Origin of the sequence: Smaragdicoccus niigatensis DSM 44881 = NBRC 103563 (assembly GCF_000380645.1) — a bacterium.
In the GTDB taxonomy this organism is placed as follows: domain Bacteria; phylum Actinomycetota; class Actinomycetes; order Mycobacteriales; family Mycobacteriaceae; genus Smaragdicoccus; species Smaragdicoccus niigatensis.
The window spans coordinates 169855-225394 of record NZ_AQXZ01000015.1; the positions used below are offsets into that span (position 1 = coordinate 169855).

61 protein-coding genes (2 of these 61 running past the window's edge) are annotated in these 55540 nt (G+C 65.1%); 23 read left to right on the forward strand and 38 right to left on the reverse strand.

Features of this window, described 5'->3' with window-relative positions:
- The 4 genes from F600_RS0109375 to phoU all read left to right on the forward strand — a co-directional run.
- A protein-coding gene (locus F600_RS0109375) for an acyl-ACP desaturase (RefSeq protein WP_018160350.1) crosses the window boundary here: on the forward strand, positions 1-380 show its 3' portion. The gene continues 589 nt to the left of window position 1, outside the view; only the last 380 of its 969 coding nucleotides appear in the window; its start codon lies beyond the left edge, outside the window; the stop codon is at positions 378-380.
- A gap of 198 nt (positions 381-578) precedes the next feature.
- The gene (gene dusB / locus F600_RS0109380; RefSeq protein WP_245541515.1) at positions 579-1649 is read left to right on the forward strand and encodes a tRNA dihydrouridine synthase DusB; all 1071 of its coding nucleotides are present in this window, start codon (positions 579-581) and stop codon (positions 1647-1649) included.
- The gene (locus F600_RS0109385; protein ID WP_018160352.1) at positions 1649-3214 is read left to right on the forward strand and encodes an LCP family protein; all 1566 of its coding nucleotides are present in this window, start codon (positions 1649-1651) and stop codon (positions 3212-3214) included. The genes dusB and F600_RS0109385 overlap by 1 nt, the downstream gene beginning before the upstream one ends.
- 82 nt (positions 3215-3296) lie before the next feature.
- The gene (gene phoU, locus F600_RS0109390) at positions 3297-3950 is read left to right on the forward strand and encodes a phosphate signaling complex protein PhoU (RefSeq protein ID WP_018160353.1); all 654 of its coding nucleotides are present in this window, start codon (positions 3297-3299) and stop codon (positions 3948-3950) included.
- 59 nt (positions 3951-4009) lie between these two features.
- On the opposite strand, the gene pstB is transcribed toward phoU, so the two are convergent.
- From pstB to F600_RS0109420, 6 genes are all read right to left on the reverse strand, one after another.
- Positions 4010-4786, reverse strand: coding sequence for a phosphate ABC transporter ATP-binding protein PstB (gene pstB, locus F600_RS0109395; protein WP_018160354.1), 777 nt, complete (start codon positions 4784-4786; stop codon positions 4010-4012).
- A gap of 23 nt (positions 4787-4809) precedes the next feature.
- Positions 4810-5727, reverse strand: coding sequence for a phosphate ABC transporter permease PstA (pstA, locus tag F600_RS0109400; RefSeq protein ID WP_018160355.1), 918 nt, complete (start codon positions 5725-5727; stop codon positions 4810-4812).
- Positions 5727-6698: a phosphate ABC transporter permease subunit PstC gene (gene pstC / locus F600_RS0109405; protein ID WP_018160356.1), complete on the reverse strand. Its 972-nt coding sequence runs from the start codon at positions 6696-6698 to the stop codon at positions 5727-5729. Before pstC ends, pstA begins: the two co-directional genes overlap by 1 nt.
- Before the next feature lie 124 nt (positions 6699-6822).
- Positions 6823-7914 (reverse strand): phosphate ABC transporter substrate-binding protein PstS, encoded by a 1092-nt coding sequence (gene pstS, locus F600_RS0109410; RefSeq protein WP_018160357.1) that lies wholly within the window; start codon positions 7912-7914, stop codon positions 6823-6825.
- A gap of 183 nt (positions 7915-8097) precedes the next feature.
- A complete protein-coding gene (gene mshD / locus F600_RS0109415) occupies positions 8098-8976 on the reverse strand; it encodes a mycothiol synthase (protein ID WP_018160358.1) in 879 nt (292 codons plus the stop codon).
- Position 8977: 1 nt separating this feature from the next.
- Positions 8978-9694, reverse strand: coding sequence for a winged helix-turn-helix transcriptional regulator (locus F600_RS0109420; protein ID WP_018160359.1), 717 nt, complete (start codon positions 9692-9694; stop codon positions 8978-8980).
- Positions 9695-9854: 160 nt separating this feature from the next.
- Between F600_RS0109420 and F600_RS0109425 the strand changes: the two genes are divergently transcribed.
- The 8 genes from F600_RS0109425 (at position 9855) to F600_RS31585 (ending at position 15178) form a co-directional block, all read left to right on the forward strand.
- A complete protein-coding gene (locus F600_RS0109425) occupies positions 9855-10625 on the forward strand; it encodes an LmeA family phospholipid-binding protein (RefSeq protein ID WP_026306344.1) in 771 nt (256 codons plus the stop codon).
- Between the two features lie 5 nt (positions 10626-10630).
- Positions 10631-11074, forward strand: a complete 444-nt coding sequence (locus F600_RS0109430; RefSeq protein ID WP_018160361.1) for a thioredoxin family protein — start codon at positions 10631-10633, stop codon at positions 11072-11074.
- A gap of 240 nt (positions 11075-11314) precedes the next feature.
- The gene (locus tag F600_RS0109435) at positions 11315-11815 is read left to right on the forward strand and encodes a DUF4395 domain-containing protein (RefSeq protein ID WP_018160362.1); all 501 of its coding nucleotides are present in this window, start codon (positions 11315-11317) and stop codon (positions 11813-11815) included.
- Positions 11816-11869: 54 nt separating this feature from the next.
- Complete coding sequence (locus F600_RS0109440; RefSeq protein ID WP_018160363.1) at positions 11870-12709, forward strand: sulfurtransferase; 840 nt, start codon at positions 11870-11872, stop codon at positions 12707-12709.
- 27 nt (positions 12710-12736) lie between these two features.
- Positions 12737-13039 carry a DUF1416 domain-containing protein gene (locus F600_RS0109445; protein ID WP_018160364.1) on the forward strand — a complete coding sequence of 101 codons (303 nt, stop codon included), beginning with the start codon at positions 12737-12739 and terminating at the stop codon, positions 13037-13039.
- Positions 13040-13389: 350 nt separating this feature from the next.
- Positions 13390-14058: a heme-binding beta-barrel domain-containing protein gene (locus tag F600_RS0109455; RefSeq protein WP_018160366.1), complete on the forward strand. Its 669-nt coding sequence runs from the start codon at positions 13390-13392 to the stop codon at positions 14056-14058.
- A gap of 40 nt (positions 14059-14098) precedes the next feature.
- On the forward strand, positions 14099-14905 hold the full coding sequence (locus tag F600_RS0109460) for an ATP-grasp fold amidoligase family protein (protein ID WP_018160367.1): 807 nt from the start codon (positions 14099-14101) through the stop codon (positions 14903-14905).
- A gap of 105 nt (positions 14906-15010) precedes the next feature.
- Positions 15011-15178, forward strand: a complete 168-nt coding sequence (locus F600_RS31585; protein WP_018160369.1) for a hypothetical protein — start codon at positions 15011-15013, stop codon at positions 15176-15178.
- 72 nt (positions 15179-15250) lie between these two features.
- Here the strand turns inward: F600_RS31585 and F600_RS0109470 are convergent, their stop codons facing one another.
- Complete coding sequence (locus F600_RS0109470; RefSeq protein WP_040631033.1) at positions 15251-16105, reverse strand: aminodeoxychorismate lyase; 855 nt, start codon at positions 16103-16105, stop codon at positions 15251-15253.
- Positions 16106-16165: 60 nt separating this feature from the next.
- Between F600_RS0109470 and F600_RS0109475 the strand changes: the two genes are divergently transcribed.
- From F600_RS0109475 to F600_RS0109490, 4 genes are all read left to right on the forward strand, one after another.
- Positions 16166-16762, forward strand: coding sequence for an LURP-one-related family protein (locus tag F600_RS0109475; protein ID WP_018160371.1), 597 nt, complete (start codon positions 16166-16168; stop codon positions 16760-16762).
- A 33-nt stretch (positions 16763-16795) separates the two neighbouring features.
- The gene (gene ygfZ / locus F600_RS0109480; RefSeq protein ID WP_018160372.1) at positions 16796-17872 is read left to right on the forward strand and encodes a CAF17-like 4Fe-4S cluster assembly/insertion protein YgfZ; all 1077 of its coding nucleotides are present in this window, start codon (positions 16796-16798) and stop codon (positions 17870-17872) included.
- On the forward strand, positions 17869-18501 hold the full coding sequence (locus tag F600_RS0109485; protein WP_018160373.1) for an MOSC domain-containing protein: 633 nt from the start codon (positions 17869-17871) through the stop codon (positions 18499-18501). The genes ygfZ and F600_RS0109485 overlap by 4 nt, the downstream gene beginning before the upstream one ends.
- Positions 18502-18659: 158 nt before the next feature.
- A complete protein-coding gene (locus F600_RS0109490) occupies positions 18660-18860 on the forward strand; it encodes a DUF3073 domain-containing protein (RefSeq protein ID WP_018160374.1) in 201 nt (66 codons plus the stop codon).
- Between the two features lie 71 nt (positions 18861-18931).
- Here F600_RS0109490 and purM read toward each other — a convergent pair whose 3' ends face one another.
- Complete coding sequence (purM, locus tag F600_RS0109495) at positions 18932-19996, reverse strand: phosphoribosylformylglycinamidine cyclo-ligase (RefSeq protein WP_018160375.1); 1065 nt, start codon at positions 19994-19996, stop codon at positions 18932-18934.
- A gap of 94 nt (positions 19997-20090) precedes the next feature.
- Entirely contained in the window at positions 20091-21620 is a 1530-nt protein-coding gene (purF, locus tag F600_RS0109500) for an amidophosphoribosyltransferase (protein WP_018160376.1), read from the reverse strand.
- Between the two features lie 144 nt (positions 21621-21764).
- Between purF and F600_RS27615 the strand changes: the two genes are divergently transcribed.
- Positions 21765-23120 (forward strand): YhgE/Pip domain-containing protein, encoded by a 1356-nt coding sequence (locus tag F600_RS27615; RefSeq protein WP_245541508.1) that lies wholly within the window; start codon positions 21765-21767, stop codon positions 23118-23120.
- A gap of 22 nt (positions 23121-23142) precedes the next feature.
- On the opposite strand, the gene F600_RS30275 is transcribed toward F600_RS27615, so the two are convergent.
- The 8 genes from F600_RS30275 to purS all read right to left on the reverse strand — a co-directional run bounded on the left by F600_RS30275 (position 23143) and on the right by purS (position 31366).
- Positions 23143-24567 (reverse strand): LLM class flavin-dependent oxidoreductase, encoded by a 1425-nt coding sequence (locus F600_RS30275; protein WP_018160378.1) that lies wholly within the window; start codon positions 24565-24567, stop codon positions 23143-23145.
- Positions 24568-24569: 2 nt separating this feature from the next.
- Positions 24570-25907, reverse strand: a complete 1338-nt coding sequence (locus F600_RS0109515; protein ID WP_018160379.1) for a DUF2252 domain-containing protein — start codon at positions 25905-25907, stop codon at positions 24570-24572.
- A gap of 16 nt (positions 25908-25923) precedes the next feature.
- A complete protein-coding gene (locus F600_RS0109520; protein ID WP_018160380.1) occupies positions 25924-26289 on the reverse strand; it encodes a sterol carrier family protein in 366 nt (121 codons plus the stop codon).
- Complete coding sequence (purL, locus tag F600_RS27625) at positions 26273-28561, reverse strand: phosphoribosylformylglycinamidine synthase subunit PurL (RefSeq protein ID WP_040630945.1); 2289 nt, start codon at positions 28559-28561, stop codon at positions 26273-26275. Before purL ends, F600_RS0109520 begins: the two co-directional genes overlap by 17 nt.
- A gap of 64 nt (positions 28562-28625) precedes the next feature.
- The gene (locus F600_RS0109530) at positions 28626-29186 is read right to left on the reverse strand and encodes a Uma2 family endonuclease (RefSeq protein WP_026306348.1); all 561 of its coding nucleotides are present in this window, start codon (positions 29184-29186) and stop codon (positions 28626-28628) included.
- Between the two features lie 50 nt (positions 29187-29236).
- Positions 29237-30454 (reverse strand): M18 family aminopeptidase, encoded by a 1218-nt coding sequence (locus F600_RS0109535; protein WP_018160383.1) that lies wholly within the window; start codon positions 30452-30454, stop codon positions 29237-29239.
- A 4-nt stretch (positions 30455-30458) separates the two neighbouring features.
- Complete coding sequence (gene purQ, locus F600_RS0109540) at positions 30459-31136, reverse strand: phosphoribosylformylglycinamidine synthase subunit PurQ (protein ID WP_018160384.1); 678 nt, start codon at positions 31134-31136, stop codon at positions 30459-30461.
- Entirely contained in the window at positions 31133-31366 is a 234-nt protein-coding gene (gene purS / locus F600_RS0109545; RefSeq protein WP_026306349.1) for a phosphoribosylformylglycinamidine synthase subunit PurS, read from the reverse strand. Before purS ends, purQ begins: the two co-directional genes overlap by 4 nt.
- A gap of 114 nt (positions 31367-31480) precedes the next feature.
- Between purS and F600_RS0109550 the strand changes: the two genes are divergently transcribed.
- Entirely contained in the window at positions 31481-32125 is a 645-nt protein-coding gene (locus F600_RS0109550; protein ID WP_018160386.1) for an MBL fold metallo-hydrolase, read from the forward strand.
- Positions 32126-32186: 61 nt separating this feature from the next.
- Complete coding sequence (locus tag F600_RS27630; RefSeq protein ID WP_081628786.1) at positions 32187-32801, forward strand: antibiotic biosynthesis monooxygenase; 615 nt, start codon at positions 32187-32189, stop codon at positions 32799-32801.
- Here the strand turns inward: F600_RS27630 and F600_RS0109560 are convergent.
- The 9 genes from F600_RS0109560 to F600_RS0109600 form a co-directional block, all read right to left on the reverse strand.
- Positions 32752-33684: a DUF2189 domain-containing protein gene (locus tag F600_RS0109560; protein ID WP_018160388.1), complete on the reverse strand. Its 933-nt coding sequence runs from the start codon at positions 33682-33684 to the stop codon at positions 32752-32754. The genes F600_RS27630 and F600_RS0109560 overlap by 50 nt on opposite strands.
- A 64-nt stretch (positions 33685-33748) precedes the next feature.
- Complete coding sequence (locus tag F600_RS0109565; RefSeq protein WP_018160389.1) at positions 33749-34450, reverse strand: DUF2334 domain-containing protein; 702 nt, start codon at positions 34448-34450, stop codon at positions 33749-33751.
- Between the two features lie 86 nt (positions 34451-34536).
- A complete protein-coding gene (locus F600_RS0109570) occupies positions 34537-36630 on the reverse strand; it encodes a S9 family peptidase (RefSeq protein ID WP_018160390.1) in 2094 nt (697 codons plus the stop codon).
- Complete coding sequence (locus F600_RS0109575; RefSeq protein ID WP_018160391.1) at positions 36630-37511, reverse strand: phosphoribosylaminoimidazolesuccinocarboxamide synthase; 882 nt, start codon at positions 37509-37511, stop codon at positions 36630-36632. The genes F600_RS0109570 and F600_RS0109575 overlap by 1 nt, the downstream gene beginning before the upstream one ends.
- A gap of 155 nt (positions 37512-37666) precedes the next feature.
- Positions 37667-38167, reverse strand: a complete 501-nt coding sequence (locus F600_RS0109580; protein WP_018160392.1) for a hypothetical protein — start codon at positions 38165-38167, stop codon at positions 37667-37669.
- 22 nt (positions 38168-38189) lie between these two features.
- A complete protein-coding gene (locus F600_RS0109585; RefSeq protein WP_018160393.1) occupies positions 38190-38621 on the reverse strand; it encodes an HIT family protein in 432 nt (143 codons plus the stop codon).
- Positions 38618-40036 (reverse strand): adenylosuccinate lyase, encoded by a 1419-nt coding sequence (gene purB / locus F600_RS0109590; protein WP_018160394.1) that lies wholly within the window; start codon positions 40034-40036, stop codon positions 38618-38620. The genes F600_RS0109585 and purB overlap by 4 nt, the downstream gene beginning before the upstream one ends.
- Positions 40037-40047: 11 nt before the next feature.
- Positions 40048-40647, reverse strand: coding sequence for a TetR/AcrR family transcriptional regulator (locus tag F600_RS0109595; protein ID WP_018160395.1), 600 nt, complete (start codon positions 40645-40647; stop codon positions 40048-40050).
- Between the two features lie 69 nt (positions 40648-40716).
- Positions 40717-41862 carry a pyridoxal phosphate-dependent aminotransferase gene (locus F600_RS0109600; protein WP_026306350.1) on the reverse strand — a complete coding sequence of 382 codons (1146 nt, stop codon included), beginning with the start codon at positions 41860-41862 and terminating at the stop codon, positions 40717-40719.
- Positions 41863-41960: 98 nt separating this feature from the next.
- Between F600_RS0109600 and F600_RS30280 the strand changes: the two genes are divergently transcribed.
- Positions 41961-42740, forward strand: coding sequence for a M23 family metallopeptidase (locus F600_RS30280; protein WP_018160397.1), 780 nt, complete (start codon positions 41961-41963; stop codon positions 42738-42740).
- Here the strand turns inward: F600_RS30280 and F600_RS27640 are convergent.
- The 8 genes from F600_RS27640 to F600_RS27650 all read right to left on the reverse strand — a co-directional run bounded on the left by F600_RS27640 (position 42737) and on the right by F600_RS27650 (position 49474).
- Entirely contained in the window at positions 42737-43648 is a 912-nt protein-coding gene (locus F600_RS27640) for an alpha/beta hydrolase (RefSeq protein WP_018160398.1), read from the reverse strand. The genes F600_RS30280 and F600_RS27640 overlap by 4 nt on opposite strands.
- Before the next feature lie 81 nt (positions 43649-43729).
- Positions 43730-44203: a hydrogenase maturation protease gene (locus F600_RS0109615; protein ID WP_245541509.1), complete on the reverse strand. Its 474-nt coding sequence runs from the start codon at positions 44201-44203 to the stop codon at positions 43730-43732.
- Complete coding sequence (locus F600_RS0109620) at positions 44200-45498, reverse strand: Ni/Fe hydrogenase subunit alpha (RefSeq protein ID WP_018160400.1); 1299 nt, start codon at positions 45496-45498, stop codon at positions 44200-44202. The genes F600_RS0109615 and F600_RS0109620 overlap by 4 nt, the downstream gene beginning before the upstream one ends.
- Entirely contained in the window at positions 45495-46256 is a 762-nt protein-coding gene (locus F600_RS0109625) for an NADH-quinone oxidoreductase subunit B family protein (RefSeq protein WP_018160401.1), read from the reverse strand. Before F600_RS0109625 ends, F600_RS0109620 begins: the two co-directional genes overlap by 4 nt.
- Entirely contained in the window at positions 46256-47071 is an 816-nt protein-coding gene (locus F600_RS0109630; protein WP_051090789.1) for an FAD/NAD(P)-binding protein, read from the reverse strand. The genes F600_RS0109625 and F600_RS0109630 overlap by 1 nt, the downstream gene beginning before the upstream one ends.
- A gap of 40 nt (positions 47072-47111) precedes the next feature.
- Positions 47112-47582, reverse strand: coding sequence for a Crp/Fnr family transcriptional regulator (locus F600_RS27645; RefSeq protein WP_018160403.1), 471 nt, complete (start codon positions 47580-47582; stop codon positions 47112-47114).
- Positions 47566-48702: a 4Fe-4S dicluster domain-containing protein gene (locus F600_RS0109640; RefSeq protein ID WP_018160404.1), complete on the reverse strand. Its 1137-nt coding sequence runs from the start codon at positions 48700-48702 to the stop codon at positions 47566-47568. Before F600_RS0109640 ends, F600_RS27645 begins: the two co-directional genes overlap by 17 nt.
- Before the next feature lie 109 nt (positions 48703-48811).
- A complete protein-coding gene (locus tag F600_RS27650) occupies positions 48812-49474 on the reverse strand; it encodes a hypothetical protein (RefSeq protein ID WP_018160405.1) in 663 nt (220 codons plus the stop codon).
- Positions 49475-49562: 88 nt separating this feature from the next.
- Between F600_RS27650 and F600_RS0109650 the strand changes: the two genes are divergently transcribed.
- Entirely contained in the window at positions 49563-50657 is a 1095-nt protein-coding gene (locus F600_RS0109650; RefSeq protein ID WP_018160406.1) for a hypothetical protein, read from the forward strand.
- A gap of 128 nt (positions 50658-50785) precedes the next feature.
- On the opposite strand, the gene purD is transcribed toward F600_RS0109650, so the two are convergent.
- Positions 50786-52042 carry a phosphoribosylamine--glycine ligase gene (purD, locus tag F600_RS0109655; protein WP_018160407.1) on the reverse strand — a complete coding sequence of 419 codons (1257 nt, stop codon included), beginning with the start codon at positions 52040-52042 and terminating at the stop codon, positions 50786-50788.
- Positions 52043-52106: 64 nt separating this feature from the next.
- Here purD and F600_RS0109660 point away from each other — a divergent pair, with 64 nt between their 5' ends.
- The gene (locus F600_RS0109660) at positions 52107-52487 is read left to right on the forward strand and encodes a nitroreductase family deazaflavin-dependent oxidoreductase (RefSeq protein WP_018160408.1); all 381 of its coding nucleotides are present in this window, start codon (positions 52107-52109) and stop codon (positions 52485-52487) included.
- On the opposite strand, the gene F600_RS0109665 is transcribed toward F600_RS0109660, so the two are convergent.
- Positions 52484-53611, reverse strand: coding sequence for an acyl-CoA dehydrogenase family protein (locus tag F600_RS0109665; protein WP_018160409.1), 1128 nt, complete (start codon positions 53609-53611; stop codon positions 52484-52486). The genes F600_RS0109660 and F600_RS0109665 overlap by 4 nt on opposite strands.
- A 94-nt stretch (positions 53612-53705) precedes the next feature.
- Here F600_RS0109665 and F600_RS0109670 point away from each other — a divergent pair, with 94 nt between their 5' ends.
- Complete coding sequence (locus F600_RS0109670) at positions 53706-54404, forward strand: winged helix-turn-helix transcriptional regulator (protein WP_018160410.1); 699 nt, start codon at positions 53706-53708, stop codon at positions 54402-54404.
- On the opposite strand, the gene F600_RS0109675 is transcribed toward F600_RS0109670, so the two are convergent.
- Positions 54401-55075, reverse strand: a complete 675-nt coding sequence (locus F600_RS0109675; RefSeq protein WP_018160411.1) for a hypothetical protein — start codon at positions 55073-55075, stop codon at positions 54401-54403. The two genes, F600_RS0109670 and F600_RS0109675, sit on opposite strands and share 4 nt — an antisense overlap.
- Positions 55076-55095: 20 nt before the next feature.
- Positions 55096-55540, reverse strand: partial view of a response regulator transcription factor gene (locus tag F600_RS0109680; RefSeq protein ID WP_018160412.1) — the 3' portion only. 236 nt of this gene lie beyond the right edge of the window; 445 of the gene's 681 nt are visible here — the last part of the coding sequence; its start codon lies beyond the right edge, outside the window; its stop codon occupies positions 55096-55098.

Here is a 55540-nt window from a genome sequence, read left to right on the forward strand (position 1 = left end):
ACCTGCACATGATCTTCTACCGGAACATGTGCGAAGCAGCCCTGGACATCGCACCGGACCAGACCCTCGAGGCGCTCGCGAACGTGGTCGAGAACTTCCGGATGCCCGGACAGGGAATGCCGAACTTCCGCCGAAACGGCGTGCTGATGGCCAAGGCCGGCATCTACGACCTGCGCCAGCACCTCGAAGAGGTGCTGTGGCCGAACCTGCGCAAGTGGCGCATCTTCGAACGCACCGACTTCACGGGCAAGGGTGAGCAGCGACGCGAACAGCTCGCCAACTACCTCGAGGTCCTCGAGAAGTCGGCGCTCAAGTTCGAGGAGCAGCGCGACCGCATGAGGGCGCGCGACGCTGCCCGGGCGGACGCCGCAGCAAGCTAGTTCTGCTCAAATCGGCACCGCACGCCGCCGCGAAGGCATAGTTTCCTTCGCGCTGGCGTGCGGTGCCGATTTGTGCGATCGATTTCGCATTCTCCCTGCGTAGACGCCACAATTGACCTTGTGCAGGTGAGTGCGGAATCGACGTCAGCGGTCCGGATTGGTCCATATCCGGTGGATCCGCCGGTCGTGCTCGCCCCCATGGCCGGCATCACCAACCTCGCATTCCGCAAGCTTTGTCGCGAATTCGGAAGTCGCACCGCCATTTACGTGTGCGAGATGATCACCGCGCGCGCGGTCGTGGAACGCAACGAGAAGACGTTGCACATGATGTCGTTCGACGCCGACGAGCACCCGCGATCGATGCAGTTGTACGGCGTCGACCCGAAGACGCTCAGCGAAGCCGTGCGAATCATCGTCGGCGAGGGCTGGGCCGACCACATCGACGTCAACCTCGGCTGCCCCGTTCCGAAGGTCACCCGCCTTGGCGGAGGCGCCGCCCTCCCCTATAAGCGCCGTCTCTTCGCGGAGATCGTCCGCGCGATGGTCGCGGTCGCCGAACCGGCGGGCGTCCCCGTGACATTCAAGTTCCGCATCGGCATCGATGACAACCACAAGACGTTCCTCAGCACCGGACTCATCGCCGAAGCGGAGGGCGCGGCAGCGGTCGCATTGCACGCTCGCACGGCCGCCCAGCGCTACTCCGGGACCGCCGACTGGTCGGCGATCACCGCACTCAAGGAAGCCGTCACCACCATTCCGGTCCTCGGCAACGGCGACATCTTCTCCGCGGCGGACGCGGTCAAGATGATGGATCAGACCGGCTGCGACGGCGTCGTCGTCGGGCGCGGCTGCCTCGGCCGCCCGTGGCTGTTCGCCGAACTGTCCGCAGCGCTGCGCGGTGAGCCGTTGCCGACGCCGCCGAACCTCGGCGAAGTCGCCACAATCCTCCATCGCCACGCGGTCCTCCTCGCCGAGCACCACGGCGAGGACAAGGGCCTCCGCGACCTCCGCAAGCACATGGCCTGGTACCTCATGGGATTCCCGGTCGGTGCGGACCTTCGACGCTCGTTTGCCTCGGTCTCGACGGTCACCGAACTCGAGGACCTCATCACCCGGCTCGACCCGGCGGTCCCCTTCCCGTCCGATGCCGAGGGACCGCGCGGCCGACAGGGTTCGCCGGGCAAGGTCGCACTCCCCCACGGCTGGCTCGACGATCCCGACGACCTCTGCGTCCCCACCGCGGCCGACGTCATGCACAGCGGCGGCTGATGGCGGAAAACGGGGCGCCACCGGAGCGCAATCCTCTCTCCACGAAAGCAAAGCCTCGTGTTCTTCTCCCGCGTCGGCCAGCACGGCATTCGCGGTCCCGCAACCGTCCGATCCTCGCGGCCGGCCGATCGTTCGTCGCGTTCGCTTCGGTTCTGGTGCTGTTCGGCACCGGAGCGCTGTGGATGTTCAAGTCGCACACCGACCGGTCGTTCACACAGGTCTCCGCGCTCGAGGAGGCATCTCCCGACATCGTCGCCCCGGAAACCCAACTCGGCGACGAGAACTTCCTCATCGTGGGGACCGACAGCCGTGCCGGTGCAAACGGTGCGGTCGGCGCCGGGACGGAGTCCGACGTCGAAGGTGCCCGCTCGGACGTCATGATGGTCGTCCACATCCCGTCCGACCGCAGTCGCGTCGTCGTGGTGAACTTTCCGCGCGACCTCGAGATCGACCGCCCGACGTGCACCTCGTGGGACAACAGCGCCGCGGTCTACAGCGACGAAGAAGTGTCGCCGGAGGACCAGGTCAAGCTGAACTCGGCCTACCAACTCGGCGGGCCGAAGTGCCTCGTACGCGTCATTCAGCGTCTCACCGGACTGCGCATCGGGCACTTCGTCGGGACCGACTTCGCCGGATTCGAGAAGATGGTCGACACGATCGGCGGCGTCGAGTTGTGCACGACGGAACCGCTCATCGACGGCGAACTCGGACCGGTTCTCGAGAAGACCGGCCGCCAAGTGGTGCCCGGTTCGGTCGCCCTCAACTACGTCCGCGCGCGAACGATCGAGTCCGAGGGCACTGGTGACTACGGCCGCATCAAGCGCCAGCAACTGTTCCTGAGTTCGCTGCTTCGATCGGTGCTATCCCAGAAGGTCCTGCTCGACCCGGCGCGACTGAACGGCTTCATCGCCGCGTTCACCGAGAACACCTTCGTCGAAAAGGTCACCACCACAGACCTTTTCACGCTTGCGACGTCGCTGCGAAACGTCGAGCCGGGGGTCGTCACGTTCATCACCGTGCCAACGTCGGGGACGTCCGAATGGGGCAACGAGATTCCGCGCGTGCGCGACATCTCCGCGATCTTCCAAGCGATTCGAACCAGCGCACCGCTGCCCGGTGAGTCCAGCACGGCGAAGAAGTTCAATGACCGGATCGATCACGTCGATGCCGTCGAACCCGGAACCGTGTCCGTGTCGATCTCGAACGCCTCCGGCAACTCGAACACCGGTCAGGACGTCGGCGACAGCCTCACCGCCCTCGGCTTCAGCGTCTCCGGAATCAGTGGCTACAGCGGCACGAGCGTCCGCACTCTGGTCCGCTTCACCCCCGAATACGAGGCCGAGGCCATGACCCTCGCCTCGACGATCCCGGGTGCGGTCCTGGTCCGCGTCAGCGAGTCGGAAGTCCCGATCGAGCTGGTGATCGGCTCGGATTTCCACGGCCAGCCGAAGGATCCCGCGAAGCCGGGCACCGTGATCCGGGCCACGATTGTTGACGAGGAAACCGCAAACGATCTTCCGCCCGATTTGTCCTATACGAACGCCGCTGATCAAACTTGCGCCTGACCTGGACAAATCCGCACCATGTTCACGCTTGATTCAACGTGTGCTCACCATTGAGTCATATGGCAACGACTAATGTGGATGTATGCGTGTAGTGCTCAATGAGCGGTTAAGCGAGCTCGGCGGGATTCTCGGCGAGATGGTTTCGATGGCCGGGTCCCTGATGGAGCAGGCTACCCAGTCTCTTCTCCAGGCCGACCTCGCCGTCGCCGAGACCGTCATCACCGAATACGACAAGCTCGCCATCTTGTCCCATCGCGGCGAAGAGCGGGCGATGTCCCTCCTCGCCCGCCAGGCACCCGTGGCGACCGACCTCCGTTCGGTGATCTCGGCGATCCAGATCGTCGCCGACATCGAGCGAATGGGTGCGCTCGCCCTCCACGTCGCGCAGGCGACGCGCCGCCGGCATCCGAACCACGTGCTGCCCGAGGAAGTGAACGGCTACTTCTCCGAGATGGGCAAGATCGCGGTCGGCCTCGCCGCGCAGGCGAAGGAAGTCCTCGAGACCCGCAACACTGAGCTGGCTGCTCGTCTCTCCGAAGAGGACGACGCGATGGACGACCTGCACAACCATCTCTTCACCCTGATGATGGATCGGGAATGGAAGCACAGCGCCGCCGAGGCCGTCGACGTCGCGCTGCTGGGCCGCTACTACGAGCGGTTCGCCGACCACGCCGTCGAGGTGGGCCGTCGGGTCATCTTCCTCGTCACCGGCCACCTGCCGATTCCCACGGACTAAGCACCAAACCGACGAAAGCCCAGCCCCATTCGGGACTGGGCTTTCTCTCGCCTGGTGGATTATCCGAAGCGACCCGAGATGTAGTCCTCGGTCGCCTTGACCTTCGGGTTCGAGAAGATCGTCTCGGTGTCATCGATCTCGATGAGCCGGCCGGGCTTGCCCTGCGCCTCGAGGTTGAAGAACGCCGTCTGGTCACTCACGCGCGCAGCCTGCTGCATGTTGTGCGTGACGATGACGATCGTGTAGTTCTGCTTGAGCTCAGTGATGAGGTCCTCGATCGCCAGTGTGGAGATCGGGTCCAGCGCCGAACACGGCTCGTCCATGAGAAGCACGTCCGGCTCAACCGCGATGGCGCGAGCGATGCAGAGACGCTGCTGCTGACCACCGGACAGGCCACCACCCGGCTTGTCCAGGCGGTCCTTGACCTCGTTCCAGAGGTTGGCACCGCGCAGCGACCGCTCGGCGACCTCGTCCAGCTTCTTCTTGTCCTTCACACCAGCGAGCCGCAGGCCGGCCACGACGTTGTCCTTGATCGACATCGTCGGGAACGGGTTCGGGCGCTGGAACACCATGCCGATGGTCCGGCGGACACCGACCGCGTCGACGTCGGCAGCGTAGATGTCTTCGCCGTCGAGCAGGATCGAGCCTTCGACGCGGGCACCCGGGGTGACCTCGTGCATGCGGTTGAGTGAGCGAAGAACGGTCGACTTACCGCAACCCGACGGGCCGATGAAGGCAGTGACGTTGCGCGGCGGAACCGACATCGTCACGTCCGAAACGGCGTGGAACGCGCTGTAGTAAATGTTGACGTCTTTGAGATCAAGGCGTTTGACCATGGTATTTCCCTCGGTTTCCAGACTCAGTGAGTCTTCGGAGCAAGCAGTCGCGACGCGAGAGCGGCCAGGCCGCTCAGCGCTGCGATGAGAAGAATCAGCGTGAGGGCAGTACCCCAGATACGCAGATCGCCGGCGGCTTCGGAGTTGGCTCGTTCGGTGAAGATCAGCAGCGGCAGCGAGGCCATGTTGCCCTCGAAGATGTCGAAGTTGATCGACTTGCTGTATCCGACGAGCACCAGAACCGGTGCGGTTTCACCCATGACACGGGCGGTGGCCATCAGGACACCGCTGATGATGCCGGAGATCGCGGTCGGCAGAACGACCTTGAGGATCGTCTTCCACTTCGGAATGCCGAGCGCGTACGACGCCTCGCGGAGCGAGTCCGGCACGAGCTTGAGCATTTCCTCGGTGCTTCGCACGACGACCGGCAGCATGAGCAGAACCAGCGCGAACGAGACCGCGAGGCCGCTTCGGCCGAAGCCCATCGTCGCGATCCAGGCCGCGAAGACGAACATGGCGGCGACGATCGACGGCACACCGGCGAGAACGTCAACGGTGAACGTGGTGACCTTGGCGAAGCGTCCGCGTCCGTATTCGACGAGGTAGATGCCGCACATAATGCCCAGAGGCACCGAGATCAGCGCGGCGATACCGGCCTGGACGAACGTTCCATAGATCGCGTGGTAGACACCGCCACCGAAGTCTTCCGGCAGCACACCCTTCATCGAGTGCGTCCACCAGTCGATGCTGATGAGCGCGGAGTAGCCACGCTCGATCACGGTGAACAGAACCCACACGAGCGGGATCAGGGCGACGCCGAAGCACAGTATGAACACCGCAGTGGCGATGTTGTTCTTGACCTTGCGAGACGTGCTCGTCGACTGGAACGTCGGCTTCTTGACCGGACGATCCATCGTGGAGATTGTGGTGGTGGTAGCCATCAGCCATTCACCTTTCCGCCGGCCACGAATCGCGCTGCCGCGTTCACCACGAAGGTGAGCATGAAGAGCACGAAACCAGCCGCAATGTATGCACCCGTCGGCAGCGGCGAGGAGAACTCAGCGGCCGCGGAGGCGATCTTGGAGGCGAACGTGTAGCCGCCGTCGAAGACCGACCAATGTCCGGCGGTGACCGCGGTGCGCAGGATGATGAGGACCGCAACGGTCTCACCGAGCGCACGGCCGAGGCCGAGCATCGAGGCCGCGATCATTCCGCTCCGCCCGTACGGGAGAACGGTCATCCGGATGACTTCCCACTTCGTGGCGCCGAGCGCCAGCGCAGCTTCGACGTGTTCGGTCGGAGTCTGGCGGAAGACCTCGCGGGTGACCGAGGTGATGATCGGGATGATCATGACGGCCAGGACGATGCCGGCCGTGAAGATCGTGCCGCCACCGGTCAGCGAGACGTTTCCTGCTTTGAACAGGAAGATCCAACCGAAGGCGTCATTGAAGAACTGAGCGACCGGCTCGAGCTTGGGCGCGAGGATCAGGATTCCCCACAGACCGAACACGATCGACGGAACTGCCGCGAGCAGGTCGATGACCATCGAGAACGGCCGAGCCATGCGCTTGGGCGCGTACTGCGTCAGGAAGATCGCGATACCCAGCGAGACCGGTACGGCGATGACCAGTGCGACGACAGAGCTGAGCACCGTCACCATGAACAGGTCGGCAACACCGAAGTTCAGGTCGTTCTCGTTGTTGGTCGAGAACTCGGAACTCGTCAGGAAGTTCGCGTGGTTCGCCAGGAGCGACGGCCACGCCTTGATGAAGAGGAACAGTGCGATCAGCGCGATCGCAGAGACGATCAGAACACCTGATCCGGTGGCAAGGCCACTGAAGATCCGCTCCCCGAGGTGCTTCTGGGGTTGGGCCGAGATCTTCTTCGCGGCAACTGGGGTCGCGTCTGGCATAAGGTTCAGGTTATCCGTTCCCCGCCCGGAGGCCATCTCGTTCTGAGATGGCCCCCGGCCCGGAGTCACTTGGGTTCGGGTCGACATCAGCGGTCCGATCGCACTGTTCTACTTCGAATTTCGATCAGGAGATAGCTGCGATTGCAGCTTCCAGCTTGGCCTTGAAGGCCTCCGGAAGTGCGACGTAGCCGTCACCCGGGTCACCAGCGGCAGCAGCAGTCAGGAAGGCCTTGACTGCCTTTGCGACGTTGGCGTCCGCGTACTTCGAGCACACGATCTCGTAGGTGGCGAGCATGATCGGGTACGCACCAGCCGTGGTCGGCTTGTAGAACGACGAGGTGTCGAGAACGAGGTCGTTGCCCTCGCCCTTGATCTTGACGCTGTCGACAGCCTTGGCAGCTGATTCCTTGCTCAGTTCGACCGCGTCCGGACCAGCCGAGGTGACGATCTTGGCAACGTTGAGGTCCTTGGCGAACGACCACTCCATGTAGGAGATGGCACCCTCGGTGGACGAAACGGCAGACTTGACGCCGTCGCTCTTGTCCGCACCCTCGCCGACGCCGCCGCCGAAGGCCTTGCCCTTACCGGTGTAAGCGCCGTCCGAAGCCGCCGCGAGGTACTTCTGGAAGTTGTCGGTGGTGCCCGACTCGTCGCTACGGAAGACGACGACGATCGGCTTGTCCGGGAGGTTCTTGCCCGAGTTCAGCGCGGCGATGGCCGGGTCGTTCCACTTGGTGATCTCGCCCTTGAAGATCTTGGCGAGGGTCGGTCCGTCGAACGCGACACCCTCGACACCCGGGAGGTTGTACGCAACCGCGATCGGGCCGAAGACCGTCGGGAGGTTCCAGGCGTCGCTGCCGCAACGTGCCTTGGCCTTCTCGATCTCGCCCTTGTCCGCGTTGAGCGGCGAGTCCGAGCCGGCGAAGTCGGTCAGGCCGGCGAGGAAGTCCGAGACACCCTGTCCCGATCCGGTCGGGTTGTAGTCCAGGGTGTAGCCGGAGCACGAAGCCTCGTAGTTGGCGATGAAGCGCTCCATGGCGTTCTTCTGGGCGCTCGAGCCGCTGGCGGCGAGCTTCTGCTTGCCTGCGCAGATCTTGGCGTCAACGGTGCTGGCACCGCCGGCCGAGTTGGTGTTGTTGTCGCTGCCACAGGCCGACACAAGAAGGGCACCAGCAGCGAGGAGGCTGACTGCTGCACCTGAACGCTTGAGCTTCACAGATGTCCTTAACGTTTTGGGTGAGGCCGTCTGCCCCACCTATCCAGGGATATCGAAAGTTGTTCATCCCTGTCTTGGGATCTTTTGCTTTCGGTGAGAAAGCTAAGGAACGTCAATGAACGTGGAAGTGGTAAAAGCTGAACGGAAGGTGAACAGCAGATGTCTCCGCTGGTAGATCCGCTTTTACGAAGGGCCGTTTGTGGCATAAGCCACGTCAACGGCGTGCTTTTTAAACCCAAGATCGCGATATACGGCGAGCGCCGGACGGTTATTTCCTTCAACATATAGGGCAACTGTCTTCGTGCCATTGTTGCGCAAATAATTGAGTCCCGCCGAAGTAAGAGCTCGACCGAGCCCACTGCCTTGCTGATTCGGGTCGACGGCGACGATGTAAACCTCACCAAGATCACTACCGGGCTGGCGTTTTGTCCAGTGGAAGCCTCGGATCGTGTCGCCTGGCCCGGGCGCGATGAGCAGTCCGCCCGGATCGAACCACTCTGATTCCCGCCGATTATCGATTTCCCGCTGCGTCCAGCCACCTTGTTCCGGGTGCCAGGCGAAGGCCGCATTGTTGACGCGGAGCAATTCCGCATCGTCGGACGGGCCGGCGTAAGAACGGATCGGAATGTCGGGAACGGCGAATTCTTCGTCGAGCGGCCGCCGGAGTTGCAGTAACTCGCGAACGACCGTCAGGTTGAGGTCCGCCGCGGCCGCGCGCGCCGCCTCGAGGTCGCCGTGTGCCCACAAACGAGTCGACGGTCCTCCGCGTTCGAAAACCGCAGTGATCATTTGTCGACCGATGCCTTGCCGCCGCATCGCCGGCGCCACCACGACCTCGGCCATCGGATCGTGGCCCGCACGGGGTTCGACGAGGCTCGCGTAGCCAGCAACGGTGTCACCCGCCCACGCCAGAAGATGCGCGTACCCGGGTTCGCCGTCGAGCGCGTGCCGACCGGGCTCCCCCACCGCATTGACGCCGTCATGCTCGGACGCCTGTTCGAGAATCTGCCGAACGACGTCGGCCTCCCAAGCTTGGAGAACCGGAGACCAGACGAGTCGCAAACTATTCGTCTTCTTCGGAGTCCGGGAAAGTGACGTGATCGCCCTTGGAGCGACCCGGCCGAACGGCCTTGTAGCCGACGTTGCGGACGGTACCGATGAGTGCCTCGTACTCGGGACCGAGCTTCGCGCGAAGGCGTCGAACGTGGACGTCCACGGTGCGGGTACCACCGAAGAAGTCGTAGCCCCACACCTCCTGCAGCAGCTGGGCGCGGGTGAACACTCGGCCCGCGTGCTGCGCGAGGTACTTGAGGAGTTCGAACTCCTTGTAAGTGAGGTCGAGCGGACGGCCCTTGAGTCGAGCCGTGTAGGTGCCCTCGTCGATCACGAGTTCACCGAGCGTGATCTTGCCCGACGCCTCCGCATTGGTCTGGCCACCGACGCGGCCCACGAGCAGACGCAGACGAGCGTCGAGTTCAGCCGGACCGGTTCCGGGCAGGAGGATGTCGTCGAGGCCCCAGTCGGCGCTGACCGCAACGAGCCCACCCTCGGTCAGAACCGCGACCACGGGCAGCGACGAACCGGTCGTGCCGAGGAGGCGACACAGTCCGCGCGCGGCAGCCAAATCGGTGCGTGCGTCGACGAGTGCGATGTCTGCGCTACCGGCTTCGAGGAGCGAGGAGACCTCGGTCGGTGCCGGGCGAACGGTGTGCGGAAGCAGCGCCAGAGAAGGAAGGACCGACTCGTAGTTCGGATCGGACGTCAGCAGAAGAAGCTCCATGGTCCCCTCCGCTCTTGAATCTGATCCACCCGCACGCGAATTGCCTTGCGCAACAGATTAGCGTGACGAACTGCTTCAGCGACGACTGGCACGAAGAAACACACACCCCGTTCTCCGGGCTGGCTCCGCGCGACGACGCGGTGTAGTCACAATGGAGACCATGCGGAAGCTCATCATCGGTCTCCTGGTCGCGGCGGCAGTCTTCGTGCTGACCGATTTCAGCGCGGCCGCCTACTGCGAGTACCGCTTGTCGAAGGCACTCCGCGAGCACAGCCAACTATCGACCGACCCCGAGGTCACGATCCACGGCGTGCCCTTCACAGTCGCCGCGATCCGCGGCAAGTTCCCCCAGGTCGAGATTCGAGCCCGGGGCGTCCACCGCGACCAGATGCGCAATACCTACATCGAGGCCTTGCTGAGCGATGTGGAAATCAGTGGCGGCAAGCTGTTCGCCGGCGACTACGCCGACGCCAAGGTCGAGACGATTCTGGGCCGCATGCGAATCGACGTCACCGAACTCGGCCAGCAGCTCGGCATTCCGGACCTCGAGATCGTGCCCAAGAGCGAGCAGAAGGTAAAGGAGGCCGACCAGGACGCCCTGCCGACCAACGACGGCGTCGTGTTCTCGGGCACGGTCCTCGCCGGCGGCAAGAAGGTCAAGGTCAATGTGCGCGCCAACCTCTTCATCAGTGCGGGCGCGCTGCGGATCGTTGCACAGGAGCTGGTGGTCGACCCGGACGAAGGCCTGCCCGCGGAGATCACCGAGGCCGACCAGCCGGCGATCGTCGCCCGCTTCAGCACGGTGATCAACAAGCTGGTCCTGCCGTTCGGCGCGATCCCGCGCAAGGCCTGGGCCGAAGGTACTCAGATCGTCATCGAAGGCACGTCGACCAAGGTCGAGGTCGCCCTCGACGATCTGCAGATCAAGTAGGTGCGATGAGCGGCAGTGTTTACCCGGTGATCATCGGCCTGATCGCGCTCGCATTGGCGACCGCAGCCGGGCTGTGGCTGAACAAGCGGGACGGCGAGATCCGGCATGCGGCGATCGACGAGTCAGAGGAGCTCCTCGCCCTACTGACCGAGGTCGGGTTCACCGGCGCCGGACCAGCTGTGGTGCATTTCTCGGCGGACTGGTGCGCGCCCTGCAAGGCCGTCGCTCGGGTCGTCAGCGGCGTCACGAACGATCTTGCGGACTCGCCGCACCCGCCGCAGGACCTGGAAGTCGACATCGACGAAAACCCAATTCTGTCAAGGTATTTGCGGGTTCTGTCGCTGCCCACGACGTTCATCATCGACCGCGACGGCGCGCAGAAGTTCCGCGCCGCGGGGGTGCCTGGTGCCACTGACCTGCGGACTGTTCTCGAACCCCTCAGCCACTGACTAATTTGCATACATGGCCGTAGCGAAAATTTCCGCGTAAACTCGCCGACGTGTATTACCGCTCCGAGCTCATGCTCACTCGACGCCGCACAGTTGATCTGTGCCGGTTGAGCGGTACCTGTTGTCGCCCCTGCTGCTGATCCCCTCGGCCATTCCGGCCACCAGATCCGCGTGTATTGCCCGGCAGAGCTCTGTTCATCGAGCCATGGGTCTGCACACAAACACAGGAGCTTCTCCCACATGTCCGCATCGTCAGAACAAACCCTGACCACCACCAGCGGCACGACGGTCAAACCCGCACTCGACCAGGTCGATGTCCGCGGTCCGCGTTTCGCTGCCTGGGTCACGACGGCCGTCCTCGTTGCCGTTCTCGCGATCCTCGCCTTCTCCCCGCCACTCGCGGCACTCGTGCTCGCCGCTCAGACCGTGGTCTTCCTGGTCGGCGCCATCGTCGGCCCGCGTCGACACCCGTACGGCCGGATCTACAGCCGCTTCATCCAGCCCCGCCTCGGCCCGGTCACCGAGAAGGAACCCGCCGCACCGCTGCGGTTCGCCCAGGGCGTCGGTTTCGTCTTCGCCGGAGTCGGCCTAGTCGCCCTCACTTTCGGCGCCACGACGGTAGCGTCCGTTGCGGTCGGATTCGCACTGTTCGCGGCGTTCCTCAACGCGGCGTTCGCGATCTGCCTCGGCTGCTTGATCTACCCGTTCGCAGCTCGACTCGTCAGTCGCCAGCCCGCATAGTCGCGGCCGACCGACGCACCTCCGTAGAACTTCACATCCGAAAGGGACTTCATCATGGCCCGCTCCGACGTTCTCGTCTCGGCCGACTGGGTTGAGCAGAACCTCGACACCCCCGGCATCGTTCTCGTCGAGGTCGACGAAGACACCACCGCCTACGACGGCGGACACATCAAGGGCGCCATCAAGCTCGACTGGCGCAAGGACCTGCAGGACCAGGTTCGCCGCGACTTCGTCAATCGCGAGCAGTTCTCCGCACTGCTCTCCGAGCGCGGCGTCTCGAACGACGACACCGTGATCCTCTACGGCGGCAACAACAACTGGTTCGCCGCCTACGCGTACTGGTACTTCAAGCTCTACGGCCACGCCGACGTCAAACTCCTCGACGGTGGCCGCAAGAAGTGGGAACTCGACGGTCGCGACCTGTCCGCCGACGCCGTCTCGCGTCCGGCCACCGACTACAAGGCCGCCGAGCAGGACCTCACGATTCGGGCTTTCCGCGACGAGGCGATCGCAGTCTCCAATGACGGATCGAAGAACCTCATCGACGTCCGCTCCCCCGACGAGTTCGCTGGCCGCATCCTCGCGCCGGCACACCTGCCGCAGGAACAGAGCCAGCGTCCCGGCCACATTCCGGGTGCGCTCAACGTGCCGTGGAGCAAAGCGGCCAACGAGGACGGCACGTTCAAGTCCGACGACGAGCTCACGTCGCTCTACGGTGCCGCCGGCCTCGACGGCTCGAAGTCGACCATCGCGTACTGCCGGATCGGCGAGCGTTCCTCGCATACCTGGTTCGTCCTGCGGGAACTCCTCGGCCACGAGGACGTCAAGAACTACGACGGCAGCTGGACCGAATACGGCTCGCTCGTCGGCGCACCGATCGCACTCGGCGACTAGCCGACAGACAACAGGGGGAATTGGAGAATGTGCGGAGCACCAGCACAGGGACAGGTTCTGCCGGCGGGCATCAACCTGGAGAAAGAGACGGTCATCACCGGCCGGATCGTGAAGTCCACCGGTGAAGCGGTCGGCGGCGCGTTCGTCAGACTGCTCGACAAGACCGGCGAATTCACCGCCGAGGTGGTGGCGTCGGCGACTGGAGCGTTCCGCTTCTTCGCAGCTCCGGGCACCTGGACTGTCCGGGCCCTCTCCAAGTCCGGCAACGGCGACGTGACGCTGACCCCGCAGTCCGCGGGAATTCACAACGTCGACGTCCAAGTGGACTAGGCCGTGTCTGGCAATTCCTGGCCGTAGCGAGCGGCGGTCAGGTGCGCGGGATGCAAGGCGGACGAGGAGCACATAGCGGAGCTATATGCGACGAGGACAACGCCGCAGGCCGTGTGCCTGGGCGCCGCGCAGCAGGTCACGGGATTGCCAGACATGGCCCCGCTCCATAACGACCGAACAACTCCTTCCGGATCCGACATCCGGGAGGAGTTGTTCGTTTCCCCTAATAACGAGTTCCTGACTAGGATGTTCGCCATGGTGCTTTTCTTCGAGACCCTTCTCGTCCTGGCATCGCTGCTGATCACCTGGTTCGCGGTGTACGTGCTGTACCGGTTGGTCACTGACGAGTCGTGACGTCCCCTGACGATCGCCTTTCTGGCGACGAAGCGATCGCCAATGCCGAAGTCCGTGCACAGGAAACGGGCAAACGCAATATTCCGGTGATGCCTGGCCTCGTCGCGCCCGATGAGACTGCCAACCTGCGTTTTGGGCCGAACCTCAGCGATGCCCTGCTCGCACTGCTGCCGATGGTCGGCGTCTGGCGTGGCGTGGGTGAAGCCATCGATCTGCACAGCGGCGAGCCGGACGGCCCAGGCGAGAGCTACCGGTTCGGCCAGCAGATCGTCGTATCGCACGATGGCGGCGACTACCTGAACTGGGATTCGCGCTCCTGGCGTCTCACCGAAGACGAAGAATTCCACTCCCCGCACCTGCGTGAGACCGGCTTCTGGCGCGTCGCGACCGGCGACGATGTTCCCGACGGCGAGTCGCTCGAACTCGTCCTGGCTCATTCGACCGGAATCGTCGAGCTGTACTACGGCGCCGCGCTGACGCAATCGTCCTGGGAACTCGCGACCGACGTCGTCATTCGTTCGCAGACCAGCATCGTCGTCGGTGGTGCGAAGCGGCTCTACGGAATCGTCGACGGCGGCGACCTCGCATACGTCGAGGAGCGCATCGACGCCGACGGCGAACTTCGGCCGCACATCTCCGCGCGCCTCGCCCGCTACGTCGGCTAGGGGTATGCGCTAACTTGAGCGCATCGACACTTCCGCACTCGTGACCATCGCTCGGCGAGCGCTCGTCTACGTCTATCGCCACCGGCGACTGCCGAACTGGCACAATCCGAAACGCTTCACCGACAAGGTCAACTGGCGGATCGTTCGCGACCGCCGCGACGTCTTGATCGGCACATGCGACAAGCTCGCAATGAAGCGACGCGTAGCGTCGGTCGCCGCCGTTCGTGTCCCGCAGACCTACTGGACCGGCACTGACCTGCGCGAACTTGCGTTGGTCGACCTGCCCGGCGACTGGGTGCTCAAGCCCAATCATCGGACCGCGAAGGTCATATTCGGCCAGAACAAGCCCGACATCGAGACCCTCATCGCGCAAACCGACGGCTGGCTCGATGAGGAGAATTGGGCGCAGTCGGGCGAGTGGGCGTACGGCCACTCGGCGCGCGTGTTCCTCGTCGAGGAACGCATCGGCACCGGACCGAAGCCGCCGGTCGACTACCAGTTCTACGTCTACGACGGCGTGGCGAAGTACGCGATGGTCATCACCGGGCGACCGTCGGACACGACCGCGACGTTCTACGACCGCGACTGGTGCCGCGTCGCGAGCAACCCGGGCGGCGAGCACCTCCCCCACGCGGACGCGCCGCCGAACCTCGATGAGATGTTCGAGGTCGCCGGACGGATCGGTCGCGGTTTCGACTTCATCCGGGTCGATCTCTACAACGTCGACGGCACCATCTGGTTCGGCGAGACGACGCCCTACCCGGTCAGCGGAATGGGCCGGTTCGTGCCCGATGATTTCGATTTCGAACTGGGGAGCCACTGGCAGTTGCCATCGTCGACTCGCTGAGTCCGGTCACAACTTGTTTTCAGTCCCGGCATGTTCGGTGTTCGGCGCGAATATCGGATCCACCATTGGCTACATGCTCGACGACGATGTCAGCCTGGAGGTCCCGTGAAGCCTGCTAGCGAACTCAGCGACGCCGAACTCGCGTCCGAATTCCGCGCGGTCGCCCGCCTGCGCCACGAAGGTCCTTCGTCGTCGGCCGAGCAGTTGATCCGGCGACAAACCGCCGTGCTCGACGAGATGACCCGTCGGGCCGAGCGCGCGTACGAGGTCTGAGCGACCCAAGGTCTCTCGCACAGGGGTCTGTACAGAACTGGAGTTTCGTACAGACCGACCGGGACAAGAAACTTACCCCCCGATGGTGGCAACCGCCTGGTCGACCATCTCCGCGATCTCCGCTGCAACCGCCGGAACGGCGAGGCTACGTCCGTCGAGAGTGTGCACGAGCGCACCCAAGGCCACGCTCGACATGAGCCACAGCCCGTCGGCGTTGTCCAGGTCCGCCCGCTCGAGGGGCACATATTCGCAGGTGTAGCCCCGATTCTGGGCCACCGCGAACAACGCGCGCTGCGTGGTGCCGGGCAGAATTCCGAACTCGGTCGGCGGGGTCAGCAGCGTGCGCCCACGCGTGATGACGACCGTCGAGCGGGGCCCCTCGAGGACCTTCCCGTCGGTGCTGATGAATACGACGTCATCGGCACCCTCTCGGCCCGCGTGCCGCAGCGCCGCCATATTGGTCGCGTACGACAGCGTCTTGGCCCCGAGTAGCTGCCACGGTGCGACCTTGGCCAGGTCGGTCGAGAACCCGCGTTCGAGCGTGACGACGCCGATTCCGTTGGCCCGGCCGTTGACGATCCGTTCGGGCACCTCGGTCACGGTGACGAGCGCGGTCGGTTCACCGCCGCTCTCCCGTCCGCGGGTCAGCAGGAGCCGCATCATGCCCTCGTTGGCCACTCCCCATTCGCGGACGGCAATGTCGATAGCATTTCGCCAGGTTTCGAGGTTCGGCTCCGACAGATCCAGCATTGCCGCCGAAGTCGCAAGCCGGGCGAGGTGCCAGCCCACGACGCACGGCCGCCCCTCGCGGACAAGAATCGTCTCGAAGCACCCGTCGCCGCGCACGAATCCGCTGTCATCGCTGTGCAGAATCGGCTGGTCAGCATCGAGAATCCGCCCATCGAGAGTCACCAGCAAGCGCGTCATGAACACAGCGTATTTCGCGGTCGGGCTATGTGTTGGCAAAGTTTCGGCACACTGGGGTTCATGACCCAGCCGATGTACGTGCCGAAGTTCTTCATTCGCCAGCGCATCACCCTCATGGTGAATCGCTACGAGGTCCACGCGGCGAATCCAGACGGCACCGAGGGTCCGCTGTGGGCGTTCGCCGAGCAGAAGCGCATGAAGCTGCGCGAGGAGATCAACTTCTTCGCCGACGAGTCGAAGACGCGACGAGTGTTCTCATTCCGGGCCCGGCAGCGCCTCGACGTGCATGCCGAACATGACGTGTACGACGAGAACGGCCAGCCGATCGGTTGGTTCAAGAAGGAATTCGGTGCCAGCCTGCTCCGGTCGACCTGGACGATGGCCTCGCCGAACCTGCAGGCCCGCGGCCAGGAACGCCGCCTGTTCATCGCCATCCTCCGCCGCATCTGGGATCTCATCCCCTACCTCGGCGACATCTGGGTCCCGTTCGTGTTTCACTTCGACTTCGCCGACACCACGACGGGTCAGCCGGTGATGACGAGCGAACGGCAGAAGGCGATCCGCGACCGCTACACGATCACCGTCCAGGACCCGCGTCTGGACTTCCGGGTCGCCGCATCCATGGCCGTGGCTCTTGACGCCCTACAGAGCCGATAAGAGGCACGCACGGCCCGTCACTACACTGAAATCGTGGCCGAATCACCGCTAGAGCTGTCGAAGAAGCCGGGCGCTGTCCTCGGTTTACCCGATTCACCCGACAGCACTGTCGCCTGGCACTACGGCGATCCACTCACTGAACAGCGGAACGCGCTGGCAAATGGCGCGGTGATCGACCGTTCGAACCGGTTCCTGATCACGATCACGGGTCCGGAGCGGCTGAGTTGGCTCAACACCATCAGCAGCCAGCTGGTCACCGGCCTCGGCAATGGCGAGTCGGCCGAGAACCTGATCCTCGACGTCAACGGCCGCGTCGAGCACCACTTCGTTCTGACCGACATCGGCGAGACGGTATGGATCGACACCGAGGGGTCGCGCGGGCCGGACCTACTCAAGTACCTGCAGCGGATGGTGTTCTGGGCGAAGGTCGAGGTTTCGGCCGCTGAGGACTACGTGCTGCTGAGTCTCGTCGGCCCGGTCAAGCTGCCGGAGATCCTGCATCGTCCGTACGAGGCGACGAAATTCGCGGGCGGATTCATCCGGATGATGCCGTGGCCCACCAATCCGGCGTATGACGTCGTCATCCCACGTGCAAACCTCGAAGACGTCTGGCGCGAGCTGCACCTCTCCCCCGCCGGCATGTGGACCTACGAGGCCTTCCGAGTGGCGGCCCTCAAGGCCCGCCTCGGCGTCGACACCGACGAGAAGACCATCCCGCACGAAGCGAACTGGATCGGCGGTGTTGACGAACTCGGTGCGGTTCACCTCAACAAGGGCTGCTACCGCGGTCAGGAGACGGTCGCGCGGGTCCACAACCTTGGCAAGCCGCCGCGTCGGCTCGTCCTGCTGCACCTCGATGGATCGAGCGACGAACGTCCCGCCACCGGTGACGCGGTCACCGCTGCGGGGCGGGTCGTCGGTCGCGTGGGCACCGTCGTCGATCACTTCGAATACGGTCCGATCGCGCTCGCGCTGATCAAGCGCAACGTGCCTGCAGATACGGCATTGACCATCGGAACGACCGCCGCCGCGATCGACGCCGACAGCTACCACGACGACGATCGGGTCCAGCCTGGTCGCGCCGCGATCGAGAGGCTGCGCGGCAGATGACGGGACGAATTCTCGCCGTCTGCCTGGTCCACAAAGACATCCCCGCGCCCGGCAAGGCCGGCAAGTCGGCTATCGACAAACGTCCGGTTGACGGCCCGGTCATCGCCCGCTCGCTCGGGCTCGACGGCGACCATCAATGCAACACCCACGTGCATGGCGGCGTCGACAAGGCGGTTTACGCCTATGCCGAGGAAGACGCCCGCCGTTGGCAGGACGAACTCCGTCGGGACATGCTGCCGGGTTCGTTTGGCGAGAACCTCCGCATGGAGGGTGTCGCGTGCAGCGATGCCGTGATCGGCTCACGGTGGGCCGTGGGCGGTTCCGTACTCGAAGTCGTCGGTCCGCGCACGCCCTGCTCGGCCTTCCAGATGTTCACCGGCGAAGACAACTGGGTGAAGCGATTCTCCGACCGCGGGGACACGGGAACGTACCTCCGAGTCGTCAAAGAAGGCCCGATCACCGCTGGCGATGCGGTCACGCTCGTGCACGTCCCAGCGCACGGTGCCACGAATCGTGATGTCTTCCATGGGCTTAACGTCGATCGACTCGAGCGGCTCCTGGCTGAAGAACCGACTCTCAGCGACGGGATTCGTGAGAAGGTCGAGAGGCATCTCGCCCGCGAATCCTGACGCGCGTCGAGTCAAAACGCCGACAACGATGTTGTGTGCGCCATCCGTGGCGGCGATAGCGTCATGAACACGCTAGAGTGTGTGGCAGGACAATAAACAATCAACGGGGCCGCCGAACACCCCTGGCGCCGCCCCGCAAAAGCGCGAGGGGGTTAGCCATGGGCCGCGGCCGGGCTAAAGCTAAGCAAACCAAGGTTGCACGCGAGCTGAAGTACAGCTCACCGAGCACAGACTTCACCCGCCTCCAACAGGAGTTGTCTGGTGGAACCAACTCGCAGCACAAGTCCGTCCTCGCGGATGAGCCCAAAGATCAGTGGGACGACGCAGACGATGACGACTACGGCAATTGGCGTCATTGACAACCTAGCTTGATAAACGAAAGATGGGGCCGACTGCGGGTCGGCCCCATCTTCGTATGTCTGTGCCACGTTCAGAAGCGCGGGTGCTCCCCGACCATGATCGCCCGCTCGCCAGCGTCTGCGGCCTTGCGGACAGTGCCGAGCGTCCAGGCCGAGATGTGCCGGGCCGTGAGTACAGCGAGGGCGCGGTCGACGTCCTCGGGTGCGACGATGGCGACCATTCCGACGCCCATGTTGAACGTCTTCTCCATCTCGGCGCGCTCGACGCGGCCACGCTGGCCGATCATGCGGAACACCGGAGCCGGCGCCCACGTCCCACGGTCGAGTTCGGCAACGAGGCCGTTCGGCATGACGCGGGCCAGGTTGGCCGCGAGTCCGCCACCGGTGACGTGCGCGAAGGTGCGAACCTCGGTCTCGGCGATGAGCGCGAGGCAGTCCTTTGAGTAGATGATCGTCGGCTCGAGAAGCTCTTCCCCGAGCGTGCGACCGAATTCCTCGATGTGGCCGGTCAGCGACATGCGGTCGATGTCGAGGAGGATCTTGCGGGCGAGGCTGTAGCCGTTGGAGTGCAGACCCGACGACGCCATCGCGATGACGACGTCACCCGGGCGGACCCGGTCCGGGCCCAGCACGGAGTCGGCTTCAACGACACCGACACCGGTCGCCGAGACGTCGTAGTCGTCCGCCGCCATGACACCTGGGTGCTCCGCGGTCTCGCCGCCGAGGAGGGCACAACCAGCCTTGATGCAGCCATCGGCGATCCCGCCGACGATCGCGGCCATGCGCTCCGGCACGACCTTGCCGACGGCGATGTAGTCCTGCAGGAACAGCGGCTCAGCACCGCACACGACGAGGTCGTCGACAACCATCGCGACGAGGTCCAGGCCGATGGTGTCGTGCTTGTCGAGAGCCTGCGCGATGACGATCTTCGTGCCGACGCCGTCGGTCGAGGCCGCGAGCAGCGGTTCCTTGTACTTCTTCAGCGCGAACAAGCCGGCGAAACCACCCAAGCCACCGCGAACCTCGGGTCGGCTGGCCCGCTTTGCAAGCGGTGCATAAAGTTCGACCGCGCGATCGCCCGCTTCGATGTCGACACCGGCAGCGGCGTACGAGGCGCCCTCGGTTCCCTTGGACATGTGGTTGTCTGCTCCAGATGATTTGTGGCGCTGGCCGGGCATGGTTGTGCCCGGATTGCGGGTTAAAGGCTACCGCAACGCATGGCCCGGCCGATTATGGGCGACTGAGAGCCGAAGCGTTGTCGTTCTTGTGCACCCGGGTTTCGGTCGACACCAAGGCCGTTTCGAGGATGTTCTTGCCGATGGCGTCCGACGGCAGTGCGATCGGGTACTTGCCATCGAAGCACGCGGTGCACAGGCGCGAGGCCGGTTGCTCCGATGCCGCGATCATGCCCTCGGTCGAGATGTAGCCGAGCGAGTCCGCGCCGATCGAGCGGCGAACTCCTTCGAGCATGTCCTCGACGGATTCTCCCCCGCGCGTGCCGCCGTTGTTGTTGGCGATCAGCTCGGCCGGCGACGCAAAGTCGATGCCGTAGAAGCACGGCCACTTGACCGGCGGCGACGCGATTCGAACGTGAATCTCGAGTGCGCCGGCTTCCCGCAACATGCGGATGAGCGCGCGCTGGGTGTTGCCGCGAACGATTGAGTCGTCGACGACGACGAGGCGCTTACCGCGGATGACCTCGCGCAACGGGTTGAGCTTGAGGCGAATACCGAGCTGGCGAATCGTCTGCGACGGCTGGATGAAGGTGCGGCCGACGTAGGCGTTCTTGGTGAGGCCCTGGCCGTACGGAATACCCGAACCCTGTGCGAAACCGATGGCCGCCGGGGTGCCGGACTCCGGAACCGGGATGACGAGATCGCCGTCCGCCGGGTGCTCCTTGGCGAGGCGGCGGCCGATCTCGACGCGAGCCGCATGGACCGAGCGACCCGCGATGACGGAGTCGGGACGCGCCAGGTAGACGTACTCGAAGACGCAACCCTTGGGCTCCGGAGCGGCGAAGCGGCTCGAGCGGACACCGTCGGCATCGATCGCGAGCAGTTCACCCGGCTCGATGTCGCGGACAAAGGAGGCGCCCACGATGTCGAGGGCCGAGGTCTCGCTGGCGACGACCCAGCCGCGGTCGAGACGACCGAGGCACAGCGGGCGAATGCCCCACGGGTCGCGCGCGGCGTAGAGGGTCTGCTCGTCCATGAAGGCGAGGCAGAAGGCACCGCGCAGCGTCGGAAGCAGTTCCATTGCCGCTTCTTCGATCGTGCGATCGGCGGCAGCGTTTGCCAGGAGGGCACCGAGGATGTCGGAGTCGGTGGTCGAGGCGATGGCACGCGGATCGTCGGTTATGCCGGCTTCCTGCGCCTTGCGCATCAGCTCGACGGTGTTGACGAGGTTGCCGTTGTGGCCGAGCGCGAGGCCCGAACCGACGGCGGTGGTGTGGAAGACCGGCTGGGCGTTCTCCCAAGTGGTCGAACCGGTGGTCGAGTAGCGGCAGTGACCGACGGCGACGTGACCCGGCATGGCGGCCAGGGTGCGCTCATCGAAAACCTGGCTGACGAGCCCCAGATCCTTGAAGACAAACATTTGCGAGCCGTCTGCGACAGCGATTCCCGCGGCCTCCTGGCCACGATGCTGCAACGCGTACAGACCGTAATAAGTGAGTTTCGCCACGTCTTCGCCTGGAGCCCAAACTCCGAACACGCCACACTCTTCACGAGGGTCTTGGTCCATCTGGGGTACCTCGGTCATGCAGCTATGCCAAACCGCTCGAATACAGGATCCTTGCAGGTCACCGGGCGCGCTCCCTCTTTGTGGCTGGCGGGCTATCTTCATTCTAGTCGGGAACGCCGAATACTCCTTAGCCGAAAGGCGGTGGCTGCTAGCGTCCGGGCTATGACAGAGGTCTCGCCGACCCGTGCCAGCGTTCGCCGGATGGTCATTCCGCCGATCATCATCGTGAGTTTGCTGATGACCTTGTTGGCGTTCATGTACCTGGGCAGCGTGCTCGATCCGCAGAAGAATCTGCACGACTTTTCCGTCGCGATCGTGAACCAGGATGACGGTGATCCCGCGTCGGGAAACCTCGGCCAAACCATCGTCGATCAGATCGACGCGAAGATCGACCACAAGCAATTCGACGTTCGCCGAATTCAGGCGAACGAGATGCAGCGCCAGTTCCGCAACGGCGACCTGTATGGCGCCATCGTCATCCCGAGCGACTTCAGTAAGCGGATGACGGTCCTCGGACAGTCCGCGGTGGTCCCCGCGGAGAACATCGAGCGCCCGCTCATCACCATCTACACCAATCCCCGCCTCGGCGCCTTCGCCGCCGGAATCGTCAACACAATGGGCGACCGCATCCTCGCGGAGGTCAACAAGGCGGCCGGCAAGGAGTTGACCGCCAAGGTCCTCGCGGCGGCACCGGGCGCGCCGATCCCGGGCGCCAGCTTCGTGGCCCTCGCGAACCCCGTCGACACGACACGCGTGCCGTTCAACGGCCCGATGCCACCGGGGACCGGAAATGGCCTGTCCGCGTTCTACTACGCGATGCTTCTCCTGCTCGCCGGATTCACCGGTTCGATGATCATCCACGGCCTTGTGGACTCCCGATTCGGCTTCGCACCGACCGAGTTCGGACCGCTGTTCGTGCACTCCGATCGCGTCGGCATCTCTCGATTCAAGACCCTGCTCGTGAAGTGGGGCATCATCGCGCTGATGGCGCCAACCGTCTCCGGTATCTATCTTGGGGTCGCGAAACTGCTCGGCGCCCCGCTCGACAAACCGCTCCTGCTGTTCCTCTATGGCGCATTCGCGATCTTCGCCGTGGGTGTCACCGCAACGTCGATCCTGGCGACCATCGGAACGATGGGTCTGCTCGTGAACATCGCCTTCTTCGTCATCCTCGGGGTGCCGTCCGCGGGCGGCACGCTGCCGATCCAGGCGACTCCCAAGGTGTACGAGTGGCTTTCGCAGTTCGAACCGATGCGGCAGGTCTACCTCGGCTGCCGGTCGATCCTCTACTTCAACGGCCACGCTGACGCCGGACTCGGCCGGTCGTTCTGGATGACCGCGATCGGCCTGGGTATCGGCCTCGTACTCGGCACCGTCGTCACCACCTTCTACGACCGCAAGGGTCTGTCCCGGGAACCCGGAGGCATCGACCTCGAGCAGATCAAGGAAGCCCACGTCGAAAAGGCCAAGGCCAAGGCACAGGACAAGGCCAAGGCGGGCTCCAGACACCGCGCGTAACCAGCGGTGCATGGCCTGATCGTCAGGCGGTGAGGCCAGCCAAGTCTGCAACCGCCTCCGCACCGCCGAGATCCGGCGTCGCCACGAACACGTCGGAAACCCCGAGTTCGGCCAGTTCGGCAAACCGGTGTCGATGTTCGTCCACGGTCCCGGCGTTCGAGCGTTTGGCGAATGCCGCCGCAGGTATCCGCCCACGGTGCTTCTCGACGCGCGCCCACACGTCGTCGCGGTCGCGCCCCACAACCGTGGTGTCGAGGACCGTCACCTTCGGATCCCCGTAGCGCCGCAGGACCGCGAGTCGCTCCAGAACGCGATCCGGGTCCGACGTCGTCAGATTGCACGCGTCGCCATGTCGAGCCGCAATCTGGAGCGTTCGGTTTCCGTTGCCACCGACGATGATCGGGATCGCTCCCCCAGGCCTCGGGTAACACGTCGTTTCGGGCAGTTCCACGCCGTCACCGGAGAACGCCTTGGTCCCGGGCGCGAACAGCGCCTTCATCGTGACGATCCCTCGTTCAAGTTCGTCCAGACGCTCACGCGGGCCGGGAAACGACAATCCGAATACCGCGTGTTCGCGCGCCCACCAGCCGGCGCCGACTCCGAGGAACGAACGACCACCCGTGAGCGCCGACAACGTGGCCGCGGCCTTCGCCGTGATTCCTGGTGGCCGGAACGTCACGGGGGTGCACAACGTGCCCAACTGCAGCCCGGTGTTCAGCGCGGCAAGCGCACCCAGCGCGACCCACGGCTCCGGGATCGGGTCCCACGCTCGGCCCACCTGCGGAATCTGAATCAGGTGGTCCATCACGGCCAGACCGGCGAAACCTGCCTCATCGGCAGCGACCGCAACATCGCGCAGCCACGCTATCGGCTCCGCGCCCCAGGGAAACCTGGAGACCTGCAGGAAGACCCGCAGCCCATGCGATCCCCGTCTGTCGGGATCCGGGCCCGCAGCTTCGATCCTGGGAACCGGTGCCGCCGACTCCTGGTCGAGCCTCACGACGAGGCCCCAACCCTCGGCCTCGATGTCCGACCGGATTCCGCGGTGACGTTTGATCTGATCGGCGAGAACCCGCGCCGGCACCGGCCGATCACGCGCCGCGTTGCGCCGACGGCACTCTTCGGCGGGAGTGTCGAACAGGACCGCGACGGTCGCGAGGCCTGCGCGGGACGCAACGTCGAGCCACCGGCGGCGACGTCCCGCGTCCAGCCCGAGGGTGTCGACGACCGTCGTCAGCCCTCGCCCGAGACGCGCGTCGACAATCGATTCGAGCAATGCGAACGCGTCGATGCTCGCGTCCAGATCGTTCGGGCCACTCCCGACAACGCCACGCAGACCATCGGACGACACGATCTCCTGCGCGCGGTACCTACCGGCCGCCCACGTCGACTTTCCGGCACCCGAAGGCCCGATCAGCACAATCAGGGCAGGCTCGGGAAGTCGCATCGCTATAGCCCCGGGATTTCACCGTTTCGGAAAAGGTCGACGAAGATCTGATGGTCCTGCCGAGCCCGGGCACCGTAGTCGTGCGCGAAGGTGACCAGCATCTTCGCGAAGCCGTCTTCATCGGTTGCGATTGCCTGGTCGATTGCAGCCTCAGTCGAGAACGGGACGAGGCTCTGACCGCTTGACGACACGTCCGCCGCAGAATGCATGGTCGCGGTGGCTCGGCCCAGGCATTCGATGACGGCCGTCAGGTCGTCGGGTTCGTTCACGTCCGTCCAGTCGAGGTCGTTCGCGTAGGGCGACACTTCCGCGATCAACTGGCCCTGGCCGCGAAGGACGGCATATCCGAGCCACGGATCGGCGTGCGCCTGCAACGCTCGCTGCGAGATCACCGTTCGCTGGCCCTCGTGCTCGAAGTAGTTGCGTATTGCGGGGTCGGTGATGTGTTTGCTGACCGCTGGCGTCTGGCCCTGCTTCATATAGATGATGACGTCGTTTTCCAGCGCGTCCGTAAATCCCTCGAGCAGGAGGTTGTACGACGGCAAGCCGGCACTTCCGATGCCGACCCCGCGACGGCCGACCACGTCCTTGACTCGCAGTGCTCCCGGTCGGGCTCTCGTGGTGGAGGGCAGCGTGGTCAGGTAGTCCTCGAAGCTGGCGAGTACTTCGGCTTTCGTGGACTCATCGAGCTGGATCACGCCGCCACCGATGCGGAAGTGGCGATCGTATGACTCGACGACCGTTTGGCTGTCGAGCAACGCCACTCGCGTCAAGAGGCGGGATTGGTGCAGCGTGTCCAGAATCGGCCCGGATGCGGTGTCGAGGGTGAATTCGGCCCCGCCGCCCGCCCTCGCGATATCGCCGATCTGGCTGCGGTAGGCCGCCGCGAATGCGGTGACAAGATCGCTGATCGTCTTGTCTGACAACGCTTTCGCGTATCCGACTAGGGCAATGCTGGCCGCGAGACGCTGGACGTCCCAGGTGAACGCACCCACGTACGCCTCGTCGAAGTCATTGACGTTGAAGACCAGCCGGCCTTCGGAGTTGAGGTACGTGCCGAAGTTCTCGGCGTGCAGATCACCGTGAATCCACACTCGGCTCGTCTGATCATTTAGGTAGCCATTGCCATAGGAGTCGTAGGGCGCGGAGGTGACGTCCGAGTAGAACAACCCCGCCGTTCCGCGATAGAAGGCGAACGGTGAGGCCGCCATCTTCCGGAACTTGACGCGGAATGCAGCGGCGTCGTTTGCGAGCAGCTCACCGAAGGCATCGTTGAAGACGTCCAGAATCGTTTCTGCCCGTTCGGGTTCACGATCGGCGGCGACGATTGGGGCAGACATAGCGAAATCATGCCAGTCAGAGCAGACGAACCAGCGGTAGGTAGCCGAGTATTTCGGGTGCGCGGTGGCCGGACAGCTGCGGCTCTTCGGAGACGGGCACTCCGATCACCAGCTCGAGCCATGCGCGAGGCGACGACTCGAAGATGTTCGGCGGGGTTCCGCGGGTATGGCGCGGTCCCTCGATGCACTGCACGGCGACGTATGGCGGAATGCGAAGTTCGACGCTATGGCCAGGGGCGATCTGCGACAGATACCGCGCGGAAGCACGGACCGCCGCCGCGACCTCGGCACGCGGCGGCTCGACGCCGCCGCGTAACCACTCCCCGACGGCGCTGACCGCTTGGCGCAGCTGCTCGGGGGTGACCTTAACCTTCGGCGACACCGAACAAGGTCGGAAGGGTCGACTCCCACGTCGAACGCAGTTCGTCGAGCGTGATCGTGAACTGGCCCTGCACCTCGACCGAATCCGACCCCTGATCGACGACGCCGATTCGGGTGAACGGCATCTGACGCGCCTCGCACATGGCGACGAAACGCGACTCCTCGGTGCGCGGAACGGCGACGAGCACACGGCCGGCCGACTCCGAGAACAGCTGCACGAATGGGTCGCTGCCCTCGGGAAGCAGGATGCGGCAGCCGACTTCGCCGGCGATCGCGGCCTCGACGATGGTCTGGATGAGACCGCCCTCGGAAACGTCGTGTGCCGCGCTCAGAAGTCCGTCACGCGAAGCCGCGACGAGAATCTCGGCGAGCAACTTCTCGTGCGCAAGGTCTACCTGCGGCGGCAGTCCACCGAGGTGGTCGTGCTCGACCTGAGTCCAGATCGATCCGCCGAACTCGTCGCGGGTCACGCCGAGGAGGTAAAGGGTCTCGCCCTCTTCACGACCGACGCCGGTCGGCGTTCGGCGGCTGACGTCGTCGATGACACCCAGCACACCGACGACGGGCGTCGGGTGGATCGCGGTGCTGCCGGTCTGGTTGTAGAAACTGACGTTTCCACCGGTGACCGGGATGCCCAGTTCCGCGCAGCCGTCCGCAAGACCGCGAACGGCCTGCTGGAACTGCCACATGACGTTCGGGTCCTCCGGCGAACCGAAGTTCAGGCAGTTGGTGACGGCCTTGGGCACAGCACCGGTGGTGGCCACACTGCGGTAGGCCTCAGCCAGCGCGAGCTTCGCGCCGGTGTACGGGTCGAGCTTGGTGTAGCGGCCCGAGCAGTCGGTGGCGAGCGAGATACCGCGGCCGGTCTCCTCGTCGATGCGGATCATGCCGGCGTCGGCGTGCTCGGACAGGATCGTGTTTCCGCGGACGTAGCGGTCGTACTGCTCGGTGATCCAGCGGCGGCTGCACAGTGCCGGACTGCCCAGCATCATGAGCAGCGTCGACTTCAGCTCTTCCGCAGTCTGTGGGCGCTTGAGGTTGTCCGGAGTATCGGCGTTGAGGGCGTCCTGCCACTCCGGGCGCTCGATCGGGCGGTTGTACACCGGGCCCTCGTGCGCGACCGTGCGCGGCGGCACGTCGACGACGGTCTCGCCGTTCCACGTGATGAGGAGACGATCACCTTCGGTGACCTCACCAATGACCTTCGCCAGAACGTCCCACTTGCGGCACACCGCCATGAACGCGTCGACGTTCTCCGGCTTCACCACACCGCACATGCGCTCCTGCGATTCGCTGGAGAGCACCTCGGCCGGAGTCATGCCGGTGGCGCGCAGCGGCACTTGGTCGAGCGCGATGTGCATGCCGCCGTCCCCGGCAGCCGCGAGTTCGGAGGTGGCGCAGGACAGTCCGGCACCGCCGAGGTCCTGGATGCCCTCGACGAGGCCCGCGTGGTAGAGCTCGAGGCAGCACTCGATGAGCACCTTCTCGGTGAACGGGTCGCCGACCTGCACGGACGGAAGCTTCTTACGGCCCGCGCCCTGCTCGTCACCCGAGAACGTGTCCGACGCGAGCACCGAAACACCACCGATGCCGTCGAGGCCGGTGCGCGCACCGAACAGGATGATCTTGTTGCCGGCACCGCGGGCGTTCGCCAGGTGCAGATCCTCGACCCGCATCACTCCGGCGCACAGCGCGTTGACCAGCGGGTTGCCCTGGTAGCACGAGTCGAAGATCGTCTCGCCACCGATGTTCGGCAGGCCCAGACAGTTGCCGTATCCGCCGACACCGCGGACGACACCATCGACGACGCGCTGGGTGTCCGGGTGGTCCGCAGCACCGAAGCGCAGCTGGTCCATGACCGCGATCGGGCGAGCGCCCATCGCCATGATGTCGCGGACGATGCCGCCGACACCGGTCGCAGCGCCCTGGTAGGGCTCGACGTACGACGGGTGGTTGTGGCTCTCGACCTTGAAGGTGACGGCCCAGCCGTCGCCGATGTCGACGACGCCGGCGTTCTCGCCGATGCCGGCGAGCATGTGTTCCTTCATCGCGTCGGTCGTCGTTTCACCGAAGTACCGCAGGTGCACCTTCGACGACTTGTACGAGCAGTGCTCGCTCCACATGACCGAGTACATCGCCAGCTCGGCATCCGTCGGCCGGCGGCCGAGGATCTCCTTGATGCGGGCGTACTCGTCGTCCTTCAGACCGAGCTCGCGGAACGGCTGAGGCTGATCAGGCGTGGAGACTGCGTGATCGACGGTGTCAACAGACACTGAGGGTCCTTTCGGTGCCACAAAAAGGGCCGGCGGCCAAGCCGAGTCTAGTTGGCGACAAAACTCATCGGGACGTCAGTCCGTCGAGATCGATGTCGAGCGTCCAGTCTCCGAGCGGCACAGACGCGCGGTGAGTGAACTCTCCCTGAGATTCGTAATGATCGCCCACCAGGTGATACGCGATCAGCGACGTCGGCTCGGAGAGATCGACCATCCAGTACGCCGGAACACCGGCTTCGGAATACTCGGCGAATTTCATGACTCGGTCGGTCCGGACTGTGCCTTCGGAGTGGACTTCAACGGCAAGAGCGACGTCAACCGCCGCATACCGCGCGGGATTGGTATCCGCCAGCTCGGTTGATACGACGATGACGTCGGGAATCCGCAGCGTCAGCGGTGCCTCGTCAACGACCATCTCGACTTCGCCAAGCGCGCACCGCGACTCCGGAAGTTGGTCGTTGAGACGTGCGACGATCTTTGCGATCGCGCGCTGATGAAACGTGTACGGCCTTGGCGACATCCTCAATACCCCCTCAACCACATCCAGCACGTACCGGTCGTCTTCCGGCAGTGCCGTCCAGTCGGCAAGTGTCATCGGATGGTCCGGCCATGACGGGAGGGTCATGTTGGTCTCCTTTCTGACGCTGCCGACGATGGCATGGGGTACCGACAAGTTCAGCTGCGTGGGTTGAGGAATGCGCACAATGCGTTGCTGTACATGGCGACGTCCGCGGCGCCCATGAGCTCTCGCGCCGAATGCATCGCCAACTGCGCGGCTCCGACATCGACGGTGGACAAGCCGGTGCGCGCGGCGGTCAGCGGCCCGATCGTCGAACCGCAGGGCAGGTCTGCGCGGTGGACATACCGCTGCAGTGGGACCTTGGCCTGCTCGCACGCGAGCACAAACGCAGCGGCACCGGCCGAGTCGGTCGCGTAGCGAAGGTTCTGGTTGACCTTGAGAACCGGGCCGCCGTTCACCTGAATCCGGTGCGCCGGCTCGTGCCGTTCGGGGTAGTTCGGATGCGTCGCGTGGGCCATGTCGCCGGACGCACAGACCGAACCTGCCATCGCCCGGAGGAAGTCCTCCCGCGCTCCCCCGTGAGCGAGCACGATCCGCTCGAGGACGGTCAGCAACAGATCGGACTGTGCACCGCGATCGGACGTGCTCCCGACCTCCTCGTGGTCGAAAAGAGCAAGGACCTGCGTCGTCGCACCGGGTTCTGCCGCGAGCAGCGCTTCGAGGCCGGCGTAGCACGTGCCCTGGTTGTCGAGGCGAGGTGCGCTGACGTACGGCCCCATCACGCGGCTCGGCGTGGTGTCGTGAGTCATCAGCTCGAAGCCGAGGATCTGACCACCGGCCAACTCGGCGAGATGGTCGGTGAAGTTGCCGCGGCCGGTCCAGATCGCGTTCACGTGCCGCTGCGGGTCGAGTTGCACACCCTTGCGGTCGTCGGAGAGATGAATCGCCAACTGCGGTACGCGCAGGACCGGTTCGTCGACGCGGACGAGAACCTCACGGTCACGGAGTGCGACCCGACCGGAGAAACCGAGGTCCCGATCGAGCCACGAGTTCAACCACGCGCCGCCATACGGTTCGAGGAGCACCATGTTCCACGCGTCGGAGCGCGCGTTCGGATGCTGCTTGAACCGCAGATTCGGACTGTCGGTGTGCCCGCCCACGATCCGGAAAGCCTTGGGCGCACTTTCGATCCGCCACGCGACGATCGAACCGCCGCGAATGACGTAGTAGCCGCCGAACTCGCTCGGCCACGCGTCGGTTTCCTGCAGCCGCGCGAAACCGACAGCACTCAGGCGCGCTGCGACGGTCTCGCAGACATGGAAGGGCGATGGCGAGGCATCAACGAATGCACACAAGCCCTCCGCCGACGCCATGGGTTCAGGCCTTCAGCAACGAGTCCAGCACGGACAGGAACATGCCGAGTCCGTCGTCGCTCGGCCCCGTGAGCGCTTCGGTGGCGTGCTCCGGGTGCGGCATGAGTCCGACCACGCGACCGTTCTCGGACGCGATACCGGCGATGCCGCGCTTGGAGCCATTCGGGTTGTCACCCGAGTAGCGGAAGACGACGCGGCCTTCACCCTCGAGGCGGTCGAGTTCGTCTTCGCTGGCCTGGTACCGGCCCTCACCCGACTTCAGCGGGACGAGGATCTCGGCACCGGGCTCGTAGCGGGACGTCCAGGCGGTGTTGTTCGACTCCACCTTCAGCCACTGGTCGCGGCAGATGAAGTGCAGTCCGGCGTTGCGGGTGAGCGCACCCGGCAGCAGGCCAGACTCGGCGAGGATCTGGAAACCATTGCAGATGCCGAGGACGGGCATGCCCTGGCCAGCCGCGCGAACGACCTCGTTCATGACCGGCGCAAAGCGTGCGATCGCACCGCAGCGCAGGTAGTCGCCGTAGGAGAAGCCACCGGGGACGATGATTGCGTCGACACCCTTGAGATCGGCGTCCGAGTGCCACAGCGGCTCGACCGCTGCGCCGGCCAGACGCGCAGCGCGCGCGGCATCGATGTCGTCAAGCGTGCCGGGAAAGGTGATCACACCAATGCGTGCACTCACAGTCGGGTGACCTTCCATTCCTCGATGACCGTGTTGGACAGCAGGCTTTCGGCGATCGCGGCGAGCTCGTCGTCGGAGACGGTGTCGTCGACCTCGAGCTCGAACCGCTTGCCCTGACGGACGTCGCTGACGCCGTTGAATCCGAGGCGAGGCAGCGCACGGACGATGGCCTGACCTTGGGGATCGAGAATCTCCACCTTCGGCATCACATCGACGACTACGCGCGCCATTTCCACTCCCGATTTCGCTGTGTCCATGGGCAAAAACTGCCCTAACCCGTGCAAAGTCTAACGGGCGGCTCAGACACGCCGTGCGGCTGATCTCGATAGGCGAGACTGACTGTTATGCGCCTGACGCACTTCCGCCACTCGTGCTTGCTGCTGGAACTCAACGAAACCCGGGTGTTGTTCGATCCCGGCAACTTCTCGCACGGCTTCGAAGGACTCACCGACCTCGACGCCATCATCATCACGCACCAGCATCCAGACCACTGTGACCAGGCACGATTGCCCGATCTCGTGGCCGGGAACCCGGATGCGAAGCTGCTCGCCGACCCGCAGTCGGCCGCGATTCTCGGCGGTGACTGGCAGGCTGTGCACTCCGGAAATGCACTCGAACTCGGCACTCTGAAAGTGACGGCCGGCGGTGGTCGGCACGCGGTGATCCACCCGGACATCCCGGTGATCGACAACACCGTCTACCTCGTTGGCGACGACACCAACCCGGCTCGGTTCTGCCACCCCGGCGACTCGCTGTTCGTCCCGAGTTTCCCGGTCGATGTGCTCGCGATCCCGGCGGCTGCGCCGTGGATGCGGATCAGCGAGACCGTCGACTACCTCCGTGCGGTCGCACCTCGGGTGGCCGTCCCGATTCACCAGGAGATCGTGTCGGCGAGCGGCCGGGGCATCTACTATGGCCGGCTCAGCGAGATGGCGCCCAAGGACACCGAGTTCCGCGTGTGGCCGGAAGAGAACGAGGTCGAGGTCTAGCTCACAACCTGGTTTTCGTCCCGGCAATCCAGGCGTAATCGCAGCTCAGGAGCATGGAATCATGACTCCACAAGAGACTGCCACACTCGCGCCACCCATGCGCGTGCCCGTGACCGTATCCATCACCCGCCGGGTCGACAGCACTCGGCTGCCGGAGGTGACGCGCTGGGTTCAATCCGGCGTCAACCTCGCCAACCGGCGCGAAGGGTTCCTCGGCTCTGGCTGGGTGCGATCGCACTCCGCGTCCGACGAGTGGCACATGCTCTATCGCTTCGCCGACGAACGCTCGCTCGCCGGATGGGAGCGGTCGGCGGAGAGACACGAGTGGCTTCGCGCCGGCGAGGAGTTCGTGGAGATCGCGCGAATCGAGAAGCGAACTGGGATAGAAGGCTGGTTCGACACCCCGCGACCCGGTGGGGCCACTCCCCCTCCACGCTGGAAGCAGGCCATCGGGATCTGGCTGGGGTTCTTCCCGATCTCGTTGCTCTTCAACCTCGTCGCGCATCACGTACCCGGTTGGTCGGCGCTGTCCATTCCGCTCGCGGTGCTGGTCACGACGCTCATCCTGACGCCGATCATGACGTACTTTGTGCTCCCCTACGTGACCAGCAAGCTTCAGCCGTGGCTCAGTGCTCCGTCGGCGGCTTCGAGATCGGCGGGTACGGCGGCTCGGTGAAGCCACCCGCGGGCGGGGTCGCGTTGCCCATCGGCGGGTAGGCGGGGAACGGCGGCTCGGTGAAGCCGCCACCCTGCGGGACGCCGGGCGGGAAGTAGCCACCGACCGGAGGTTCCTGCGCGTCGATCGGGGCAACCGGGCCGAGCGCGAGGTTGCGGAAGACGTACGCGGCGGTGAGGTAGGTCAGCGGCAACAGAACCAAGCTCGCGACCAGGAAGGTGATCTGCTCGACGATCTGGAACCCCAGGAAGATGAGGATCATCAGGATGACGGGCTTCACGTTCCGGCGGGCCAGGCCGAAGCTCGACCGGATGGCCGCGATCGGTCCCTGACGCTGGTCCAGCGAGAACCACACGGCGAAGTAGGTCAGGGTCGTCAGCACCACGAACAGCGCGAGGGCGACGATGACGATGACTGCACCCGCCGCCATGCCCGAGCCCACCGAGTTGGTCGCAACACCCGTGAGGAGACCCATCTGCACTGCGGTGATCATGAGAAGGCTGATCGGCGCCGCGACGAGGATGCCGACGCACACCGACGTGCCGAGGGTCTGCGCCCAGTTCTTCACGCCGAAGAAGTCTCCGAACGTGGGCTTGCGGTCATCGACCTCGGCAAGCGCACCGTGCACGATCGCGATGGTGAGGGTCAGCGACACCACGATGCCCAGGAGGATGCGCAGGATCTGCGTGTACGAATAGGCCTGCGGGGTCATCAGCGCCTGCACACCGGCGCCACCGAACCACTGCGCCACGATGTACACCGCGGTGATCATCAGCCACGGGCCGAGGTTGTCCTTGTATCGGGTCCACGAATAGCGCAGGGCATCACCGAAGTCGATGTGCGGCGCGCGCCCACTCGGCGACCACATGGGTTCGTTGCTCATGAAACGATGATGGCACGGCGGGCGGGTACCGAGGGCTCGCAGGTGGCCCGCCCCATGTGCACAGTCAGGCGGCGTTGCGATGGCGGATCGGCGCGTGGCCATACGTGACCGGGAGCGACTGGTAGTAGAGCGCCAGGTCAACCGCGTCGAGCAAGGCGGCACGAGGTCCCGAGCTGCCCAACTGCTTGGCCGTGACCGATAGACGGACGACACCATCGCGTCGAGCGATTCGGCTCGCACCCATGACCAGTGCTCGGCACCACCACGGTTCGGTGCGGAATCCGGCGCCGATGCCCATGACACGAGCCTTGACGACGCTCTTGTGCTCGAGGTGGTGAATACCCGACATGCCCGCGTAGACCTCGAACCCGAGGTCGGGCAACGCCAGCTGAGTACCTTCGGAGGCCAGCCACCGTGGTCCCGCGAACACCTTGGACTTCAGTCCGGCGTGTTCGAGCAGGCGATCGGCGCCCATGAGCCGCAGCTTCGCTTCGTGCTGCGGAAGGTTGACGAATTCGGCCCGCCGTTTTGCGGTGGCGGCCTGGTCGAAACCATGCAAGACGATCGCATCGCCTTGCGCGCTCCGCTCTTGCAACCAGCGTTGTGTCTTCGCGTCCTGAGTCAGCTTGTAGCCGTCGGACTGACGCGGAGCAACGAGGAGCGAGAGCGGAACACCGCGCTTGTCCATCTGCGCCGCGAACGTTTCGGCGTCCTTCCGGGTCTCGGATCGGATGCCGGAAACTGAGACGATCAGTTCTCCTGCCATGGCCTCATGGTGAGCGACCGAGGTGTATTTCCGGTGCCGATTACGTGAATGCCGGACCTACAAATCGAACTGTGATCGACGTCCCGTCAGTCCGCCGACTGTGCCCCCGCGGTGCGGATGATCCACGCGAATTCGAACGCGACGTCCTTCCACTGGTCATAGCGGCCACTGACGCCGCCGTGCCCGGCCGACATCTCGGTTTTGAGCAGAATCGGTTTGTCGCCGGTCGATAAGGCACGCAGGCGAGCGATCCACTTGGCCGGCTCGACGTACAACACGCGAGTGTCGTTGAGGCTGGTCAACACCAGAATTGCCGGATAGTCCTTCGCCTCGACGTTCTCGTATGGGCTGTAGGACTTCATGTAGGCGTAGACCTCGGGATCGGCGAGCGGGTTGCCCCACTCGTCCCACTCGATGACGGTCAACGGCAGCGATGGGTCGAGGATCGTCGTCAGCGGATCGACGAAGGGAACATCGGCGACGATTCCCGCAAACAGATCCGGTGCAAGATTCGCGACCGCACCCATCAGAAGCCCGCCCGCACTTCCGCCCGAGGCGACAAGGCGACTCGCAACGCCGCTGTCGATCAGGTGCCGACCGCACGCGACGAAGTCCGTGAAGGTGTTCTTCTTCGCGAGCATCTTGCCGTTGTCGTACCAGTGGCGTCCGATCTCGCCGCCGCCGCGGATATGCGCCACGACGAACACCATCCCGCGGTCGAGCATCGACAGCCGCGGCACCGAGAAGTAGGGATCGATGCTCGATTCATACGAGCCGTAGCCGTACAGGAGCGTCGGCGCTGGGTGCGGCGTGCCCTTGCGCGCGACAATCGAAATAGGTACCCGCGTACCATCTTCCGCTGTCGCCCAGTCGCGGCGCTCCACATAGTCGTCCGATGAAAAGCCGCCGAGCACCGACTGCTCCTTGAGCAGGACCAGATCTCCGGTGATGACGTCGTAGTCGTAGACCCGGGCCGGCGTGATGAACGATGTGACGCTGACCCGCAGACGTGGCTGCGTCCACTCCGGGTTGAGCGAGACGCCGGCGGTGAAGAGTTCAAGTCCGAAATCGATTTCGCTCAGCTCGCCGATACCGTTTTCGGTGAGCCGCATGATTCCGACTCGGGGCAGGGCCTCGCGGCGATACGACAGCGCGAGGTGGCCGCGGAAGGCGCTCACGCCCTCGATCCGGGTATCGAGGCGGTGCTCGATGACCGTGCGCCGGTTCGTCGGGTCGTCGACGGGTGCCACGACGACTTCGAAGTTCTCCGCGTTCTCGTTGTGGGTGATGACCAGCGAATCGACACCACCGATGACCGCATGCACAGCGCTGTATTCGATGCCCTCGCGGCGCGGCAGAATGACGCGGAAATCGCCCGTCGGGTCGTCGGACTCGAGAATCCAGCCCTCACTCGTGACCTTCGTGTGCGCGAAGATCATGAGGTATTTCTCGCTGCGGGTCGCCGTGATGCTGACCCAGAAGCGCTCATCCGGCTCGTGGAAGACCCGGACGTCCTGGTCCTTCGGGGTGCCGAGGCGGTGGCGCCACACGCTGTCCGGACGCCACGACTCGTCGACCGTCTCGTAGAAGACGTGCAGATCGTCTGCAGCCCACGTTGCACCGGGTGCGATGTCCTCAATGTGGTCGGCAAGGATCTCGCCGCTGTTCAAATCCTTGAATCGCAGCGTGTATCGCTCGTCGCCCTTGATGTCCGTCGAGAACGCCAGCATCCGGCCGTCCGCGCTGACCGAGAACGCACCCAACGAGAAGTACGGCTGACCCTCGGCGAGGACGTTGCTGTCGAGAACGACCTCCTCCCCCGCAGTCGCCTCTTCGGCATCGAGCTTCGGCGGCGTCCAGTCGTCGTCGGACGCGATCGAGCAGCGGCAATGACGCGCATACTGCTGGCCCTCGATCGTCCGCGAGTAGTACCAGTACTGACCGATCCGCACCGGGACGGTCAGGTCCGTCTCCTTCGTGCGGAGCTTGATCTCGTTGAAGATGTCCTCGCGGAGTTGCGCTTGGTCGGCCAGCATCGCCTCGGTGTAGGCATTCTCAGCTTCGAGGTACGCGATGACCTCGGGGCTTTCCTTGTCCCGGAGCCACTCGTACTCATCAACGAAGGTGTCGCCGTGGTGGCTGCGTTCGACCGGGACCCTCTTCGCGACCGGAGGCTGCATCAGATCCAGTCCGCGAACTTCAGGCCCGAGATCTGCTCATAGGCCTCGATGTAGCGGGCGCGGGTGCGGTCGATGACGTCCTGCGGCAGCGGTGGTGGCGGCGCATCGGACTTTCGGTCCCAGCCCGACTCCGGTCCGGTGAGCCAGTTCCGCACGATCTGCTTGTCGAAGCTCGGCTGCGTCCTGCCCTCGGCGTATTCGTCCTTCGGCCAGTAGCGCGACGAGTCCGGTGTCAGCACCTCGTCGGCGAGGACGGGCTCGCCGTTCGATCCGCGCCCGAACTCGAACTTGGTGTCCGCGAGGATGATTCCCTTCGCCTCCGCGATCTCCGAAGCGCGCGAGTAGATCGAGAGAGTCGCGTCCTTGAGTGCCTGCGCCGACTCCACACCGACGAGCTTCACGGTCGAGTCGAAGTCGATGTTCTCGTCGTGTTCACCGATGTCGGCCTTGGTCGCCGGGGTGTAGATCGGCTCCGGCAGGCGACTCGATTCGACGAGCCCCTTCGGCAGCGCAATTCCGCACACGGCGCCGGTGTCCTGGTAGTCGAGCAAGCCCGAGCCGGTCAGGTAGCCGCGTGCGACGCACTCGACCGGGAACATGTCCAGGCGCTTGACGACCATCGAACGACCGACGGCCTCGGCGGGGATCCGCGGATCGTCCGCCGGGCCGGCCAGGTGGTTCGGCACGTCGAGCGCATCGAAAAAGAAGAAGCTCATCGCGGTGAGAATCCGGCCCTTGTCCGGGATCGGCGTACTCAGCACGTGGTCGAACGCCGAAATCCGGTCCGATGCGACGACGAGCAGGGTCTCATCGTCGATGGCGTACAACTCGCGGACCTTGCCGCGGGCGACGAACGTGTAGTCCGAAAGAGAAGGGCGCACGCCTAGAACCTTAGAGCCTGTGGCCGGAACCCCGTTTACGCGCCAGCGGGAAAATCCGCACCCCTGCCTGCCAGGTGCACCCCTGTCAGTCGTGAGTTTGGGGTGCGTCTGGACGGTAGGGGTGCGGATTTCTCATCGACCGACCGATGCGGCGGTCAGTAGACCTTGTTCTCCGTGGCGGACATCGTGAAGCCAGCACCGTCCTTCGTGCAGGTGATGGCGTTGCCCTTCGACTGGCAGACGGCGCCGTCGACATCGAGAACCTGGCCCTCCTGCAGGACGCGGCCACCACCGACGTCCATACCCTCGACCGCGGGACCGACCCACAGCCCCTGGGCGAGGCAGTACTGCTTGGCCTTCTTGTCGAGGATCTGAACGCCGACCGATCGGGTGCCACCGAGCGGAGCACAGTCCTTGAGCGACTCCGGGATCGGCGCGAGGTAGGTCTGGCAGCCGACGCCGACCGGGAATCCCCGGGTGAAGATGCCGCACTTGATGCTGCGGTCCGGCGTCTGGAAGTAGTACAGGCCCTTGGACACCTGGAATTCGAACTTCGAGACATTGCTTGCTGGGAGTTTCGGCGCGTCGCCGCCACCCGAACAACCCGTCACTGCAAATCCAACCAGGACTGCCAGCAGCCCGATCGACTTCCTCATCACATAGCCTCCTGACTGGAGCCTAACGGTCGCCTTCGGCCAACACGCGACGGACCGACGAAGCGAGATAGTCGAGGTCGGCGCGGTGCGCATTCACGGGGCGACCACGCAGTCCGAATCCGTCCCCGCTGGTTCGCGGGATGACGTGCAGATGTACGTGAAAAACTTCCTGACCAGCAGCGATTCCATCGGCTAGGAAGAAGTTCACCCCGTCGCAAGCCACTTCACTCTGGCGCAAGGCCAGCGCAATCCGCTGCCCGACTTGGAACAGCTTGCCGCCGATTTCGGGGTCGAGTTCGGCGAGGCTGGCGGCCGCGACCTTCGGGATGACGAGCAGGTGCCCGGGCGTCCACGGCCGGATGTCCATGAACGCAAGCACGTCGTCGTCCTCGTAGACCTTCGACGCCGGCGCCCGGCCCGCGACGATGTCGGAGAAGATCGTGTACGGATTCACAAGATCGGCGCGGGGCTGTACTTCGCGGCGTCCGGGAACTGAGCGACGAGGTCATTGACCCGCTGAACAACCGCCGTGACCTGGGCTCCGGCGGCACCGGAGAACGCGGCCCGGTCCGCAAGCGCGGCTTCGAGAGCCTCCCTCCCAAGACCGAGACGCTCATCCGCGGCGAGACGATCGATCAGGTCCGGTTCCTTGCCCTGCTCGCGCATCGCCAGCGCCACCGCGACCGCGTGCTCCTTGATGACCTCATGCGCGGTCTCGCGTCCGACGCCCGCCCGCACTGCCGCCATCAGGACCTTGGTGGTCGCCAGGAACGGCAGGTAGCGGTTGAGCTCCTTCTCGATGACCGCCGGATACGCACCGAATTCGGCCAGGACGGTCAGGAACGTCTCGATGAGTCCGTCGATCGCGAAGAACGCATCCGGCAGCGCCACCCGGCGGACGACCGAGCAGAACACGTCGCCCTCGTTCCACTGCGCGCCCGCGAGTTCGGCCGCCATCGAGGCGTAGCCGCGTAGCACGACCTGGAGACCGTTGACCCGCTCGCAGGAACGAGTGTTCATCTTGTGCGGCATCGCGGACGAACCGACCTGGCCCGGCTGGAAGCCTTCGGTGACGAGCTCGTGGCCGGCCATGAGGCGGATCGTGTGCGCGAACGACGACGGTCCCGCGGCGACCTGCACGAGCGAAGACAGCACTTCGTGGTCGAGCGAGCGCGGGTACACCTGGCCGACGCTCGTGAACACGTTCTGGAATCCGAGGTGACCGGCGATCTTCTCCTCGAGCGACTCGAGCTTCGAGGCGTCCCCGAGCAGGTCGAGCATGTCCTGCGAGGTACCCATCGGACCCTTGATTCCGCGGAGGGGGTAGCGCGCGATCAGTTCCTGCACTCGGGTGAGTGCGATGAGCAGTTCCTCGGCCGCCGAGGCGAACCGCTTGCCGAGGGTGGTGGCCTGAGCTGCAACGTTGTGCGATCGACCGGCCATGACGAGCGATTCGTACTGCGCGGCCCGCTCGGCGAGGCGTGCAGCGACGGCGACACCGCGCTCGTGAACATGCACGAGCGACTGCCGGATCTGGAGCTGTTCGACGTTCTCGGTGAGGTCGCGGCTGGTCATGCCCTTGTGGACATGCTCGTGCCCGGCGAGCTCGCAGAACTCCTCGATGCGGGCCTTCACGTCATGACGGGTGATGCGCTCGCGAGCCGCGATCGAGGCGAGGTCGACCTTGTCTACGACGCGCTCGTAGTCTTCGATGACGCCATCCGGCACCGGAATTCCCAGCTCCGACTGCGCCTTGAGTACCGCGATCCACAGCTGGCGCTCGAGCACGATCTTGTGTTCGGGAGACCAGATGCGCGTGAGGTCCGCGCTGGCGTAGCGGGTGGCGAGAACGTTGGGGATAGCAGTCACGAACGCCCAGTTTACCTGGCGATTTGGGGAGCAATGACGTCCACGACCGCGGTCACTGCGATGCGCGCGGACGCCTTGGGACTACCCAAACCGTCGCAGATGGAGTTCAACGCTGCACCGTCGGCGATCTGGATCAACGCGCGCGCCTGATCCGACGATGCGGTTCGGCCGCATCGGCGCAGGACTTCGACGATCAGGTCGACCGTCTGGCTCCGCAGCTTCACGTGGACCGATCGCAGTTCCGGAATTCGCGCCGAACCGAGCATTCGCTCGAATCCTGCGGTGACGGCCTCGGGTCGCGAATCGTCGGGAAACAGCACGTCGACGATCAGTTCCGCGGAAGCCTCGGTCCCGCGCCGGCGATGCGAGATCTCCATGACCTGCCGCCGGTTCGCATCCAATTCGGTGAATCCGGTGTGCTCGGCGGCGGCGGCCAGGAGGTCGGCGAGGGTCTGAAAGTAGTACGTCGTCGAGGCGAGAGGCAGCGACGCGCGCTGCGCAACCGACCGGTGACGCACTGCGTCGAAGCCCCCTTCGAGCAGTAAATCCGCGGCGGCAACCACCAGGGCCTGCCGCCGTCGTTCGCCCTTTGGTGTGGCTGCCGCGCGCACGAGGTCAATCGTTGCAGCACCGGCAAAATTGCGTGGCCGAAAAATGGGACTGCCGCCCCGAGAAATTGCTCAGAAGCTGCGCAGACGCTCGATCGCTTCCGCGATATCGGCCGTGGCGCCAGCGAAAGACATTCGGACAGTTTGGTTTCCACGCGCAGTGTCGAAATCGATACCTGGCACGATGGCAACACCCGTCGCGTCCAACAGATCCGCGCACCATTTCGCCGAATTGTTCGTTCGGTGGGCAATATCGGCATAAATGTAAAACGCACCATCGGCGGGAGCCAGATCGCGGAAGCCGAGTTCCGGGAGACCGCGGAGCAGCAGGTCCCGATTGACTGCATACCGACGAACGTGACCGTCGAGTTCGGCGATCGACTCCGGTGTGAATGCGGCGATCGCCGCGTACTGCGACACCGTCGGCGGGCACACGGTGAGGTTCGCGGCGAGACGCTGCAGCGCGGGCCGCAGTCCGGCCGGGACGAGCATCCAGCCCAGACGCCACCCCGTCATCGAGAAATACTTGGAAACGGACCCGATCACGACGGACTCGCGGCTCGTCTCCCATGCCGACGACGTCGCTCCCCCGTACGTAATGCCGTGATAGATCTCGTCGGAGATGAGAAGTGTGCCGTGATCGTCGCACCAGCGAGCGATCGCAGCGAGTTCGTGCGGGTCGATCATCGTGCCCGTCGGATTCGCGGGACTGGCGATGATCAACCCCGCTGGAGGCTTGGGGAGCGCCTCCAACATGGCGACCGTCGGCTGGTACCGCGTCGCCGGTCCACAGTCCAGCTCGACCACCCGACAGCCAAGTGCGGCAAGGGTATTCCGGTATCCGGGGTAGCCCGGACGGGCCACCACAACGGTGTCTCCGACGTCGAAGGCGGCCAGGAAGATGAGGCTGAACGCACCCGAGGAACCGGTCGTGATGACGACGTCCTCCGCCGTGACATCGGCGCCGGATTCGGCGCGGTGGTAGGCCGCGATCACCTCTCGAAGCGGTGGAATTCCGAGCGCCTCGGTATACCCGAGAACGTCGGCATCGATGGCTTCGTGGACGGCCCGCAAGACCGGCGCGGGCGCTGGAGTCGAGGGTTGACCTGCGACAAGAGACAGAACGTCGCCCTTGACCAGGGCGCGGTCGGCCGCCGCCTTCAGAACTTCCATGACGTAGAACGGTTCGATCGCCGCTCTACGAGACTCTCCACGCACAGTGTCACGGTACTCATTCGGCACAGTTCGATTGCAGATCGGTGAGGGCCCTGCGACTTGTTGCTGTTTCACATGTGACGGCTGTTAAATTTGCGCAGGTGCGCCGCAACGAAGTCTTTATCGCGATTGCAGCCGCCGGCTTCGTATTCGCCGGGGCGGATGCCTCGCATTCTTCTTCGCTGCCCGGAACCGCCGATAGCCAGGAAATCGTCGTACCGTCGTTCCAGACGAAGCCCGTGTATTCGCAGGCCGCGCACATCGAACCGCTCGACCTCGACCACGGCGTCGACATCGTGCTGACGCCGAAGCCGGACAGCTTCTCGCTCGACTCGATCTCCAAGGGTGAGCACCGCCGCGAGGAACAGGTCGTCGCGGCTGCGCGTCGTGCGACTCTCGCCCGCGCCCAACGGGAGGCCGCCGCCGCGATCGCCGGTGAATGGCAGCCGTGGCTTGGCGGCGGCGGGTCCGGCGGCGGCGGTAAGGTCAGCTCGTCCGGCTGGATTCGTCCCGCCGAAGGCGTCTTCACTTCCGGATTCGGACCTCGCTGGGGCACGTTCCACGCCGGCATCGACATCGCGAACGCGATCGGCACGCCAATCCTCGCCGCCGCCAACGGCACGGTGATCGACGCTGGTCCGGCCACTGGCTTCGGGCTATGGGTCCGCATCTTGCACGACGACGGCTCGATCTCGGTGTACGGGCACCTCTACGACTTCTTCGTCTCGAAGGGTGAGCGAGTTCCGGCCGGTATGCAGATTGCCCGGATGGGTAACCGCGGCGACTCGACCGGACCGCACCTGCACTTCGAGATCATCTACCAGGGCGTGAAAGTCGATCCGCAGAAGTGGATGGCGCTGCACGGAGTGATCATCAACTAGTGCCTCAGGTGCTTTCGGAGGAATTTCGCACCCTCGTCGAGTGCGGTTTCGCCGATCGGGTTGTCTGACCGGTCCGTCCAAAACTGAACGAATCCATGATGCTGGCCGGGATACACGACACATTGGGCCTCTACGCCGGCGTCGACCAGCGTCCCCGCATACGCCAGGCAGTCGTCCTTGAACGGGTCGTATTCCCCCACCACGATTTGGGTCGGCGGCAAGGCCGAGTGGTGCCCCAACAACGGTGCGACCAGCGGGTTGAACGGGTGAATCCGACCTTCGGCATAGGCCTCGAAGATGTAGTGCTGGACTGTCCCACCGGCGGATTGCGGCGGTCCGAACGCATCCCAGGGCACTGAATCCATTCGGCTCACTCCCGGATACAGCAACAGTTGCGCCCGGATGGCCGGACCACCGCAATCGCGTGCGAGCATCGCCGCGGCGGCGACCAGGTTTCCCCCGGCACTGTCCCCGCAGACCGCGAGACGGTCCGGATCGGCGCCCGCGAGCCGATCCGCCGCCGCCCATTCGATGACCGCGAACACGTCCTCGAGGCCGGCCGGAAAGGGATGTTCCGGGGCCAGGCGATAGTCGACGGAGAGCACCATCGCGCCGGTTCGATTCGCGAGGGCCCGGACGAGAACGTCGTGAGTCTCCAGGCTCCCGGACACGAAGCCCCCACCGTGCGCAAAGACGATGATGGGCAGTGGCATTCCGGACGAGCCGCGCGGCCAGTAGGCGCGTACCCGAATGGTCCGCTCCGGGAAGCATGCCGGCACGTCGAGGTCCTGAACCGCAGCAACCCGGTCATCGAGGTCGGGGTGCGGGACGATCGAAAGATAATTCTCGCGCAGCGCCCGAACAAAGGTGCGCACAGGTGGGGCCTGAGTCGTCTGGTCCTCGGTCACGGGTGAGAACGATGCCGCAAACCCGGGCCGCCCTGAAGGGCGCTACCTAGCAAGACGAAAGGCCTTTCGGCACTTGCCAATCTAGGAAAGCAAGATCCTTTGAGCGCGGGCTACTTCACGCATCACGGCGGTAGCGGCCGTGGGCACGGCACGGGCCACCGCGGCCGACAGCCCCGGTCCCGAAGTGAGGTCGGCGGCCTCGATCGCGATGACGATCAACCGCTCAGGCACCCGATCCAGCACCCGGCCCAACTGCCACGCAGCCTCGAGGTCCGTCGTGTGCGAACTCGCTGGAGCGCTCCGGCCCGGCAGCCCCGCCGTCGAAAGTCGGTGAATCCGGCCAGGACGCGGCGGCGTGCACAGCACCGCGTCCACGACGACGGTGAGTGCCGTCCCAGACCACAATTCCAAGAGTCGGGTCGCCTCGCCGTCGCAAAGACTGACCTGCACCCCCGGGGCATTCCGTCGTCCGACCTCGGCCGCGACCGCAAGGCCGACGCCGTCGTCGCGACGCATGTCGTTGCCCACGCCGATGACCGCAACGCGCGGCATCATCGGCGTTCCACGGTGAGGTCCAGGAAGTGGGCCGAGCACGAGATACAAGGGTCGTAGTTGCGAATGATCCGCTCGCACAGTGCGGTCAGCGAGGCATCGTCGAGGTGCAGATTCGCTTGCGCCGCGCCGCGCAGATCGTCCTCGATCGCCGACTGGTTCTGGGACGTCGGCGGCACGATCGCCGCCGTAGTGATGAGTCCCTCCGGGCTGATGTCGTACCGGTGGTACAGCAAACCTCGAGGGGCTTCGCTGACTCCGCGGCCCACGCGTGCGGTGCCGAGTTCCGGAAGCGGTACCGCAGGACGTTCCGGTAACTCGTATCCATCGAGGATTCGCAGCGCCTCGTCGACCGCATAGACGACTTCAACGGCGCGAACCAGGATGCTCTGGAAAGGGTTGCGGCACTCGGGCCCGAGGCCGGCCGCAGCGGCAGCCTGCGCCGCGAGCGGAGACAACTGCCGCGAATTCAGTGAATAGCGGGCCAGCGGGCCGGTGAGGAATCGCCGACCATCGAGGGTCGCATGCAACGCGGTGGAATGCGGAACCTGATGCTCCACGACACGGGACTCGAAGTCGTGCAGAGGAATTCGACGATCACCGGTCACCGTCGGTACGCCGTCTTCGATCGCGTAGCGATCGGCCGCGGTGAGTGCGAACAGGTCATGCTCGACCACGGCGTCGGGGAAATCGAATTTCGAAGCCCACTCGACGGTCTTCAACGCATCGTCGAGGGCGCGCCGGAGCTGTTCAGCCAATGCACTGAGCTCACGCGGGTGCGGAGTCCGGTAGAAGCCGCCGACGCGGACATTGACCGGATGGATGGCCCGGCCGCCCAACTGGTCGATGATGGCGTTTCCGGCCTTTTTCAGCGCGAGACCGCGCTCGACGGCTTCGCGATGATCCCGGGCAAGTGCGATCGCGTCCGGATACCCGAGGAAGTCCGGTGCATGCAGTAGGTAGATGTGCAGCGTGTGGCTCGAGATCCACTCGCCGCAGTAGAGCAGCCGGCGCAGCTGCACCAGCGGCTCGTCGAGCGGCATGGCATACGCCTGCTCGATCGCATTGCACGCGCTCGTCTGATAGGCGACCGGGCAGATTCCGCAGATGCGGGACGTGATGTCCGGTGGCTCGGTTCGCGCACGCCCCCGCAGGAATGCTTCGAAGAATCGCGGCGGCTCGTAGATGTTCAACTCGGCGCGCGCCACGCGATCCCCCTCGATCACCAGCCGCAGCGCACCCTCTCCCTCGACGCGCGCAAGCTCGTTGACGGTCAGCGTTCGGACGTGGTCAGTCACCGAAGATTCCTCCGGTCGAATTCGGGCGATGCGGCGTTGAAGGTGGCGAACACACGATCGATCGCGTTTTCGGCGAGCCCGCACGCGCGCAGCTGCAGAGCCAGCGCAGGGACATTGGGCGACTGCATCGGCCCGAAGCAGCCGTAGCATCCGCGACCGTAGGACGGGCAGATCGCACCGCAACCCGCGTGCGTGACCGGGCCCAGGCACGGCGTTCCGTCGGCGACCATCACGCACGTCAAGCCACGTCGCTTGCACTGGGTGCACACACTCTCCGTGGGGAGATCCGGGGACCGCCCGGCAAGGATCGCCGTAAGCAGTTCGAGGAGCTGGCGGCGATCGATCGGACAACCCCGCAGCTCGTGATCCACCCGGACGTGGGCGGCGATCGGCGTCGACGTCGCGAGGGTGTCGATGTAGTCGGGCCGCGCATACACCGCGGCCGCGAACTCGGCGACGCTGCCGAAGTTGCGCAAGGCCTGTATCCCACCGGCGGTAGCGCACGCGCCGATAGTCATAAGGACTCGAGACTCGGCGCGGATGCGCTGAATTCGTTCGAGGTCGCGCTTTGTCGTGATCGATCCTTCGACGAGCGAGATGTCGTAGGGACCGGGTTGCACGGCGCTCGAGGCCTCGAGGAAGTGGGCGATCCGCACCTGTTCCCCCAGGGCGAGGAACTCGTCCTCGCAGTCCAGAAGAGTGAGCTGGCAGCCGTCGCAGGAAGCGAATTTCCAGACGGCAAGTGTCGGGGTACTCATCACAACTCCTCGACCGCGAACAGCGGGCCGGCGACACCGTAGTCGACGACGGGTCCGTCCCGGCAGACCAACAGGGGGCCGAGCTGGCAGTGCCCACACAGGCCGATTCCGCATTGCATGTTCCGCTCGAGCGAAACCTCGATGTCGGCGGACGCGATTCCTTTCCGGAGCAGCGTCTGCGCACAGAACCGCATCATCGGCTCCGGGCCGCATAGCACCGCAGACGTCCGCTGCGGGTCGAGTCGCAGCCGTCCCAGCGGCTCGGTCACGAACCCCACGCCGCCGCGCCAGCCTGCGGTGGGACGGTCGACCGTGAGCGCCATTTCGAGGTCGGCGCGGTGCGTCCACGCCGCAAGTTCCGCGCGAAACAGGAAATCCTCCGCCGTGCGCGCGCCGGCGATGAGGATGATCCGCCCGAATCGGTTGCGCTGGGCAAGCGCCGCGAACAGCACCGGGCGGAGCGGGGCGAGGCCGACACCGCCCGCGACGATCACGAGGTCCCGGCCGGACATGGCGTCGACCCGCCACCCATGTCCGCAGGGACCGCGGACGCCGATCACGGCGCCTGGCTGCGCGGCATGGAGCTTGGCGCTGACCGCACCCACCGCGCGAATGGTGTGCGTGAGCCTTCCGTCCGAGACCGCGGTGTCGCCGCTGATCGAGACGGCGATCTCGCCGACCCCAAACGCCGAAATCATGCTGAACTGGCCGGGGGCATACGGGGGCAGACGGTCGCTGATCGGCTCGAGCAGCAAGGTTGCCGAGTCATGGTTCTCTTCGGCACGGGAGACGACCCGGAACGGAGTGGGCAGCATCGCCTCGGCGGCGATCGGCCACCGGGCGGAAACGACGCTGTCAGTGCTGCTCACGGGGACTCCGGTACACATCGAGCAGCCGGGCCCGCGTGGAATTGAGCCGATGAACCAACTCGACGAACATCGACGTCGTCAGCATGTACCCGAACCTCGGGTCCGCCTTGGCCAGCGAGACGAGGCCATCTGTGTCGAGAACGATCGTGGTCGTCGGTTCGAGCGCGACGGCGCCGAACTGCCACCGCCCGTTCGGAACGAGCCACGATAGACCGACGATGTCGCCGGACGACACGGTCTGAACGACCACCCGACCTCGTCCCGGGACGCTGAAATCGAGTGCGACGGTTCCTGTTTCGACGAGCCAGCAGCCGTGGGCCGCGTGCCCCTCGGTGAAGAGCCGGTCGCCTTCTCGGTAGCTGACCCGCTGCGCCCCTTGGGCGATGAGCAAGCGTTCCGCGGCCGGTACGTCGGCGAAAACCGGGAAGTGGGCGAGTGCGTCACTCAGAGTCGTCATCAGCGCCTCCCGTCGAGTTGGCGGACAGCCGCGCAGCTTCCTCGGTGATGTCGATTCCCACTGGACACCAGGCGATGCAGCGTCCGCACCCGACACATCCCGAGCTGCCGAACTGGTCGTGCCAGGTGCCGAGTTTGTGCGACATCCATTGCCGGTACCGACTCGCGGCCGAGGTGCGCACGCTGCCGCCGTGGATGTAGGAGAAGTCGACATCGAAACACGAGGCCCAGCGCTGCCACCGTTCGGCGTGATCCCCGGTCAGGTCGGTTACGTCCTCGGTGCTGGTGCAGAAGCACGTGGGGCACACCATCGTGCAATTCGCGCAGGTCAGGCACCGGCTGGCGACGTTCTCCCAGTGCGGCGATTCGCGTGAGCTGAGCATGAGCTCCCGCATGTCGATGTCCGGCATCGATCGGCCCATCCGGCCGGCCGCCGCCGCGACGTCGGCGCGTGCCGTCTCGACCTCAGCAGGTTCGGCGGCCCGGTGCGGCAACCTCGCGAGGACACCGCGTCCGGCGTCGCTCGCGGCATCGACGACGAACGCGTGTCCGCCTTCGTCGATGCGCTCGGTCAGGGCGAGGTCGTAGCCCGGTCCCGCGGCCGGTCCGGTCCCCATCGACGCACAGAAGCACAGACCGCCAGGTTCGGTGCAATTCACCGCGACCACGAACAGCGCCTCGGTGGTTCGAGTAAACGAACTGTCGGGGTGTGCGCCTCGGCCCAGGACATTGCTCAGGATCTTGATCGCCGCAAGGTCGCAGCCGCGAACCCCGAGGAACGCGTAGCGCGGCGGATCCGAACTCTCAGCCACGAACACGCCGTCAGCACCGGCCGACCACAGCCTGCGGTGGGCCGGATGGAGGAACTGTTTCCAGGATTGCGGACCGGCCGAGTGACCGAACACGGCGTCGTCGGCCCGGCGCCGCAACCGGTACATCCCGGGAGCGGTGTCGACGCCCCAACCAGCCGGCAGTTCCGTCCCGGAGCCCAGTTCGGCGAGGACGATCGCGCTGTCGCGCACGGTCGGCCCGATCACCCGGTATCCGAGCTCGATCAGAACCTCGACGAGGCGATCCAACCCGGCACGGTCGAGAACCGCCGACGCGTCAGCGGCAGTCATGGGAGGCGATGAGCGACATGCAGAATTCGGACCACTTCATAATCCAAACGCCTCTCGCGACTGGACGCCTAGGGCCGGAAGTCCGAGTCCTAAGTCACTCGCATGGAGGTCAGTGTTGGCCGTTCCAGAAGCCGACACCCACCGCGATCCACCAGCAGATTTGCGAAACTGTCGCAGTCGCGCCACCGCGGAGCATGAGCCCGACCGGCAGCGTCCCCGTGCCGACCGCTCCCATCTTCCGGCCGAGGGCCATCGCCTGGATTCCATTGACCGTCAGAATCAGCACGGCGACGACCTTGACCTGCGTCAACGCACTCGACAGCACGGGACTGAGCACCATTCCGCTGACGACGAGCCCGGCGAGGCCCACCCAGATCGGAATGCCGACGCGCTCCGCCGAGCGGACCGCATCGGACAGCGTCGAGCGGCCGAGCACCCACAGGATCAGGTGGTAGTCGGCAATCAGCACCGCACCGAACCCGATCGCCAGCGCGACCAGGTGCAGGAACAGACCCGCCAGCCGCAGCGCCGGATCAACGGTGAGGTGCTGTGACATCCAGATCGCGGCGCCGATGCCCGCGCACGCACCAACCGACACGACGGCCGTCAGGATCGGTGAATCCAAAACTCCCACCGGTTTGACGGGTTCGGCGGCGAACCACTCGTGCTTCGTCGGGACCGGATGTTCTGGGCCCCACGAGACCGAATCCTCGTGCACCGACGGCAGGTGGACAACGACTTCGTCCGACGTGCGTCGTGATGCAGACGTCATCGCAATCCTTCCTTCAGGTTGACATCCGAAGCTATGTTAGGACAGGCTAAGCAAACTTTCAGGCGATTGCAAAGGGGTGGATGAGGCAATGGGCGTTGGCATCACGATCGGTGACGACCACGCAATGGCTTTGTCCGGCAATGACTCCTGGCGCGTTCGGAGCACGGGCGCAGCGTTCGCGGACAAGGCGGTCAGCGCGGTCGCAGTCTTCGCCGGCCAGCGGTCCGCGGTGAGCTATCCCGCACGGTTCTCCCCAGAAGAGATCGCCGAGGCTCGCTCCGCGCTCGATTCCGCGGGGCTCGGGTCCACTGTCCTGATTCCTGCGCCGATCGCTGCGGTGCAGTGGCTGCAGAACTCATCGGAGGTGGTTCCGCCGGGATTCGTGGTCGTGTGCGGCGTCGAATCCGGGGTCACCACTGTCGCGACGGTCCAGGTCGGCAGGAAGCTGAGCCTGGCCGGGCGGGCACTCGAATCCGCCGCTGACCTCCACCTCGCCGATCTCATTCGCCATCAACTCGCCGATGCCGGTCTCTCGCGACGGCAGGTCAGCTACGTGCTGTTGACCAGCGCGTTCCCCGTCGAAGGAGTCCAACAGATCGCCGACAGCCTGGGCATCCCCGTCGCCACGGACGCCACGCCCTCGACGATCGTTCTGCGCGGAGCGGCGATCATCGCGGAGAAAGCGACCAGGCCCGCACCGATCCCCCGGCTGCTCATGGCCGGCGCCGCCGCTGCGGTCTTCGTCGGATTCGGCAGTCTGGCACTGGCATCGGTGTTCGAATCGGAATCTGGAGCGACCGCTCACGCGCAAGTCTCGGACGCGATCAGCCGGCCGCTCGCGTCGCACCCGGCGTCCGCAACGCCGACCACCACGTTTCGGTTCGAGCCAGTGCCCGTCCCGACCGCAGAACCACATCCGGAAGCGGTTGTCGACGCGATCTTTGCACCGCTTCCAGAGCAGGCGCCCATCGAAGAATCAGTGCGGGCACCCGCACCGACGGAAACGACTGAACAATCGCCGGAACCGACATCCTCAGCGCCAACCACTACCCCGACGACAACGTCGACGGCGCCAGAGATAACGGTGAGTACGGCGCCATCGACCACCGAGCCGACAGTCGAACAGCCGCCGACCTCGGAAGTCCGGCCAGCTGATCAGACGCGGCCGCGAACGGCACGGTGAGGTTGCCAGAGTGTCGTCGTGAACCGCTATGAGCGACAAGCAGCGACTGAGCGACTCTTGCCATGTCGCTGAGTCGCTCGTTGTCGCTCATAGCGGTCGGCAACGAGGACGCCGACCCGACCGGCTGATCAGATGCTGATGCGTCCCTCGACCGCAGCCAGGCCGATGTCGCTGCGGAAGTGTCCGCCCGGAAGCTTGATGCCAGCGAGCGTGGCGTAGGCGGCGTCACGTGCGGCGACGAGGTCCTCCCCCACACCGACGACACTCACGACGCGGCCACCGGCGGAAACCACGGCGCCATCCTCATCGCGCTTTGTCGTGCCGGCGTGCAGCACATTGGCGCCAGTGGCACCGGTGATGACGTCACCCATGCGCGGACGGCCCGGGTAGTTCTCGGCCGCGAGAACGACGGTGACGGCCGACCCGTCCTTCCAGCGCGGCTTCTCCACACTAGCGAGCGTTCCGGTCGCGGTCGCGTACAGCAGTTCACCGAGCGGGCTCTCGAGCATCGCGAGCACGGCCTGGGTCTCCGGGTCACCGAAGCGGCAGTTGAACTCGACGACCGAAGGGCCGTCCTTACCGATCGCAAGACCGGCGTAGAGGAGCCCGGAGAAGCCGCATCCACGCTTGACCATCTCGGCGGCAACGGGTTCGCACACCTCGGTCACGATGCGGTCGACCATGGCGTCCGGCAGCCACGGCAGGGGCGTGTACGCACCCATGCCACCGGTGTTCGGGCCGGTGTCGCCGTCGCCGACGCGCTTGTGGTCCTGTGCCGGCAGCAGCGGAACGACTGTCGTGCCGTCCACCAGGCAGAACAGCGAGACTTCCGGACCGTCGAGGAACGATTCAAGGAGCACCGGGTGCCCGATCTCGAGGCACTCGGCGGCGTGCTCGCGCGCCTTGAAGCGATCCGGCGTCACGACGACGCCCTTGCCGGCGGCGAGTCCGTCGTCCTTGACGACCCACACCGGGCCGAAGCGATCGAGCGCCGCGTCAAGCTTGGCCGGGTTGTCGACGACCTCGCTGTGCGCGGTCCGCACGCCCGCGGCGGCCATGACGTCCTTGGCGAATGCCTTCGATCCCTCGATGCGGGCCGCGTCGCGCGACGGGCCGAATGCCGGGATACCGGCCGCACGCAGCGCATCCGCGACACCCAGGACCAACGGCACCTCGGGGCCGATGACTACGAGGTCGGCCGCAAGTTGTTGAGCCAGTTCGGTCACCGCGGCACCCGAGGACGCATCGACGGGAACCGTCTTGGTGACGACGGCGATGCCGGCATTACCGGGCGCGCACACCACCTCGGTGACCGAAGGATCCCGAAGAAGACCGTTGACGAGGGCATGCTCCCGAGCGCCGGAGCCGATCACCAGTACGCGCACGGGTTCCAAGACTACGGGCGGGTAGGGCTTTTGAGGAACTGACGGTCCTGCAACGATGGTCCGTATGCCGCTTCCAGTACCCAAAGGTGCCAAGCAGTTCAACAAAGTGATCCTGCCGGTCGCACGACATGCGCCCGTGTACGCGGTGATCCGGCACGTCGGACGCAAGTCCGGCACGACCTACGAGACGCCGGTCGCGATCGTGCGGTCCAAGGGTGTCATCCGCATCGGACTGCCCTACGGCAAGAACGTCGACTGGGTTCGGAACATCTGCGCCGCAGGCGAATTCACGCTGGTTCACTTCGGCAAGGAGCACAAGTACGTCAGTCCCCTGGTCATGGAGGACTCGACCGCGAAGTGGGCACCGATCCCGGCGCGGCCGATCATGCGCGCGCTGAAGGTCGGCTCCTACCTGCAGGCGACCGAGTCCTCGGCGACGTCCTAGTCGACCCCGAGCGCGAACTTCCCGGCCCGCAGCAGAGTTTCCTCCGGCGTGAACGGATGGAACTTCGCCGCGCGGACGTCGCGGAGGGCGCGTTCGATGATCGAGCCGCGGAAGTAAGCGCCGCCGCTCGCGACCTCCATTGCGAGATCGCACACTTCGAAGCCGGCACGCGCGATCTCGGACTTCGCCGTCATCGCCGCGAACAAGGTGTCCATCGACGGTCCCGGATCGTCCCCGACCTCGCTGAGGGCACCCGCGAGCGCCCACCCGGCGACCTGCAGTTTGTGGTTCATCAAGCCGACCTGGCGCTGGATCAGCGGGTCCTGAGCTCGCGCTCCGACGCTCGCGACCGCCGCGTCGCGCGCGGCCTCGGCAACGCCGAGGTAGGCGCCCGCAATGATCGGCATCGCGATGCTTCCGATGACCTGCAGCGGTCCATCGACGACGCCGTAGGGGCGGTTCGCCAGAACACGCTCGTCCGGCACGAAGACGTTGTCGAGGATCACGTCGTTGCTGGCGGTACCGCGCATGCCGAAGGTGTTCCAGTTGTCGGCGATCGTCACGCCCGGTGACGCGAACGGGACGGCCATGTTGAGGACGCGTTTGCCCTGCTCGGGATCGTCGTAACAGAACATCGTCGACATCACCGCGCCCGCAACCGACTGGCTCGCGAACCGCTTGTGTCCACTCACGAGGTACCCGCCGTCGACCTTCGTGGCGTCCCCCTTCGGATGAGTCCAGTCACCGCCACCCGTCGAGACCAGGAGAATCTGCTCGTTCGCGACGCGCCGCAACGTCGCCTCGGCTCCGGGTAGGCCGCGGCGATAACGCCAGGCCGTGAACGCGACGACGTGTTGATGCATGGCAGATGCGAGCGCCGTCGATCCGCAATAGTGGGCGATCTGTCGCTGCAAGCCGGCGATCTCGCCGATGGTCGCACCGTCTCCGCCGAGCTCGATCGGCACCGCGGCCTTGAGCAGGCCAGCGGCCTTGAGCGCGTCGAACGACTCCACGACAAACGTGCCGTGGACGTCGTGTTCGGCGGCATGACGGGCAATGTCCGGCCCGATCTCGTCGACGCGGTCGATCAGTCGGGCGGCTGGGTGAGCAAGTGTTGTGGTCATGCATCCAACTGTCCGGTTTGCGAACATTCCCATCTAGTGCACGAAGTGCACCCAGCTGGTTCACAAAATGGACCACCGGTGCGACTATCGAGAAATGTCCGAATATGGCAACTTCTGCCCCGTCGCGCTTGCCAGCGAGGTGGTCGCAGACCGGTGGACGCCGCTAATTATTCGCGAGCTCGTACTCGGGAACACGCGGTTCAACGACATCGCCCGCGGGCTGGGCGGCATATCGCGCACACTCCTCGTTCAGCGACTGCGGCACCTCGAACGCAAGGGTGTCGTCGAGACCTGGCCATCCCCCACGGGCCGTGGCAGCGAATACCACCTGACGCCGGCTGGCAAGGACCTCGAACGCGTCATCGACAGCCTCGGGCGATGGGCCATCGAGTGGCTTTTCGACGAGCTGCGCCCACATGACGTCGACGCCATCACCCTGACGTGGTGGATGCACCGCCGCATCCGGCCCGATCGGTTCCCGCCGCGGCGGACCGTCGTCGAATTCCGGCACACCAGTCCCACTTCGCAAGTCCTGTGGCTCGTGCTCGACCGCGGTGAGGCATCGGTGTGCCAGCTCCATCCCGGGTTCGACATCGACCTCACGGTGACCGCGTCGACGCCCGCGCTCGCGGAGGTGTTCCAGGGTTACGCCGAATGGGCGGAAGCGGTGAGCGACGGCCGGATCGAGGTCGGCGGTACACCCCGGCTGGCGGCCGCACTACCGAGCTGGTTCTTGTGGAGTCCGTGGCATGACGTCACGCGAGAGAGGTCGAAGCGGCCCGAACCGGCTTAACGCCCGGATTCCAGCGCGCCCGCGATCCGGGTTTCGATGGCGTCGGTCGCCGGCTTCGGCAGGACGATCAGTCCGTCGAGTTCCTTGCGCGCCTTCTTGTATGCGGACTGTCGCTCGGCCGCCGTCGCGCCGTCATCGGCGGCGACGTTGATGAGCTTGCGCGCACGGTCGAGTGCGCCGCGCTCGGAGTCGCTGAATCCCCGCTGCTGCTGGCGCTGCGCCTCCCGCTCCGCGATGTCGAACGCGAGCCGGAAGTCCCGGACCGCGTTCTCGAAGCGTTCGAGTTCGGCCTGGTCTCTCAACGCGGCACGGTCCGTGGGCCGCAGATCGTCGGCGACGGACTTGGCTTCGTGGAACGCGACGGTCAGCGGCTCACGCATGTCGGTCATGAGCGGGAACTCGATGACTTTGAGGGCGTCGGTTTCGTAGGCGAACCAGCGGGCGTTGATGTCATCGTGGGCGGCGAGGGCACGATCGATGCGCTTGTCGGTGACGCGGGATTCCTCGAGCGCGGCGTTCTTGGCGCCGTGCTTGATGCGGAGCATCTCGATCTTGTCCTGGCGGCGCTTCTCGTTGTACATCGCGACGGACTTCGCCCAACCACCCGCGGCACCACCGAACACGAAAACGAGCCACCAGTACGAGCCAGCGAACTCCCAGAACTCATGCACGATTCCGAGGGTACTTGTCCTCAGACCTTGGCCTCGTCGGCCACCGTGTAGCCGACGCCGCGCACCGTCTCGATCGTCGAAGTGCCGAATGGAACGTCGATCTTGCGGCGGAGATAGCCGATGTAGACCTCGACGATGTTGCCGTCACCCTCGTAGTTCATGTCCCACACGGCCGTCAGGATGTTGTGCTTGGTGACCGCCGAGTTCTTGTTCCGCATCAGGTACAGCAGGACGTTGAATTCTCTTGGCGTCAAAGAAATCTCGACGTCGCCGCGGATGACCTTCCGCCGACCCGGGTCCAGGCTCAGCGACCCGACGGTGAGCACCGCGGGCCGTTCCGGCGCGCCCCGACGGATCAGGGCACGCAGGTGCGCGATGAGAACGACATACGAGAACGGTTTCGTCAGGTAATCGTCGGCGCCGAGGTCCAGCGCGTCACTCTGGTCATAGTCGCCGTCCTTGGCC

What these genes read in the sequence shown, in the direction of transcription:
- dusB (WP_245541515.1), top strand. Translation starts at nt 579, where the DNA reads ATGGCCGGCATCACCAACCTCGCATTCCGCAAGCTTTGTCGCGAATTC.
- F600_RS0109385 (WP_018160352.1), top strand. Translation starts at nt 1,649, where the DNA reads ATGGCGGAAAACGGGGCGCCACCGGAGCGCAATCCTCTCTCCACGAAA.
- phoU (WP_018160353.1), top strand. Translation starts at nt 3,297, where the DNA reads ATGCGTGTAGTGCTCAATGAGCGGTTAAGCGAGCTCGGCGGGATTCTC.
- pstB (WP_018160354.1), bottom strand. Translation starts at nt 4,786, where the DNA reads ATGGTCAAACGCCTTGATCTCAAAGACGTCAACATTTACTACAGCGCG.
- pstA (WP_018160355.1), bottom strand. Translation starts at nt 5,727, where the DNA reads ATGGCTACCACCACCACAATCTCCACGATGGATCGTCCGGTCAAGAAG.
- pstC (WP_018160356.1), bottom strand. Translation starts at nt 6,698, where the DNA reads ATGCCAGACGCGACCCCAGTTGCCGCGAAGAAGATCTCGGCCCAACCC.
- F600_RS0109420 (WP_018160359.1), bottom strand. Translation starts at nt 9,694, where the DNA reads ATGGAGCTTCTTCTGCTGACGTCCGATCCGAACTACGAGTCGGTCCTT.
- F600_RS0109425 (WP_026306344.1), top strand. Translation starts at nt 9,855, where the DNA reads ATGCGGAAGCTCATCATCGGTCTCCTGGTCGCGGCGGCAGTCTTCGTG.
- F600_RS0109430 (WP_018160361.1), top strand. Translation starts at nt 10,631, where the DNA reads ATGAGCGGCAGTGTTTACCCGGTGATCATCGGCCTGATCGCGCTCGCA.
- F600_RS0109435 (WP_018160362.1), top strand. Translation starts at nt 11,315, where the DNA reads ATGTCCGCATCGTCAGAACAAACCCTGACCACCACCAGCGGCACGACG.
- F600_RS0109440 (WP_018160363.1), top strand. Translation starts at nt 11,870, where the DNA reads ATGGCCCGCTCCGACGTTCTCGTCTCGGCCGACTGGGTTGAGCAGAAC.
- F600_RS0109445 (WP_018160364.1), top strand. Translation starts at nt 12,737, where the DNA reads ATGTGCGGAGCACCAGCACAGGGACAGGTTCTGCCGGCGGGCATCAAC.
- F600_RS0109470 (WP_040631033.1), bottom strand. Translation starts at nt 16,105, where the DNA reads ATGACGCGCTTGCTGGTGACTCTCGATGGGCGGATTCTCGATGCTGAC.
- F600_RS0109475 (WP_018160371.1), top strand. Translation starts at nt 16,166, where the DNA reads ATGACCCAGCCGATGTACGTGCCGAAGTTCTTCATTCGCCAGCGCATC.
- F600_RS0109485 (WP_018160373.1), top strand. Translation starts at nt 17,869, where the DNA reads ATGACGGGACGAATTCTCGCCGTCTGCCTGGTCCACAAAGACATCCCC.
- F600_RS0109490 (WP_018160374.1), top strand. Translation starts at nt 18,660, where the DNA reads ATGGGCCGCGGCCGGGCTAAAGCTAAGCAAACCAAGGTTGCACGCGAG.
- purM (WP_018160375.1), bottom strand. Translation starts at nt 19,996, where the DNA reads ATGTCCAAGGGAACCGAGGGCGCCTCGTACGCCGCTGCCGGTGTCGAC.
- purF (WP_018160376.1), bottom strand. Translation starts at nt 21,620, where the DNA reads ATGACCGAGGTACCCCAGATGGACCAAGACCCTCGTGAAGAGTGTGGC.
- F600_RS27615 (WP_245541508.1), top strand. Translation starts at nt 21,765, where the DNA reads ATGACAGAGGTCTCGCCGACCCGTGCCAGCGTTCGCCGGATGGTCATT.
- F600_RS30275 (WP_018160378.1), bottom strand. Translation starts at nt 24,567, where the DNA reads ATGCGACTTCCCGAGCCTGCCCTGATTGTGCTGATCGGGCCTTCGGGT.
- F600_RS0109515 (WP_018160379.1), bottom strand. Translation starts at nt 25,907, where the DNA reads ATGTCTGCCCCAATCGTCGCCGCCGATCGTGAACCCGAACGGGCAGAA.
- F600_RS0109530 (WP_026306348.1), bottom strand. Translation starts at nt 29,186, where the DNA reads ATGACCCTCCCGTCATGGCCGGACCATCCGATGACACTTGCCGACTGG.
- F600_RS0109535 (WP_018160383.1), bottom strand. Translation starts at nt 30,454, where the DNA reads ATGGCGTCGGCGGAGGGCTTGTGTGCATTCGTTGATGCCTCGCCATCG.
- purS (WP_026306349.1), bottom strand. Translation starts at nt 31,366, where the DNA reads ATGGCGCGCGTAGTCGTCGATGTGATGCCGAAGGTGGAGATTCTCGAT.
- F600_RS0109550 (WP_018160386.1), top strand. Translation starts at nt 31,481, where the DNA reads ATGCGCCTGACGCACTTCCGCCACTCGTGCTTGCTGCTGGAACTCAAC.
- F600_RS27630 (WP_081628786.1), top strand. Translation starts at nt 32,187, where the DNA reads ATGACTCCACAAGAGACTGCCACACTCGCGCCACCCATGCGCGTGCCC.
- F600_RS0109560 (WP_018160388.1), bottom strand. Translation starts at nt 33,684, where the DNA reads ATGAGCAACGAACCCATGTGGTCGCCGAGTGGGCGCGCGCCGCACATC.
- F600_RS0109565 (WP_018160389.1), bottom strand. Translation starts at nt 34,450, where the DNA reads ATGGCAGGAGAACTGATCGTCTCAGTTTCCGGCATCCGATCCGAGACC.
- F600_RS0109570 (WP_018160390.1), bottom strand. Translation starts at nt 36,630, where the DNA reads ATGCAGCCTCCGGTCGCGAAGAGGGTCCCGGTCGAACGCAGCCACCAC.
- F600_RS0109580 (WP_018160392.1), bottom strand. Translation starts at nt 38,167, where the DNA reads ATGAGGAAGTCGATCGGGCTGCTGGCAGTCCTGGTTGGATTTGCAGTG.
- F600_RS0109615 (WP_245541509.1), bottom strand. Translation starts at nt 44,203, where the DNA reads ATGATGCCGCGCGTTGCGGTCATCGGCGTGGGCAACGACATGCGTCGC.
- F600_RS0109625 (WP_018160401.1), bottom strand. Translation starts at nt 46,256, where the DNA reads ATGAGTACCCCGACACTTGCCGTCTGGAAATTCGCTTCCTGCGACGGC.
- F600_RS0109630 (WP_051090789.1), bottom strand. Translation starts at nt 47,071, where the DNA reads ATGCTGCCCACTCCGTTCCGGGTCGTCTCCCGTGCCGAAGAGAACCAT.
- F600_RS27645 (WP_018160403.1), bottom strand. Translation starts at nt 47,582, where the DNA reads ATGACGACTCTGAGTGACGCACTCGCCCACTTCCCGGTTTTCGCCGAC.
- F600_RS0109640 (WP_018160404.1), bottom strand. Translation starts at nt 48,702, where the DNA reads ATGACTGCCGCTGACGCGTCGGCGGTTCTCGACCGTGCCGGGTTGGAT.
- F600_RS27650 (WP_018160405.1), bottom strand. Translation starts at nt 49,474, where the DNA reads ATGACGTCTGCATCACGACGCACGTCGGACGAAGTCGTTGTCCACCTG.
- F600_RS0109650 (WP_018160406.1), top strand. Translation starts at nt 49,563, where the DNA reads ATGGGCGTTGGCATCACGATCGGTGACGACCACGCAATGGCTTTGTCC.
- F600_RS0109660 (WP_018160408.1), top strand. Translation starts at nt 52,107, where the DNA reads ATGCCGCTTCCAGTACCCAAAGGTGCCAAGCAGTTCAACAAAGTGATC.
- F600_RS0109665 (WP_018160409.1), bottom strand. Translation starts at nt 53,611, where the DNA reads ATGACCACAACACTTGCTCACCCAGCCGCCCGACTGATCGACCGCGTC.
- F600_RS0109670 (WP_018160410.1), top strand. Translation starts at nt 53,706, where the DNA reads ATGTCCGAATATGGCAACTTCTGCCCCGTCGCGCTTGCCAGCGAGGTG.